Source organism: Photobacterium lutimaris, from assembly GCF_003025555.1.
Lineage (GTDB): Bacteria > Pseudomonadota > Gammaproteobacteria > Enterobacterales > Vibrionaceae > Photobacterium > Photobacterium lutimaris.
Genome location: NZ_PYMH01000015.1, coordinates 1 through 56,675 on the forward strand (window position 1 = coordinate 1; position 56,675 = coordinate 56,675).

The 56,675-nt window shown below is 51.1% G+C and carries 53 protein-coding genes, 1 tRNA gene and 1 riboswitch (1 of these 55 running past the window's edge); of the genes, 21 read left to right on the top strand and 33 right to left on the bottom strand.

What is annotated here, in order from left to right; genetic code table 11:
• Window positions 1–45 precede the first annotated feature (45 nt).
• Window positions 46–122, top strand: a tRNA-Asp gene (locus C9I99_RS22510).
• Window positions 123–336: 214 nt separating this feature from the next.
• Here C9I99_RS22510 and C9I99_RS22515 read toward each other — a convergent pair.
• From C9I99_RS22515 to zrgA, 5 genes are read right to left on the bottom strand one after another with little or no spacing between them, the layout of a single operon-like run.
• Window positions 337–1,188, bottom strand: coding sequence for a TIGR03899 family protein (locus tag C9I99_RS22515; protein ID WP_107351083.1), 852 nt, complete (start codon window positions 1,186–1,188; stop codon window positions 337–339).
• Window positions 1,189–1,246: 58 nt separating this feature from the next.
• A complete protein-coding gene (locus tag C9I99_RS22520; protein ID WP_107351084.1) occupies window positions 1,247–1,729 on the bottom strand; it encodes a DUF3299 domain-containing protein in 483 nt (160 codons plus the stop codon).
• Window positions 1,730–1,733: 4 nt separating this feature from the next.
• Window positions 1,734–2,993: an ABC transporter permease gene (locus C9I99_RS22525; protein WP_107351085.1), complete on the bottom strand. Its 1,260-nt coding sequence runs from the start codon at window positions 2,991–2,993 to the stop codon at window positions 1,734–1,736.
• Complete coding sequence (locus C9I99_RS22530; RefSeq protein WP_107351086.1) at window positions 2,993–3,682, bottom strand: ATP-binding cassette domain-containing protein; 690 nt, start codon at window positions 3,680–3,682, stop codon at window positions 2,993–2,995. Before C9I99_RS22530 ends, C9I99_RS22525 begins: the two co-directional genes overlap by 1 nt.
• A 49-nt stretch (window positions 3,683–3,731) precedes the next feature.
• A complete protein-coding gene (gene zrgA, locus C9I99_RS22535) occupies window positions 3,732–4,346 on the bottom strand; it encodes a zinc uptake protein ZrgA (RefSeq protein ID WP_107351087.1) in 615 nt (204 codons plus the stop codon).
• Window positions 4,347–4,428: 82 nt separating this feature from the next.
• Between zrgA and C9I99_RS27475 the strand changes: the two genes are divergently transcribed.
• Entirely contained in the window at window positions 4,429–4,575 is a 147-nt protein-coding gene (locus C9I99_RS27475) for a hypothetical protein (protein ID WP_243734680.1), read from the top strand.
• A 214-nt stretch (window positions 4,576–4,789) separates the two neighbouring features.
• Here C9I99_RS27475 and C9I99_RS22545 read toward each other — a convergent pair whose 3' ends face one another.
• Window positions 4,790–5,341, bottom strand: a complete 552-nt coding sequence (locus tag C9I99_RS22545; protein WP_107351089.1) for a YtfJ family protein — start codon at window positions 5,339–5,341, stop codon at window positions 4,790–4,792.
• A 262-nt stretch (window positions 5,342–5,603) separates the two neighbouring features.
• Between C9I99_RS22545 and C9I99_RS22550 the strand changes: the two genes are divergently transcribed.
• The gene (locus C9I99_RS22550) at window positions 5,604–5,813 is read left to right on the top strand and encodes a DUF1107 domain-containing protein (RefSeq protein ID WP_107351090.1); all 210 of its coding nucleotides are present in this window, start codon (window positions 5,604–5,606) and stop codon (window positions 5,811–5,813) included.
• Window positions 5,814–5,818: 5 nt separating this feature from the next.
• On the opposite strand, the gene msrA is transcribed toward C9I99_RS22550, so the two are convergent.
• Complete coding sequence (gene msrA, locus C9I99_RS22555) at window positions 5,819–6,439, bottom strand: peptide-methionine (S)-S-oxide reductase MsrA (protein ID WP_107351091.1); 621 nt, start codon at window positions 6,437–6,439, stop codon at window positions 5,819–5,821.
• Window positions 6,440–6,611: 172 nt separating this feature from the next.
• On the opposite strand from msrA, the gene tamA reads away from it, so the two are divergent.
• The 3 genes from tamA to C9I99_RS22570 are packed head-to-tail and all read left to right on the top strand — an operon-like array spanning window position 6,612 to window position 12,445.
• Window positions 6,612–8,327, top strand: coding sequence for an autotransporter assembly complex protein TamA (tamA, locus tag C9I99_RS22560; RefSeq protein ID WP_107351092.1), 1,716 nt, complete (start codon window positions 6,612–6,614; stop codon window positions 8,325–8,327).
• Window positions 8,324–12,076, top strand: a complete 3,753-nt coding sequence (gene tamB / locus C9I99_RS22565) for an autotransporter assembly complex protein TamB (protein WP_107351093.1) — start codon at window positions 8,324–8,326, stop codon at window positions 12,074–12,076. Before tamA ends, tamB begins: the two co-directional genes overlap by 4 nt.
• A gap of 18 nt (window positions 12,077–12,094) precedes the next feature.
• Window positions 12,095–12,445, top strand: a complete 351-nt coding sequence (locus tag C9I99_RS22570) for a gamma-glutamylcyclotransferase family protein (RefSeq protein WP_107351094.1) — start codon at window positions 12,095–12,097, stop codon at window positions 12,443–12,445.
• Window positions 12,446–12,454: 9 nt separating this feature from the next.
• On the opposite strand, the gene C9I99_RS22575 is transcribed toward C9I99_RS22570, so the two are convergent.
• From C9I99_RS22575 to fbp, 3 genes are all read right to left on the bottom strand, one after another.
• Complete coding sequence (locus C9I99_RS22575) at window positions 12,455–12,823, bottom strand: rhodanese-like domain-containing protein (RefSeq protein WP_107351095.1); 369 nt, start codon at window positions 12,821–12,823, stop codon at window positions 12,455–12,457.
• A gap of 56 nt (window positions 12,824–12,879) precedes the next feature.
• Window positions 12,880–13,410: an inorganic diphosphatase gene (ppa, locus tag C9I99_RS22580; protein WP_107351096.1), complete on the bottom strand. Its 531-nt coding sequence runs from the start codon at window positions 13,408–13,410 to the stop codon at window positions 12,880–12,882.
• 171 nt (window positions 13,411–13,581) lie between these two features.
• Window positions 13,582–14,598, bottom strand: coding sequence for a class 1 fructose-bisphosphatase (gene fbp, locus C9I99_RS22585; RefSeq protein ID WP_107351097.1), 1,017 nt, complete (start codon window positions 14,596–14,598; stop codon window positions 13,582–13,584).
• A gap of 208 nt (window positions 14,599–14,806) precedes the next feature.
• Here fbp and mpl point away from each other — a divergent pair, with 208 nt between their 5' ends.
• Both mpl and C9I99_RS22595 read left to right on the top strand, forming a co-directional pair.
• The gene (mpl, locus tag C9I99_RS22590) at window positions 14,807–16,168 is read left to right on the top strand and encodes a UDP-N-acetylmuramate:L-alanyl-gamma-D-glutamyl-meso-diaminopimelate ligase (RefSeq protein WP_107351098.1); all 1,362 of its coding nucleotides are present in this window, start codon (window positions 14,807–14,809) and stop codon (window positions 16,166–16,168) included.
• Complete coding sequence (locus C9I99_RS22595; RefSeq protein ID WP_107351099.1) at window positions 16,161–16,784, top strand: flavin prenyltransferase UbiX; 624 nt, start codon at window positions 16,161–16,163, stop codon at window positions 16,782–16,784. Before mpl ends, C9I99_RS22595 begins: the two co-directional genes overlap by 8 nt.
• A gap of 88 nt (window positions 16,785–16,872) precedes the next feature.
• Here C9I99_RS22595 and C9I99_RS22600 read toward each other — a convergent pair whose 3' ends face one another.
• From C9I99_RS22600 to argR, 4 genes are all read right to left on the bottom strand, one after another.
• Window positions 16,873–17,334: a universal stress protein gene (locus C9I99_RS22600; protein WP_107351100.1), complete on the bottom strand. Its 462-nt coding sequence runs from the start codon at window positions 17,332–17,334 to the stop codon at window positions 16,873–16,875.
• A 91-nt stretch (window positions 17,335–17,425) separates the two neighbouring features.
• Window positions 17,426–20,005, bottom strand: coding sequence for a TRAP transporter permease (locus C9I99_RS22605; protein WP_107351101.1), 2,580 nt, complete (start codon window positions 20,003–20,005; stop codon window positions 17,426–17,428).
• A gap of 113 nt (window positions 20,006–20,118) precedes the next feature.
• The gene (locus C9I99_RS22610; protein WP_107351102.1) at window positions 20,119–21,087 is read right to left on the bottom strand and encodes a TAXI family TRAP transporter solute-binding subunit; all 969 of its coding nucleotides are present in this window, start codon (window positions 21,085–21,087) and stop codon (window positions 20,119–20,121) included.
• A gap of 332 nt (window positions 21,088–21,419) precedes the next feature.
• Window positions 21,420–21,890 carry a transcriptional regulator ArgR gene (gene argR / locus C9I99_RS22615; protein ID WP_107351103.1) on the bottom strand — a complete coding sequence of 157 codons (471 nt, stop codon included), beginning with the start codon at window positions 21,888–21,890 and terminating at the stop codon, window positions 21,420–21,422.
• A 371-nt stretch (window positions 21,891–22,261) separates the two neighbouring features.
• Between argR and mdh the strand changes: the two genes are divergently transcribed.
• Window positions 22,262–23,200, top strand: coding sequence for a malate dehydrogenase (gene mdh / locus C9I99_RS22620; RefSeq protein WP_107351104.1), 939 nt, complete (start codon window positions 22,262–22,264; stop codon window positions 23,198–23,200).
• Window positions 23,201–23,296: 96 nt separating this feature from the next.
• Here mdh and C9I99_RS22625 read toward each other — a convergent pair whose 3' ends face one another.
• Window positions 23,297–23,488: a hypothetical protein gene (locus tag C9I99_RS22625; RefSeq protein ID WP_107351105.1), complete on the bottom strand. Its 192-nt coding sequence runs from the start codon at window positions 23,486–23,488 to the stop codon at window positions 23,297–23,299.
• A gap of 149 nt (window positions 23,489–23,637) precedes the next feature.
• A complete protein-coding gene (ispB, locus tag C9I99_RS22630) occupies window positions 23,638–24,609 on the bottom strand; it encodes an octaprenyl diphosphate synthase (RefSeq protein WP_107351106.1) in 972 nt (323 codons plus the stop codon).
• Between the two features lie 402 nt (window positions 24,610–25,011).
• On the opposite strand from ispB, the gene rplU reads away from it, so the two are divergent.
• The 7 genes from rplU (at window position 25,012) to folA (ending at window position 29,807) form a co-directional block, all read left to right on the top strand.
• Entirely contained in the window at window positions 25,012–25,323 is a 312-nt protein-coding gene (gene rplU, locus C9I99_RS22635; RefSeq protein ID WP_039456406.1) for a 50S ribosomal protein L21, read from the top strand.
• An 18-nt stretch (window positions 25,324–25,341) separates the two neighbouring features.
• Window positions 25,342–25,599: a 50S ribosomal protein L27 gene (rpmA, locus tag C9I99_RS22640; RefSeq protein ID WP_007467532.1), complete on the top strand. Its 258-nt coding sequence runs from the start codon at window positions 25,342–25,344 to the stop codon at window positions 25,597–25,599.
• 65 nt (window positions 25,600–25,664) lie between these two features.
• Window positions 25,665–26,588, top strand: a complete 924-nt coding sequence (locus C9I99_RS22645; protein ID WP_107351107.1) for a DMT family transporter — start codon at window positions 25,665–25,667, stop codon at window positions 26,586–26,588.
• Between the two features lie 130 nt (window positions 26,589–26,718).
• Entirely contained in the window at window positions 26,719–27,903 is a 1,185-nt protein-coding gene (gene cgtA, locus C9I99_RS22650; protein ID WP_107351108.1) for an Obg family GTPase CgtA, read from the top strand.
• 133 nt (window positions 27,904–28,036) lie between these two features.
• Window positions 28,037–28,825, top strand: coding sequence for a threonine/serine exporter family protein (locus C9I99_RS22655; protein WP_107351109.1), 789 nt, complete (start codon window positions 28,037–28,039; stop codon window positions 28,823–28,825).
• The gene (locus tag C9I99_RS22660; RefSeq protein ID WP_107351110.1) at window positions 28,810–29,298 is read left to right on the top strand and encodes a threonine/serine exporter family protein; all 489 of its coding nucleotides are present in this window, start codon (window positions 28,810–28,812) and stop codon (window positions 29,296–29,298) included. Before C9I99_RS22655 ends, C9I99_RS22660 begins: the two co-directional genes overlap by 16 nt.
• Before the next feature lie 29 nt (window positions 29,299–29,327).
• Window positions 29,328–29,807 (top strand): type 3 dihydrofolate reductase, encoded by a 480-nt coding sequence (folA, locus tag C9I99_RS22665; RefSeq protein WP_107351111.1) that lies wholly within the window; start codon window positions 29,328–29,330, stop codon window positions 29,805–29,807.
• Window positions 29,808–29,884: 77 nt separating this feature from the next.
• Here the strand turns inward: folA and apaH are convergent, their stop codons facing one another.
• The 6 genes from apaH to lptD all read right to left on the bottom strand — a co-directional run bounded on the left by apaH (window position 29,885) and on the right by lptD (window position 36,695).
• On the bottom strand, window positions 29,885–30,700 hold the full coding sequence (apaH, locus tag C9I99_RS22670; protein ID WP_107351112.1) for a bis(5'-nucleosyl)-tetraphosphatase (symmetrical) ApaH: 816 nt from the start codon (window positions 30,698–30,700) through the stop codon (window positions 29,885–29,887).
• A gap of 9 nt (window positions 30,701–30,709) precedes the next feature.
• On the bottom strand, window positions 30,710–31,093 hold the full coding sequence (gene apaG, locus C9I99_RS22675) for a Co2+/Mg2+ efflux protein ApaG (RefSeq protein WP_107351113.1): 384 nt from the start codon (window positions 31,091–31,093) through the stop codon (window positions 30,710–30,712).
• An 82-nt stretch (window positions 31,094–31,175) separates the two neighbouring features.
• Window positions 31,176–31,988: a 16S rRNA (adenine(1518)-N(6)/adenine(1519)-N(6))-dimethyltransferase RsmA gene (rsmA, locus tag C9I99_RS22680; protein ID WP_107351114.1), complete on the bottom strand. Its 813-nt coding sequence runs from the start codon at window positions 31,986–31,988 to the stop codon at window positions 31,176–31,178.
• A complete protein-coding gene (gene pdxA, locus C9I99_RS22685) occupies window positions 31,985–32,977 on the bottom strand; it encodes a 4-hydroxythreonine-4-phosphate dehydrogenase PdxA (protein ID WP_107351115.1) in 993 nt (330 codons plus the stop codon). The genes rsmA and pdxA overlap by 4 nt, the downstream gene beginning before the upstream one ends.
• Window positions 32,964–34,268: a peptidylprolyl isomerase SurA gene (surA, locus tag C9I99_RS22690; protein ID WP_107351116.1), complete on the bottom strand. Its 1,305-nt coding sequence runs from the start codon at window positions 34,266–34,268 to the stop codon at window positions 32,964–32,966. Before surA ends, pdxA begins: the two co-directional genes overlap by 14 nt.
• A 66-nt stretch (window positions 34,269–34,334) precedes the next feature.
• Window positions 34,335–36,695 carry an LPS assembly protein LptD gene (gene lptD, locus C9I99_RS22695; RefSeq protein ID WP_107351117.1) on the bottom strand — a complete coding sequence of 787 codons (2,361 nt, stop codon included), beginning with the start codon at window positions 36,693–36,695 and terminating at the stop codon, window positions 34,335–34,337.
• Between the two features lie 200 nt (window positions 36,696–36,895).
• On the opposite strand from lptD, the gene djlA reads away from it, so the two are divergent.
• On the top strand, window positions 36,896–37,738 hold the full coding sequence (djlA, locus tag C9I99_RS22700; protein ID WP_107351118.1) for a co-chaperone DjlA: 843 nt from the start codon (window positions 36,896–36,898) through the stop codon (window positions 37,736–37,738).
• Window positions 37,739–37,852: 114 nt separating this feature from the next.
• Here djlA and C9I99_RS22705 read toward each other — a convergent pair whose 3' ends face one another.
• The 3 genes from C9I99_RS22705 to rapA all read right to left on the bottom strand — a co-directional run bounded on the left by C9I99_RS22705 (window position 37,853) and on the right by rapA (window position 42,668).
• A complete protein-coding gene (locus tag C9I99_RS22705; RefSeq protein WP_107351119.1) occupies window positions 37,853–38,806 on the bottom strand; it encodes a D-2-hydroxyacid dehydrogenase in 954 nt (317 codons plus the stop codon).
• 71 nt (window positions 38,807–38,877) lie between these two features.
• The gene (gene rluA / locus C9I99_RS22710) at window positions 38,878–39,591 is read right to left on the bottom strand and encodes a bifunctional tRNA pseudouridine(32) synthase/23S rRNA pseudouridine(746) synthase RluA (protein WP_107351120.1); all 714 of its coding nucleotides are present in this window, start codon (window positions 39,589–39,591) and stop codon (window positions 38,878–38,880) included.
• 158 nt (window positions 39,592–39,749) lie between these two features.
• Window positions 39,750–42,668 carry an RNA polymerase-associated protein RapA gene (gene rapA, locus C9I99_RS22715; RefSeq protein ID WP_107351121.1) on the bottom strand — a complete coding sequence of 973 codons (2,919 nt, stop codon included), beginning with the start codon at window positions 42,666–42,668 and terminating at the stop codon, window positions 39,750–39,752.
• 347 nt (window positions 42,669–43,015) lie between these two features.
• Here rapA and C9I99_RS22720 point away from each other — a divergent pair, with 347 nt between their 5' ends.
• Window positions 43,016–44,392 carry a PhoH family protein gene (locus C9I99_RS22720; RefSeq protein ID WP_107351122.1) on the top strand — a complete coding sequence of 459 codons (1,377 nt, stop codon included), beginning with the start codon at window positions 43,016–43,018 and terminating at the stop codon, window positions 44,390–44,392.
• A gap of 86 nt (window positions 44,393–44,478) precedes the next feature.
• On the opposite strand, the gene thiQ is transcribed toward C9I99_RS22720, so the two are convergent.
• The 8 genes from thiQ to leuA form a co-directional block, all read right to left on the bottom strand.
• The gene (gene thiQ, locus C9I99_RS22725; RefSeq protein ID WP_107351123.1) at window positions 44,479–45,198 is read right to left on the bottom strand and encodes a thiamine ABC transporter ATP-binding protein; all 720 of its coding nucleotides are present in this window, start codon (window positions 45,196–45,198) and stop codon (window positions 44,479–44,481) included.
• Window positions 45,192–46,763 (bottom strand): thiamine/thiamine pyrophosphate ABC transporter permease ThiP, encoded by a 1,572-nt coding sequence (gene thiP / locus C9I99_RS22730; protein WP_107351193.1) that lies wholly within the window; start codon window positions 46,761–46,763, stop codon window positions 45,192–45,194. The genes thiQ and thiP overlap by 7 nt, the downstream gene beginning before the upstream one ends.
• Window positions 46,764–46,800: 37 nt before the next feature.
• Window positions 46,801–47,781, bottom strand: a complete 981-nt coding sequence (gene thiB, locus C9I99_RS22735; RefSeq protein ID WP_243734681.1) for a thiamine ABC transporter substrate binding subunit — start codon at window positions 47,779–47,781, stop codon at window positions 46,801–46,803.
• 109 nt (window positions 47,782–47,890) lie between these two features.
• Window positions 47,891–48,011: riboswitch (TPP riboswitch) on the bottom strand.
• Between the two features lie 108 nt (window positions 48,012–48,119).
• Window positions 48,120–48,902 (bottom strand): DUF547 domain-containing protein, encoded by a 783-nt coding sequence (locus C9I99_RS22740; protein WP_107351124.1) that lies wholly within the window; start codon window positions 48,900–48,902, stop codon window positions 48,120–48,122.
• A gap of 171 nt (window positions 48,903–49,073) precedes the next feature.
• Window positions 49,074–49,676, bottom strand: a complete 603-nt coding sequence (gene leuD / locus C9I99_RS22745) for a 3-isopropylmalate dehydratase small subunit (protein ID WP_107351125.1) — start codon at window positions 49,674–49,676, stop codon at window positions 49,074–49,076.
• 16 nt (window positions 49,677–49,692) lie between these two features.
• Window positions 49,693–51,126 carry a 3-isopropylmalate dehydratase large subunit gene (gene leuC, locus C9I99_RS22750; protein WP_107351126.1) on the bottom strand — a complete coding sequence of 478 codons (1,434 nt, stop codon included), beginning with the start codon at window positions 51,124–51,126 and terminating at the stop codon, window positions 49,693–49,695.
• Between the two features lie 23 nt (window positions 51,127–51,149).
• A complete protein-coding gene (gene leuB, locus C9I99_RS22755) occupies window positions 51,150–52,238 on the bottom strand; it encodes a 3-isopropylmalate dehydrogenase (RefSeq protein ID WP_107351127.1) in 1,089 nt (362 codons plus the stop codon).
• A 2-nt stretch (window positions 52,239–52,240) separates the two neighbouring features.
• Window positions 52,241–53,791, bottom strand: a complete 1,551-nt coding sequence (gene leuA / locus C9I99_RS22760; protein WP_107351128.1) for a 2-isopropylmalate synthase — start codon at window positions 53,789–53,791, stop codon at window positions 52,241–52,243.
• 478 nt (window positions 53,792–54,269) lie between these two features.
• Here leuA and C9I99_RS22765 point away from each other — a divergent pair, with 478 nt between their 5' ends.
• The 3 genes in view from C9I99_RS22765 to C9I99_RS22775 are tightly spaced (each overlapping or abutting the next) and all read left to right on the top strand, a layout consistent with a single transcriptional unit that may run on beyond the window.
• Complete coding sequence (locus C9I99_RS22765) at window positions 54,270–54,530, top strand: hypothetical protein (RefSeq protein WP_133638290.1); 261 nt, start codon at window positions 54,270–54,272, stop codon at window positions 54,528–54,530.
• Window positions 54,524–55,864, top strand: a complete 1,341-nt coding sequence (locus C9I99_RS22770) for an efflux RND transporter periplasmic adaptor subunit (RefSeq protein WP_107351130.1) — start codon at window positions 54,524–54,526, stop codon at window positions 55,862–55,864. Before C9I99_RS22765 ends, C9I99_RS22770 begins: the two co-directional genes overlap by 7 nt.
• Window positions 55,861–56,675, top strand: partial view of an efflux RND transporter permease subunit gene (locus C9I99_RS22775; RefSeq protein ID WP_107351131.1) — the 5' end (the start) only. The gene runs 2,296 nt beyond the window's last position; the window shows 815 of its 3,111 coding nt (coding positions 1–815); it begins with the start codon at window positions 55,861–55,863; its stop codon lies off the right edge, out of view. Before C9I99_RS22770 ends, C9I99_RS22775 begins: the two co-directional genes overlap by 4 nt.

Genomic DNA, 56,675 nt, shown 5'->3' on the forward strand with positions numbered 1-56,675 from the left:
TGAACGATGGGTATCGGATAGAGACGAAAGTGTCTATCACCGTGTGGAGCGGTAGTTCAGTTGGTTAGAATACCGGCCTGTCACGCCGGGGGTCGCGGGTTCGAGTCCCGTCCGCTCCGCCACTTATACTAAGCCCGAGTCGAAAGACTCGGGCTTTTTTACGTTTGAATGTTTTTGTTCGCCCTGCGGTCGAATGAGTCCCGCCAGCTTAGCTGCTCTACCACATATTAATAAGCCTCGTCGAAAGACGAGGCGTTCTTGTATCTAAACAGTCTTGCTGTTTTGCGTTTAACGTTCAGGGATAGAAAGTTATTATTCTATGTGAGGGGCCTGTTATCACTGGCTTTCAACCACGAAAAATGGAGCCAGTAGTTCAAGGATTGTTTCTCGGAAAGGCTCGTGTGTCTTGCTGCCTAATAGCTCTGCTATTTCCTGTCCTGTTGGTGATAAGCGGTAATATGTAAAACTAAGACCTCTCTGGTGTGGAGTGAGCTGATAGGTATGGTTCTGGTAGCTAAATGGAAGCGGTATACCTGATGCTAACTCTCCCGACTCTAGTTCACTTTTTAATATAAGTCCTAGATCTAATAAGATCAGAAGATCGGAGTAAGGTAGAGAAAAATTACCTAAAGAAACGGCATGTAGGGAGGGGGCGAACAAGCTGGGCAGGAACTTGTGTTTTATTTTCAAAGCAGTCAGGATCTTTTTGCTTTTGTCATTGCCAAAATGACATGACAGCGTACAGGCGCGGTGGAAAACTTGTGCTTCTTTGTGGGTCATATTACGCAGCGTATCAAGCGTCTTTAATGATACTGAGCCTGGGGACAAAAATTCTTGTCTGAGAATACGGCTCCATAGTTGCTGCATTGAACTGTTACGTATTTTTTTTGCGATTGAAGTGAAGTAGTTAAGCCAATCAGGATCAATATTCTTGGCTTTCTCTAGAGGGGTCGTATCGAAGGTTAGCTTGAATATTTTCTCAAGATTTTCTTGCTGGAAATGTTGCTCTTTTTTGTATCGGCCTTCACATCTTTCTGAAACGGTATGTGGCCCATCGTTAGTAATTTTGTAGCTGACACCGAGCTCTTCAGCTATCGTACTAATGATATTAGGAGGGTAGTTTTTGGCCTTTTCTTTGTCTGTTGTTTGTGGTTCTAGGGGCGGGGATACTTTGCTCTCGCCTTCCATAGTGATCACCCTTAAATAATTTGATGGCCAGCTTCAAGGGAAGCTGGCTAAATTGAGATTACATATCGTCGTAGTCTTCGATGGCGCTGCCTTCGAGCAGGTAGCCTACTTCAGCAAGATCATGGTTCACGCTTTGGGTTTTCAATGTTCCCACGACGTAAACCACATCCCATAGCTGTTGTATAGGCGCTCCTTTCGGAAATTTCACGTACACAATCTGATTGGGGGGCGGAGGTGGTACGTGGATACATGCTCCAAAATATGGCACTAAGAGAAACTCGGTAACCGCTTTATCATCACCCTCAAGAGGGATCACAAATCCTGGAATTTTGACTGTGCTGCCATTGAGTTCTTCTCTGACATTGCCAATCATAGATTGGTTGGCGGCTTCTCCATCATGATTGAGGATTGGCATTTGGTTTGCGTTGAACTGAGCGCGTTCTTTTTCTGGGACTAAGTCAATCCAGTCCAGCGTCAAAGCTTCATTTGCAGAGCTCAGAAGTGGAAACCAGCAGCAAAGTGCGAGTAGCCATCTTTTCATGTTTTTATACCTTTATAGTCATGCCGTCCGAAAGCGAATGTTGATAGGCGCGGACAGCAGGAATGATACCAACTAGCATACCAGCTAACTGAACGAGTACTAACAACAACAGCTCATGCTTTGTAGGAGCTGTGATCGGAATAAATAATCCAAACTGTGTCTGGATAATTGGCTGGCTGATCAGCAAGATCAAGTACAGTAAAGAGGTGCCGAGAGTTACTCCCAATGCAGTCAGGAGCGTCGCTTCACTGGTTAGCAGGAAGAAGATATGACCGGGTCTAGCTCCCATGGCCCTGAGGATTGCCATTTCCCGTCGCCTTTCATTCAGACTGGTCAATAGGCTGGTTAACATACCGAGCAATCCCGCGATCACGACAAAGCCTGAGACAACCAGTAGTGCTTGTTCTGCGATAGACATCATGCCCCACAGTTCATGGAGGGCTATACCCGGCATGATGGCACTCAACGGTTCCTTGGTATAAGTATTGATATAGCGTTGAAGAGCAAAGGTTTGAATTTTTGAATTAAGACCCAGCATAAATGCGGTGATTTGCTTGGGAGCGAACTGTTGGGTAGCCAGCAATTTAGCATCAGGTGTTTGACCTAGACGGGCTCCGCTTTCCCAGCCAACATGAATAGCTTCGATCGCTGGGAGGGAAACATGAACACTGCGGTCTACAGGAGTACCGGTAGGCTTTAGGATACCGACGATTTTAAAGGGTAGGTTGTCATGGCGGTTAAATGACTGGTCACTGATGCCATGAGCAATGATGATTTCATCACCGACTTTGTAGTTCAGCTTTTTCGCAACCTCAGCACCGATCACTGTTTCAAATAAGCTATCAAACACTTTACCCTGAGCTAGCTTGAGAGGCTGCTTCTGCCCGTAACGATAATGCTTAAAATAGTCGCTGTTGGTTCCGATGACACGGAAGCCACGATGAGAGTCGCCTAATGAAATAGGGATCGCCCATTTTACTGAACGGTGTTGGCTGATCTCTTGGAAGCTTTGCCAGTCGATGTTATTGGTGGCATTGCCAATTCTAAAAACAGAGTAGAGCAATAAGTTAACTTGGCCAGAGCGCGCTCCGACGATAAGGTCTGTTTCAGAGATGGTATTGGCGAAACTCGATTTGGCTTGAGTCCTCACTTTTTCCACCCCAAGTAATAAGGTAACTGAGATGGCAACCGTTAATAGTGTCAGTATTGCGGTTGCTTTTCTATTAGCGAGGCTTTGCCAAGCGAGGCGAATAATCGGTCCCATTATTGCCCTCTTACTGCTAGGTTGATGGTGTTGAGGTTAATGCTACGGTCAAACAGTGCTTCGAGTGTTTCGTCATGACTGACAAACAGCAATGTTGTGTCTGATTTATCGCATTCAGCCATTAGTAATTTAATGAAGGCCTCGCGGTTATCATGATCTAAGGCAGAGGTTGGTTCATCGGCAATTAACAATTTTGGCTTTCCAATCAATGCTCTTGCGGCGGCAACGCGTTGTTGCTGACCGATACTGAGCTCGCTGATTGGACTATTTAAGCATTCTGCTGGTAAATGAAGTTGGGCGAGTAGCTGATTTGCCTGCTCATACATCTCGCCGTTAACTTGTTGTTTTCGTAATGTCGAAAAACGGCAAGGGAGAAGTACGTTATCAATAACAGAGAGATAAGGTAACAGATTGAACATCTGGAAGATGTATCCTATATGATCAGCCCTAAAGCGATCTCTGCTTGTTGATTTCAGGTTGCTGAAAGGCTGTCCAAGTAGCTTAATGGTGCCGCTTGTTGGTTCGTTAATCCCTGCCAATAAACTGAGAAGGCTTGATTTCCCGCTGCCGCTAGGCCCTTTGATGAAGACTTTTTCCCCTTGATTCACAATCAGTGATGGGATTTCCAGTAGCGGCTTGGTTTGGCGAGGCCATTGGAACGTAAGTTCACTAATCTCAATGATACTCATGGTGTGTCCTGAATGGGGAATATCTTCCCCATTTTTGGTTGGATTAATATTAGAAACGGAAAATGACGGTGCTTGAGGTTAGTGTTCCACCTTTCTGACCTTTTTCCGTAATGGTGCTAACCGTAATACGTTCAGTGGATGGGTAGTGGGTAAACCACTGGGTTTTGACTTCTGTAAGTTGGTTGATATCGCTACATTTGTAGGTGTATTGCGCTGAGAATTCGCCATGGGCACCGTGGTCATCATGGTCATCATGGTCATCATGATCGTGGCTGTGGTCATCATGGTCATCATGACCTTTATGGTTTTCAGCTTCTTGGCTAGTCAGTGTTTCCGTCGCAACGCTTTCAACCAACTGGCATTTCGCATTGGCCGTCAATACCCATAGTGATTCTGGCGCTTTAAGTTGCTTGATAGCGTCATTAATTGCAGCCTTCTGTTCGTCCGTTTGCGGTGCGTGTTCAAAGCCGACGATATCTGCGCCCGGTGCGTGGATCTCCATCAATAAGTCCTGCCCGTCTTGGGCAATATTTACTTCAACCACGCCATGGAGATGGGCATCATGTTGACGAAAGTGATCTTCTGCGAAAGCGGAGATAGATACGGACAGGCCGAGGCTGACGAATAGAGCTGCGACAGGTGAAAGTGATTGATTAAAACGCATGGTTACCCCAATAAATTGCTAGAGATTAAAAATAGTAGTGTTAACAATTAGGGGAAAATGGTGGGGACCGGGCTATTGGGGAATGATAGCGTTGAAAACCTTGCTGGGGCGTCGTGTTGATGATGATCGTGCGGATCTGCCCCGTTTCTGGGAAGTGATCATGTTGAACGAGGAAACTATCATGGACTATGTGGCAGATAGAGCAGTCAATCGTATGGTGGTGATCTGACACTGCTTCAAGTTGGTGCAACACGGTGACTGGCCCGATAATTACGATCAGGCTGATTAATATAAGGCTGAGGTTGTGTGTCCAATAACGTTTGAAATTCACTTTGATAAAATGAAAACCATATCCATGAGATGTAATAATATAACATTACCACTTCCGGTGTAATATGGCTTTCATTATCATTTTGATCTTAATTGAGGTTTTTTCAGTCGTCCTACAGGTTACTTTTTACCAACTCAAGTGCCTGTTCAATTTCTTGTGGTGACAGTTTCCCCTCTTTGACAAACAGTATTTGACTGCTCTTATCAACGACAATAATGGCTGAATCATCTGCAGCAAGCTGCCAAGACTGATGGACGGTACCGTCGGCATCCAGCACCATTGAAGACCAGGAAAACTCTCGTTTGCTATCTTCAGCCGAGGATCTCACAAAGCTCCCCGTACCCCAGATAGCATCATCTTGATTGATGATGGTTGTGGTTTGGTATTTCTCGCCAGGAAAGTCTGCCGCAGTTATGGCACTTATTAAATCAGCATTCAGTGCCTTGGCTGAGCTGCGGCCAGCAATGGCTTGGATAACTCGTACCTTACCTGCTAGCTGCTCGCTGTTCCAATCTTGGTAGACAACTTTGTCATCTTGTAGAGTTATTTCACCTTTATCAGCAACCTTAACTGTAGGAAGTGTATCACCGACGGTTAGGTTATGGGCAAAAGCAGTCCCGGATAGCAGCATGGCCAGCATGGCGAAAATTGGCTTCTTGTTCATTATTTTTTCCATTATTTATTAGACGCGCCATTATCTTAGATTACTGCCACAAAGCTGGTTTAACCAGTGTGTAAAGGCTTGAACTTAATCACGAAAATATAAAACAAAGTGCACAGGATGATTCGTGAATCAACGAATTAGTCATCATATTGCTAAATATTGACTAACTGGCAAGTAATTTGCTTGATTATTGGTGTCTTGGAAAAAGGAAACATTCGGACGCTTTCAAGGTCTATAGTGATAGTAATTTTGTGAGGGAACCATGTTAAGAGTATTCAAACAATATCGACCAAACCAAGTTGCTCGATACGTAAAAAGCTACTTTCGCGGCCGGCTATTTATTACTGGTGTCGGGGCTTTTGAATTTGATTGTGGCCGCTTATTGCCACCTAAAAAGCGGGATACCAAGGCGCTGAATGTGCTGAGTGAAGTTAACCGCGAGATCCAACACCTCAGTGCTGAGGCCTATTAGTCTCGTTATCGCGGAGGCATACATATGCCAGTTCCACCGAGTCCGCAGTATCCATTGGGGTTCTTGGCAAGATATTGCTGATGGTAATCCTCGGCAAAGTAGAATGTGGCCGCCGGAAAGATTTCAGTGGTAATTGAGGTATCGAGCGCCTGCTGATAAAGGGCTTTACTGGCCAGTGCCTGTTGGTACTGCTGATCTGAAGAGGTGTAAATAGCCGAGCGGTACTGGGTACCGACATCATTACCTTGTCGCATGCCCTGAGTGGGGTCGTGATTTTCCCAGAATAATGTCAGCAAGGAGTCTAGGCTGATCTGTTGTGGGTCAAAAATTATCCTGACGACTTCGCTATGACCTGTCAGTCCGGTGCATACCTCTTTATAGTTTGGGTTGGGGGTGAACCCGCCACTGTAGCCGACAGCCGTACTATATACACCAGCTTGTTGCCAAAACAGCCTTTCCGCTCCCCAAAAGCAACCCATCCCGACAGTCAGTACCGCCATTCCTTGAGGGATCTCGCCATTGAGCGGGGTCCCTTTCACTGCATGAGCTAATGAAGGCGTGATTGGGGTCGCCCGGCCTGTTAGAGCTTGGCTTTCTGTTGGCAAGGTTTGCTTGGATGACGACATGGATAATTCCTTATTTTGATGTCACTGACTGTCTTCAAAGTAGAGGAAACCGGTAAGACATTCAACTTCAGCGAATTTTCGCAGCAAAAGATTGGCAGTTAAGGCTGTGCTTTGTCAGAATTAACCATGCACAAACATAAAAATAATGCGCTAACCAACGAAGTAAATAAGAATGAATATACCTTTTTTGCGGTATGGCCTGGCAACACTTGCGCTCACCGTTGCTATACCGGCTTCAGCCGCGACCTCTTTGAAGATAAAAGGGTTAAAAGGAAGCCTCAAGGACAATGTTGATGCGTATGTATCAGCGATCCCTGAAAATGATTACAGCACTTCCTTGCGCTTTCGCGAGCAACTCGAGGGAGAGATCCGCGATGCACTCAAAGCATTGGGACGTTACAACCCCAACATTATTTTTTCTGAAGCTGAAGATAGCAGTGAATTGATCGTGCAGGTGGAGGCCGGCCCGAAGACAACGATAACTCGCAGTAATATTGTATTAACCGGGATGGCAAAGGATGATCCTGATTTTATTGCTCTTGTTCGTACCAGTGGATTGGGCGTCAGTCAAACGCTCAACCACGGAAAATACGAGTCTTTGAAATCGTCACTGATCAGTTTGGCGTTGAGAAAGGGCTATTTTGATGGCGAATTGAAGGTAAGCCGTTTGGAGGTTGTCCCGAGCCGTAACGAAGCATTCATTACGATTGAATACGCTTCAGGCCAGCGCTATAACTTTGGTGAAACAGTTTTCGAAGGCAGCCAGATTGAGCTAGATCGTCTGGAATCACTTATGCCCTACGAGGAGGGTGACCCATACCTCGCCTCCACATTAGGTGAGTTTAACCAGCGTCTATCTAATGTTGGCTGGTTCTCTTCGATTTTCGTTGGTGGTGAAATTGCCAACCTCAAAGACGAAGAAATTCCTGTCAGCGTGGTGGTCAAGCCGCAAGTTAAAAACCAAATTGAAACCGGTATTGGTTATTCGACTGATGTGGGTCCTCGCCTGAAGTTCAACTGGCGTAAACCTTGGCTAAATAGCAAGGGCCACAGCTTGAGTATAAAAACAGAGTTGTCTGAGATACAGCCGAAAATTGAAGCGACCTATAAAATCCCGCTTGATGATGTCTTGAATGATTATTACCAAATCGTAGGCGGGATCCGCTATGTCGACAACCACGATACCATCAGTACTGAAACCAATTTGGCCGTCGAGCGGCACTGGCGATTGGAGTCTGGCTGGAAACGAATCGCTTCAATGCGCTTGCTCTATGAAGACTATACCCAAGGTAAAACTGAAAGTGGCAATTTGTTTATGGTGATCCCAGGGATCAGTTATGACAAAACACGTCTTCGTGGTGGCGCTATGCCGACGTGGGGGGATAAGCAGCTGATCTCAATTGAGTATTCAGATCCGGTATTAGGCTCAGATACTCGTTTGACACGATTACGTGGACGCTCTGCCTGGATCCGGAGTTCGGGGGATAATCACCGAGGGTTGTTCAGGGTGGACGGCGGTGCGGTGTTTGCCGAGAGCCTGACAGATATTCCGCCTTCAATGCGCTTTTTTATTGGTGGTGACAACAGCCTGCGAGGTTACAGCTACGAGTCAATTTCGCCACGTAATGAGCTAGGTCTTAGGGAAGGGGGTAAGTATATGCTTACTTCCTCGCTTGAATATCAGTACCGGGTATATGGCAATTGGTGGGGAGCCGTATTTTATGATTATGGCTCGGCCTGGAATGATAGTCCTGAATGGCTGGCGGGCACCGGGGTAGGTGTTCGCTGGGCATCACCTGTGGGCCCCATCCGTGTTGATTTTGCTTGGGGACTGGATAAAGAAAAAGATAAATTCCAGCTCCACTTTGTATTGGGGCCAGAGATATGATTTGGGTAAAGCGTTTGGCTATCGCCTTGTTGGCACTATTGATAGTGGTAGTTATTGCCATTGCAGCACTGCTGTATACCCCGGCAGGGATAAAAGTTGCAGTATGGGGGGCGCAGAAAGTCTTGCCGTCACTGAGTATTGGATCCACTCAAGGGAGTTTGTTGAATGGCTTTTCCTTGCAGCAGGTAAATTATAGCGATGACAGTATCGACTTATCGCTAGCGCGGTTGGCCTTGGACATAGAAGACAGTTGCTTGCTAACTCCTGCGGTGTGTATTTCCGAACTTGCGGTATCCGGGGTGCGTTTTTCGATGCCGGAATTGCCTCCGACAACAGAAGAGAACGAGGAAGACGTTCCTTCCGAACCGATGGCAGAAATTAACTTGCCGGTTCCTATCAGCCTTTCCCGTTTGGTTCTGGATGATATTGAGCTTGATGTCTTGGGTAATAAGGTCGCCTGGCAACACTTTTCGAGTGCGGCAGATATGCAGGGGGATACACTTACTCTCAGGCCGACAGACTGGAAGAAGATTGATCTTACTCTGGCGCCAGCCAGCTCTGAGTCGATAGAGGCTGCTGAGCCGGAGCCTACAGCACCGCAGCCGATTGTGTTGCCCGAAGTCATTATTCCACTCGCGGTGGAGATCCAACGCTTTACCGTTGAGGAATTCACGCTGCATGGCGAGACGCCTCAGACGGTCAAAAAACTGGAATTGATAGCCACGGCGAAAGGCAGCGAGGTGGCCGTTGAGAAGCTGGAGGTTTCAGCACCTCAGGCAGAGCTGATGGCCGATGCCAAAATCGCACTGACTGGTGATTATCCGCTGGCGATCAAGGCCGATGTTGCCATCAATATGGCCCCATTGAAAGACCATCACCTTGCGCTCAATGCTGATGGCAGTGTGGCCAATTTGATTCTGGATGCCCGTGTCAAAGGGACGCTGGACGCTTGGTTGAAAGGGCGTTTGTCGGCGTTGGATCCGGCATTACCTTTTGACCTCTCCCTTGAGAGTCAGCATCTACAGTGGCCAATTGATAGCGAGCCTGATTTCGAGGTGAAAGAGACGCACCTGTCGGCCAAGGGCAGCCTTGATGGTTACAGTTTCACACTCAAAAGCCAGATTGATGGTAAGCCGATGCCTGGCGTCGGCGCTGAGCTGGTGGGTAAAGGTAGCCTTGAGGATGTTGAGCTGAGCCGTCTTACTATTGATACCTTAGGTGGGGGTATCTCCGGTAATGCAAAAGCGAGTTGGAAAGACTTGGTAAGCTGGCAAGGTGAGCTGGCCTTTAGCCATATTCAGCCGGGCTTGGAATGGACGGATGTACCCGGTGATTTAAGTGGTAAGTTGCGGACATCCGGTGGGCTTACCTCCCAGGGGGGCTGGTTCGTCGAGTTGCCTGAATTGCTTGTTGATGGTGTCGTGATGGACCAACAGCTCGATCTTGCTGGGCAACTGTCAGCCAAAGATACTGCTGGCAAGGGAGAGTTTCAGCTCGATACCCAAGGCTTGATGCTGAAGCATGGGCCGAACGGGTTTTCAGCCAAAGGCAAGCTGACCAAAACATGGGATATGGCGGTTGATATCAATGCTCCGGATCTATCTCAATCCCTGCCTGGTTTGCGCGGCAGTGTGAAGGGGAATATTCAGCTGAAAGGAAAAATGGCTGAGCCGGATTTGGATGTCGATTTGGTCGGTAAGGGCTTGGGCTGGGAAGAGCTGGCCTCGCTCGAGATGCTGACGCTGAAAGGGCAAATCACCCCAATGCCAGCACTGGATGCCGATGTTAGCCTGACAGCTTCAGGCGGTCGCTATGATACTTTTACCCTAAAAGATCTATCGCTGTTATTCCAAGGGAGCGAAAAGCAACATCAGCTGGTGCTTGATGTGAATGCCGAGCCGGTCAGTACGGCATTGCGCCTGCAAGGAGAACTCGACAGGGATAAAGGCTGGCGTGGAGTACTTCAGCAAGGCGAAATTGATACTGAGCTAGGCGTTTGGAAGCTTGATCGCTCCACAGCGCTTGGCTACCGATTTGATAAGCAATTGGCCAGTGTTGCGGCTCACTGCTGGGAACAAGACCGAGGTAAAGCAGCACTGTGTTTAACCCAGAATATGGAAGCCGGTGCGAGCGGGCGCGCCAATGTGACGTTGAGCAATGTTAGCTTCGATATGCTGGCTCCCTATTTGCCGGATACGATTGAGCTCAAAGGCAGTGCAGGAGCGCAGGCTGAAGTCGCATGGGCACCGAAGTCTGCACCGTATGTTAAAGCCAGTGTTAATTTACCTGCCGGTAGTGTGACTCAGCAGCAAGACCCAGATTTGGAGCCTGTCACTGTGGCTTGGGACAAGGTGGCGGTGAATGCCGAGGTTAAGCAAGATACCCTTATTGCTGATTGGCTCTTTGCTATCCGTAACAATGGAGACTTGAGCGGGCGTGCCAAGATCGCTTCTTTGAGTGGCGACCAGCAACTGGATGCCAATTTGAAGTTGGATCGCTTCATGCTTGGGTTCCTCAAGCCCTTATTAATGGACTACCACAGCTTCGATGGCCAGATTGATGCCGACCTCTCGTTAACGGGGCCGGTGATGCACCCTGCGGTTAATGGCTTGCTCAAAGTCAGTAACGTTAAAGCGTCTGGGCGGACCGTGCCGTTGGATGTGGACAAAGCCGACATTACAGCCACCTTCAGTGGGTATCAGGCTCAGCTTAGTGGTGAAGTGGTGACACCGGATGGTAAGTTAAATATCACCGGTGACGGTAACTGGCAAGATCTGGCTAATTGGCGTGGCCAACTTGGAGTCAACGGTCGGGAGCTTGAAGTGACATTACCGCCATTGCTGGCTGTAAAGGTGTCGCCGGATTTGACTATCAAGGCAACGCCGAAGCAAGCCGAGATCACGGGTAGCGTGGGTATTCCCTGGGGACGAATTACCGTTGATCAGCTGCCGGAGTCTGCTGTCTCGGTGTCGGATGATGAGATCTTGCTCAATGACGATCTGCAGCCAGTTGAAACTGACAAGCCAATCCCGTTTAATCTTAAGACTAATGTGCTGGTAAGAATTGGTAACGACGTCAAGCTGTCGGCTTTCGGGCTTAAAGCTGGACTGGTGGGGGACTTGAATGTCCGTCAGGATGACAAAGGCCCGTTGGTATACGGTGAAATCAACCTGCGCAATGGTACTTATCGTTCTTTTGCTCAGGAGTTGGTGATCCGTAAAGGGCAGATCTTGTTTAATGGCCCGGCCGATCAGCCATATTTATCGATTGAGGCGATTCGCAATCCAGACAACATTGAAGGTGACGTCATTGCTGGATTACGTGTAACAGGACCTGCGGATGAGCCTAGGGTGGATATCTTTTCAGATCCGGCAATGCCGCAACAAAATGCCCTGTCCTATATTTTACGGGGAAAGGATTTGGATAGTGAATCGGGTGATAGTAGTGATGCTATGGCAACGACATTGCTCACTATGGGCCTAGCGCAGAGTGGCCAGCTTGTGGGCAATGTTGGAGAAGCATTTGGTGTTCAGGATCTGGCGCTGGATACAGCAGGTTCAGGCGATGATACCCAAGTGACAATCAGTGGTTATATTGCTCCGGGTTTACAGGTGAAGTATGGCGTGGGTATTTTCAACTCCATTCCGGAATTTACCGTGCGTTACCGCTTGATGAAAGATCTCTATATCGAAGTGGTCTCGGGCCTAGACAGTGCGGCTGACTTGCTGTACCAGTTCGAGTTTAACTAATACGAGACTGAGAACTTTTTGAAAGTCTTTGTCTACGGGACGTTGCGTGAAGGGGAAGCCAATGCAGGCTTCCTCAAAGGAGCGGTCAAGCTGGGAAAAGAGCGTCTAGCCGAAGGCTATATGCTCTACAGCCTAGGTACGTACCCTGGCGCAATTACGTCACCGGATGGAGGGCCGCTCTGGGGGGAGGTGTATCAAATAAATGCGTGTATCTTACAGGCGCTCGATTGGCTCGAAGAGTATCCGGTTGAGTATGATCGAGTTGAAATCTCTACATCATATGGCAAGGCATGGATATACCTGTATAACCCTTCGGTAAGCAACTTACCGGTGATCGAAAGTGGTGATTGGTGCCAGCGTATTGATTAAGTCTGATTGTTATTTTGGCATAGCTTTGATTAATGCCTTATAGCTTTCCCCGTTGTAAATGTTGGAGTAGCCAAGTTTATAGAGGACTTCTTCGGCAATCCCAGAGCGGCGGCCAGAGCGGCAGTATATAAATAGTGATTGGCTTTTATCTGGGGCAAAAGTGGTCAGCAGCTCTATTTGCTCGTAAGGTATGTTGATCGCGCTTGGAAGATGGCCTTCGATAAACTCCTCGTGGGAGCGAACATCGATGATCATTGGCTTACCAGAATGTGTACCATGGTAAGACTGCCAAAACACCTCAGGTGTTACAACTTCTGCTATAGATGTGTTGGCTATCGAGCCCAACAGAAAAGCAGTGGCTATCAATAGCCTTTGCATAGATAGGATACCTCTTTAACTATCCCGGGCTTTCTGCCCGGGTGTTTGTCGCGTTGCTATTTATCTTGGGCGCGTTTGAATGATTCTAGGATCTCTTCCTTAGCAGCGGCAGCATCTGCCCAGCCTTCTACTTTCACCCATTTCCCAGGCTCAAGCTCTTTGTAACGCTCGAAGAAGTGGGTTATTTGGGCCTTTAATAGTTCAGGAAGATCGTTCACATCCCGAATGTGTTCATATTCCTTGGTAAGCTTGCTGTGGGGCACAGCAACAACTTTTGCATCTTCGCCTGATTCGTCAGACATTTTTAGCACCCCTACTGGACGGCAGCGGATCACTGAGCCTGGAACCAAGGGAAAAGGTGTGGGGACGAGCACATCAACCGGGTCACCATCGAGTGATAGGGTATGGTTTACATAGCCGTAGTTACATGGATAAAACATTGGTGTAGACATAAACCGATCTACGAAAACGGCACCGCTGTCCTTGTCGACCTCATATTTGATTGGATCGGCATTGGCAGGGATTTCAATGACAACATAGATATCTTCGGGTATGTCCTTTCCAGCAGGGACCTGATTCAGGCTCATCGTCTCTTCCTTTTGCTTGGTTAATCAATTGTTGGTGTTGTTGGAATTATAATACCAACAACCTTGTTTTATTGTCTAATTGCAATAAGTTGTCGGAGTAGTTAACACTTTGGCGAGGGAAGAGTGGCCGTAGGAAGAAAACAGGCTGAGAAACTCAGCCTGTTTGTTTACTTAGTCTTGATCGGGGAATTCAGCCAAGAAAGCTTCGACTTTCTCTACCATGTTGGTTGAACCGACAAAGAAAGGTACGCGCTGATGGAGTTCCGTCGGTTTGATATCCATGATTCGACCTACGCCATCTGAGGCTTTGCCGCCGGCTTGCTCAATCAGAAAAGCCATCGGGTTGCACTCATACAGTAGACGCAACTTACCGTTAGGGTGGGTTGCTGTACTTGGGTACAGGTAGATCCCACCTTTTAACAGGTTACGGTGAAAATCCGATACCAGCGAACCAATATAGCGCGAGGTATATGGGCGGTCGTCTTCCGGTACATTTTCCTGGCAAAACTTAATGTACTTTTTTACACCCATAGGGAAGCGGAAGTAGTTACCTTCGTTGATTGAGTAAATACGGCCGTCTTCTGGCGTTTGTAAGCTTTCGTGTGATAGACAGAAAACACCTAGAGATGGATCATAGGTAAAGCCGTGGACACCGTTACCTGTTGTATATACCAGCATGGTTGAAGAACCATAAATGATATAACCAGCAGCAACTTGTTGGTTACCGGGCTGCAGGAAATCTTCTTCTGTCGCTGGTGTACCAACAGGGGATACCCTGCGGTAAACAGAGAAGATGGTACCAACGGAAACGTTTACGTCAATGTTCGAAGAACCATCCAGTGGGTCCATTAAAACAACGTATTTTGCGTTTTGGCTCAGCTCTTTGTTGAAAGAAACGGCTTCGTCTTCTTCTTCACTGGCTACACCGCACACCTGGTCACGGGCTTCCAGCGCAGCTTTGAACTTATCATTGGCATACACATCGAGTTTTTGCTGCTCTTCACCCTGTACATTTTCGCCACCGAACGCACCTGTAATATCAACCAAGCCAGCTTTGTTGATTTCACGGTTGACGATTTTGGCCGCAAGTTTAATTGAGCTCAGCAGGGAGGAAAGCTCACCGCTGGCGTGGGGGAAGTCGTGTTGTTTCTCGACAATGAACTCGCCAAGGGTTCTAATATCGGACATATACAATCCTTGCATCTTGTTGTCATGGGGGCAGTTAAGTCAGGTACAATGTCTCTAATGGACAATTGTTATACCCAGATTGGCATTTCGCCTTTTTATAGTGTGTGCTCTATTTTGTATAAAATATTGTATATAAAGATCTTTTTTATGGTAACGAAGTAACGCATTAGCGTGAAATTAGTGAAAATTACCGAGTGAGCCGACAGTTATGCACATCCATATCCTAGGAATCTGTGGCACCTTCATGGGCGGAGCGGCAGTTCTTGCCCGTCAGTTGGGCCATAAAGTGACCGGCTGCGATGCCAATGTTTATCCGCCGATGAGTACGTTACTTGAGTCTCAAAGCATTGAAATAATTCAAGGTTATGATCCTTCTCAATTGGACCCAGCACCTGACTTAGTGGTGGTCGGCAATGCGATGAGCCGTGGTAACCCTTGCGTAGAGTATGTGTTGGATAAAAATCTGCGCTATACCTCGGGGCCACAGTGGCTGCAGGAGATCCTGTTGCATGACCGCTGGGTGCTGGCCGTTGCGGGTACCCATGGTAAGACCACTACAGCCAGCATGTTGGCCTGGGTTCTGGAAGATTGCGGATATAAACCTGGTTTCTTAGTCGGGGGCGTACTTGGAAACTTCGGTGTTTCCGCGCGTTTAGGCGAAAGTATGTTCTTTGTCGTTGAGGCAGACGAATACGATAGTGCTTTTTTCGATAAACGTTCTAAGTTTGTTCATTATCGACCACGTACTCTGGTTATGAATAATTTGGAGTTTGACCACGCCGATATCTTTGATGACTTGAAGGCTATTCAACGCCAGTTCCATCATTTGGTCAGAACAGTACCGGGCAATGGCCGGATCCTCGTACCCAAAGGGGCCAAAGCGATTGACGAGACATTGGAAATGGGCTGCTGGAGCGAGTTGGAATATATCGGTGAAGGTGGCCATTGGCAGGCCAACAAGCTTGATGCGGCCGGTAGCCGTTTTGATGTCTTGCTTGATGGAAGCAAGGTTGGAACGGTTGATTGGGACCTTATCGGTGATCACAATGTTAGCAACGCCCTGATGGCCATTGCGGCAGCCCGCCACGTTGGTGTCACCGCAGATTTGGCGTGTGAGGCATTGGGTAAGTTTATTAATACCAAGCGGCGCTTAGAGTTAAAAGGCGAGAAGGTTGGGGTGAAAGTCTATGATGATTTTGCCCACCACCCGACGGCGGTGGAGCTGACGCTGGGCGGCCTGCGTGCAAAAGTGGGTCAGCAGCGTATTTTGGCGGTATTGGAGCCTCGCTCGAACACCATGAAGCTCGGAGTGCATAAATTGGATTTAGCCCCGGCGCTGGCAGCGGCCGATGAGGTCTTTATTTACCAACCTGATAATATTCCATGGTCGGTAGATGAAATCGCCGACCATTGTCAGCAGCCTAGCCATACCGATAGTGATCTGGACGCTTTGGTGAGCAAGGTTGTGGCAAGCGCGCGTCCGGGTGATAACATCCTGGTGATGAGTAACGGTGGTTTTGGTGGTATTCACGGCAAACTGCTTGCAGCCTTGGAGCCAGCCGGTGAATAGTCCTGATAAACGTATTACTTTGGCTTGGACGGGGGCATCAGGCGCACCCTATGGGCTGCGTTTGTTGGAGTGTTTGTTGGCGGCGGACTACCATGTCTACCTATTGATATCGTCGGCAGCTAGAGTGGTATTGGCCACCGAGCACGGCCTGAAATTACCTGCTGGTCCAGACGCGGCGAAGGCGGCGTTGGTCACGCATTTAGGCTGCGATCCTGATAGCCTTGAAGTGTGCGGCAAAGAAGATTGGTTTTCGCCAGTCGCTTCAGGCTCTGCGGCACCCAAGCAAATGGTGGTGTGTCCGTGCTCGGCAGGGACCTTGGCCTCGGTGGCTCACGGCCTGTCGGATAACCTGCTGGAGCGGGCGGCCGACGTGGTGCTTAAGGAGCGTGGTCAGTTATTGATGGTCGTACGGGAAACACCGTTCTCCACCCTTCATTTGGAAAACATGCTGAAGCTGTCGCAGATGGGCGCAACGATTATGCCTGCAGCACCGGGTTTCTATCACCAGCCTGAAACGATCGAGGACTTGGTGGACTTTATGGTCGCACGTATCCTCGATCATCTTGGTGTTGAGCAAGGTCTGGTCCCTCGTTGGGGCTACGACCAAAGAAAGTAACCCTTCTGAAAAAGATAAGCCCGCTCAATGTCGTGACCCCATAAAGTTGGACACGTCTGTTAAGTGGGCTTTGTTGATCTTGATGTATTCAATTACCACCCGATTCCATTAAGTGGGCCTGTGGCTTGAGAACCAGCACATTGATCGGGGAATTTTCGACTACTTTGGCGGCAACTGATCCCAGCATGACTTTATCCAGTCCGGATCGCTTGTGGCTCGGCATGATGATCAAATCAGCCCCAACCCGCTCGGCATGCTCCAAAATAGTCGTCCAGGTTTTCCCTTCCGATACATATTGGTGGTGGACAATTTCCGGCGGAATATAGGCTTCGGCGAAGGCTTTGAGTTGCTGCTGAGTATCCTGCATCATTTTGCGGGCTGCATCCTTGGGGAAGTAGCTGGATACCATGGCCATGTGGATTCCGGGAAGCACATTCAGCAAGTGGATGGTGGCGTTGGAATGCTTGGCATGCCATACCGCAAGTTCGACAGCTTTGTCTGCGAACCCTTGTTCATTGAGGTCAACCGGAACCAAGATTTGCTTATACATATTTTATCTCTTTGTTCACGAAGGGAGGCTCTTTATAGTGTATACCAAACCTGAATGACCCTTTCGTGATGAAAGGGCCAGACTGGAGGTTTTACTTGATGTGACCAACGCTTTTAGCCCGTCGACGCTGGTTCCAGCCAAGGGTACCCAGTATGAGTAGGGTTGGGATGAAGACCCACTCTTTCATTGGACGGACCGCAGGCAGGCTAACAGTGGTGATCTCCCAGTCGAAGTCGATGCCAGCCTGCTCGGCTGGGCTACCAAACTCAACCATGTCGACGATCATTTTATCGTCATCCTGGCGCAGCATCAGGCCAGTAGAATTGATCCGGCTCTCCGCTGAGACGGCTTCCTCATCAAAAGGCAGTAGCACGTGCTTGGTGATAAACTTCCCTTCCAAGTTTTCCCCACTGACTTGAAGCTCCAACGGCTGGCCAATGGCAAGCTTGTCCGCCGCATCCGCAATCAGGGTCCCAGGCATTTCATGCTTTGCTGGATAGACCATATCCCACCAGAAGCCCGGACGGAACAATGTGAAGGTGATCAACAGCAATGCCACGACCTCCCACCATTTGGTTTTGGTAAACCACCACCCCTGCGTAGCTGCTGAGAAGGTCAGCATTGCGATTATTGCCGAGATGATCGTCAGCATCAGGTGCCACCAAGAGTCGATATTCATCATCAATAGTTGGGTGTTGAAGATAAACATGAACGGCAGGATGGCGGTTCGGATATCGTAGGTAAAGCCTTGGATACCGGTGCGGATAGGATCGCTCTTGGCGATCGCGGCAGCAGCAAAGGCGGCTAGGCCGACCGGAGGGGTATCATCGGCCAGGATACCGAAATAGAACACGAACAGGTGTACCGCGATCAATGGGATGATCAGGCCATTTTGAGCCCCAAGGGTAACAATAACCGGTGCCATCAAAGTCGATACCACGATATAGTTCGCGGTGGTCGGCAAGCCCATTCCGAGTATCAAGCTGATCAGCGCGGTGAACAGCAACATCAGTATGATATTCCCCCCCGAGATGAACTCGACAAACTCGGTCATTACCAGCCCAATACCGGTTAGGGTAACCACGCCCACCACGATGCCTGCTGCAGCTGTCGCTACACCGATACCAATCATATTGCGGGCACCAGATACCAAGCTCTCCAGCAGGTCAATCACACCTTCTTTACCTGCTTCAGCGAGCGTCTTTTCTTTGTTGAACATCGCCAGTAACGGGCGCTGGGTCAACAGGATAAAGATCATGAACACGGTCGCCCAGAAAGCAGATAGCCCCGGCGAGAAGCGCTCAACCGTCAGGCACCATACTAAGACGACAATAGGCAACAGGAAGTAAAGGCCGGACTTCATCGTTGGTCCCGGATCCGGTACTTCGGTGATCTCCGCGTTGGGATCTTCTAGCGTATGATCCTGGTAGTCAGCAGCGACCTTGATCAGTGCCACATAAGTAATGAGGACCACCATGGCAATCATCGATGTTGCAGCGGCCCCAAACACATCTTTGGTCCAACCGACGCCGTAATAGACTAATGCACTGATAACAATCAAGCCGAGAATGGTGCCACAGAAAGACAGCAGGCTCTGGGCGAGGGTCGGCTTATAGCGACGTTCTAAGCCAGACATGCCAGCCTTACAGGCTTCAAGGTGGACAATATAAATTAGTGCAATGTAGGAAATCAGTGCCGGTAGCAAGGCTGCCTTGATGACCTCGACATAGGAGATCCCGACGTATTCAACCATCAGGAAGGCTGCCGCTCCCATAATAGGTGGAGTCAACTGACCATTGGTTGATGCCGCGACTTCTACAGCACCGGCTTTGGTGCCCGGGAAGCCGACTTTTTTCATCAGCGGGATCGTGAAGGTACCGGTCGTTACCACGTTGGCAATCGATGAGCCAGAGACCAAGCCTGACAGTCCGGAGGCGACAACCGCCGCCTTGGCTGGACCGCCCCGCATGTGCCCCAGTAGCGAAAAGGCCACTTTGATAAAGTAGGCACCGGCACCGGCACGCTCGAGCATGGCCCCAAACAATACAAAGAGGAAGACAAACGAGGTCGATACGCCGACCGCGATACCGAATACCCCTTCCGTGGTTAGCCACAGGTGAGACATTGCCTTGTTGAGGCTGGCACCTTTGTGGGCAATGACATCCGGCATGTGAGGGCCGCCGAAGGTGTAGAGCAAGAACACGGCTGCGACGACCATCAGAGGTGGCCCCAGTGCGCGTCGGGTTGCCTCAAGCAACAGCACCATACCGATGACCGCGACTACGATATCCATTTGGGTCGGCGCACCAGAACGGCCAGCCAGTTGGGTGTAAAACAAATAGATATAGGCTGCAGCAAAGCTCCCCGCTAGGGCTAGGATCCAGTCAACCAGCGGGATCCGATCGCGTGGCGAACGTTTGAATGCAGGGTAGGCGGTAAATGCTAAAAAAATGGCAAAAGCTAAGTGAATAGAGCGGGCTTCGGTGTCGTTCAGAACGCCAAAATTAAAAATAAACGGTAACGGCGATGCGTACCAAAGCTGGAACAGGGACCAACAAAGTGGAACAAACCACAGGATACGTCCAGCCAGTCCAATTGGGCTCCGTGCCCCGGTATCCGCCTGAGCCACCATATCTTGCACATCTGTCGACGATTGCGTTGTCTTCGTCATGCATAATCCTTCTTCGATGGGCTAGGGTGTGATTAGAATTTATTGGGATCAATAAACAGAAACAGCAAGCGCCATGATCGACGCTTGCTGGGCAGTGTTGCCTATTAGCAGGATTACTTCAGGTAACCTGCTTCTTTGTAATATTTCACTGCGCCTGGGTGGAGCGGTATAGACAAGCCATCTTTGACCATGTCTTCAGGCTTGAGGTTGGCAAAAGCCGGGTGCAGGCGCTTGAAGGTATCGAAATTTTCAAACACGGACTTCACGACTGCGTAGACAACCTCATCAGAGACGTCGGTAGAAGACACCAGTGTTGCCGCAACCCCGAAGCTATTGACGTCACCGTCTGTTCCTTTGTACATACCGCCTGGAACTGTGCTCATGGCATAGTAAGGGGTATCTGCCACGATTTGGTCAATCTTAGGACTTGAAGCTGGGATCAGCTTGGCATCACAAGATGTGGTGGCTTCTTTGATTGAACCGTTTGGATGACCGACAACGTAAACAAAGGCGTCAATCTTGTTGTCGCATAGCGCCTGTGAGCGCTCGGAGCCTTTAAGTTCAGAAGCCAGTTTGAAGTCTTTGTTGGTCCAGCCCATTGCGTCCATGACAACACCCATCGTGGCGCGGTCACCCGAGCCTGGGTTACCGATGTTCACACGCTTGCCTTTTAGATCTTCGACACTGTTGATGCCTGCATCGGTGCGGGCAATGATGTTGAATGGTTCGGTGTGCAGCGAGAAGACGGCACGGAGTTTCTTGTACGGGCCTTGTTCTTCGAACTTACTGGTGCCGTTGTAGCCGTGGTACTGCCAGTCAGATTGTACGATACCGAAGTCTAGCTCACCTGCACGCATAGTGTTGACGTTATAGATCGAGCCACCGGTAGACTCGACTGAACAGCGAACATTATGTTCTTTGCGGTCTTTGTTGACGAGCTTACAAATTGCACCACCTGTCGGGTAGTAAACACCGGTTACAGAACCAGTACCGATAGTGATGAAGTTTTGGGCATTGGCCATGCCAGTGGTCATGACTGCAGCAGCAAGTGCACTGACTTTGATGAATTGCTTAAATGCCATGTTTGTCCCTTCCTAATTGTTGTTATTTCCAGAGAAAAGCCTTTTCCATCTGTGGCAAGGCGTAGCTACCAGAGGGTAATTCATTGCTGAATCTGGCTAATGATATCAAAACAAAGTAATAAGTTTACAACTATGTTAATGATGATGGGGTGGTTACAACGTGGAAATAGTTACTGACAGTAAGAAGAGATAGAATAATTATTTAAAGCAATCAATGGTTTGCAAGAGGCGTGATGATTCAGTGAAAGTTTGCCTTATTGTGACAGAACTCTCACTACACCAGGCAGTAAAACGCATCGTTTATTGCCTGGTACAGTGGTATGGACAAGTAATTACTTGCTGTAGTCGAACAGATCGCAGACAGAGTCGTAAAGCTCTTCTGTCGAGATGGTATTGGTTGGAGTGATAAAGATGGTATCGTCGCCGGCAACCACCCCCAGGATCCCTTCTGCTTTGCCAAGGGAGTCTAGCAAGCGGGCAATAACTTGGGCTGCACCCGGGCCGGTATGGATGACGACTAAGGCGCTGTTGTAGCCGATCTCCATCACTAACTCTTTGAGGGGACTGCTTGTTGTGGGTACACCAAGCTCGATTGGCAGGCAGTAGACCATTTCCATCTTCGCATTTCGAGTACGTACGGCACCGAATTTCGTCAACATGCGAGAGACTTTGGATTGGTTGATATTGTCGAACCCCTGATTTTTCAATGCGTCGACGATTTCGCCTTGAGAGCTGAATTTCTCTTCTTTTAGGATTGCCTTGAACGCTTTGACCAAGCGCTCTTGTTTATCTGAATTTCGCATAAGTAAATGTCATGTGCAGGGACGAGATGCTGTATTCTGGCACAACTTTTTGGATTCAAGCAAACAGTGTTCAAGTAAACTGGTGCATGTATCACCAATATACTTGTAGAAAATGAATAAATATTGATGGATATGCAAGCTTTACTCGGTGTGATCGTCAACCTGTTAAGGGGGAATGTTATAGGGATGTAGCACATTTTGTTCTGGCTTATGCGTGATATCGCAAAGCTGGTGGCATCTGATTGTATTTCTCTATAGGTTGCTATAACGTCAAGTTCTACTTGTGATATGAAATCAGTGTTTTAAATCAACTGTGATTTCATATGATTAGGTCTGAAAATTATATACTTCTATCGTAAAGGAGAACGAACATGAAAGTTGCTGTAATTGGTGCGGCCGGTGGTATCGGTCAGGCTCTTGCCCTGTTGCTTAAAAACCGTCTGCCAGCAGGATCAGATCTGGCGCTATACGATATTGCCCCTGTAACACCAGGTGTTGCGGCTGATCTGAGCCATATCCCAACTCCTGTTGCTATCAAGGGATATGCCGGTGAAGATCCAACGCCAGCACTGGAAGGTGCTGATGTTGTTCTTATTTCTGCGGGTGTTGCCCGTAAGCCGGGTATGGATCGTGCCGATCTGTTCAACGTGAATGCTGGTATCGTGAAGTCCTTGGCTGAAAAAATTGCGGTGGTTTGTCCAAAAGCCTGCGTGGGTATCATTACTAACCCTGTGAACACCACTGTAGCCATTGCGGCCGATGTGTTGAAGAAAGCAGGCGTTTACGACAAGCGCAAGCTATTTGGTGTGACGACTCTGGATGTTATCCGCTCTGAGACATTTGTCGCCGAGCTAAAAAATGTCGATCCAGGCGAAATTCGTGTACCGGTAATCGGTGGCCACTCAGGCGTGACGATTCTGCCGCTGCTGTCTCAGGTAGAGGGTGTTGAATTCACTGAAGAAGAAATTAAAGCACTAACACCGCGTATCCAGAATGCCGGTACCGAAGTGGTAGAGGCAAAAGCGGGTGGCGGGTCTGCAACCCTTTCTATGGGTCAGGCGGCTTGTCGCTTTGGTCTTTCTCTGGTTCGTGCGCTGCAAGGCGAGGCTGGCCTGGTTGAGTGTGCTTATGTCGAAGGTGATGGCAAACATGCTCGTTTCTTCGCCCAGCCAATCTTGCTAGGTAAAGAAGGCGTCGAAGAAGTGATGGATTACGGTACGCTGAGTGCATTCGAGCAAGACGCGCTGGAGGGCATGATGGATACCCTTCATGGCGACATCGCCAAAGGCGAAGAGTTTGCCGCTAAGTAATCGATAACTGTATGTCTGAACGGAAGCGGCCAATGGGCCGCTTCTTTTTTATCTGTGCGTGCTGGGGGAGCGGGCGAAAAGAGTGCTAACGATAAATTAGTAGTAGCTATCACAGCCGGTGTGGAGCTGAGGCTGCTCGACAAGATCATCACAATTGATGTTGATCCGGCGATGATCGTTCGTGTTCTCGATGATCGCGGTGTTGTGATCTTGATCTACATCGATAACTTCAGCGACCCCGTTTTGGTACTCCACCCACATTCCAGACTTGAGATCTTTTGCTTGCATAATGGCCTCCTGTCATGATCATCAATGATCCAGCCTTTACTGGTATAACTATAGGATATTGTGATTGCAATGAATGGTTACGGTCTTTGGCAGGGATAGGATCAAAAAAGCCTGCCGGAGGGCAGGCTTTTTTATGCAAGATTATCGCGTTATTTGTTACGGTGGACCGCGAGGTGGGCCAGGGCAATCAAGGCGTCTTTGTATTCGCTATCGGCAATTGGAGCCAGGCTAGCAATGGCTTTCTCGGCTTCTTCCTCAGCACGCTGCTGGGTATAGTCAAGCGATCCGACTTGCTGCATGCATGCGAGGATTGGCGTTAGCTTGTCCAGGCCATTGCCTTTCTCAATTGCCTCTCGGATCATTGCCGATTGCTCTGCATTGCCGTGCTGCATCGCGTGAAGCAGGGGAAGGGTTGGTTTGCCTTCGGCCAGATCATCACCGACGTTTTTACCCATCTCGTCACCATCGGCATTGTAGTCCAGCACATCGTCAATCAGCTGGAAGGCGGTACCGAGGTAGCGGCCGTAATCTTGCAGGGCGCGCTCAACCTCTTCTGGCGCTTGTACCAAGATGGCGGAGATCTGGGTTGCGGCTTCGAACAGGCGGGCAGTCTTGGAGTAGATCACCTGCATGTAGCTGTCTTCGGTGGTGTCGGGATCATTGCAGTTCATCAACTGCAGTACTTCCCCTTCGGCAATGACATTGGTTGCTTCGCTCATGACATCGAGGATCCGCAAGGATCGCAGGCTGGTCATCATCTGGAACGAGCGTGTGTAGATATAATCGCCCACCAAGACGCTGGCCGCGTTACCGAACATGGCATTGGCGGTGGCTTTGCCCCGGCGCATATCTGACTCATCGACGACGTCATCATGCAACAGGGTGGCGGTATGGATAAATTCGACAAATGCCGCAGCAGTTGTATGTTGTTCGCCTTGGTAACCAAGGGCACGGGCTGCCAGTACAGCAAGCATTGGGCGTATGCGTTTGCCGCCGCCGCTGACAATGTAAAAACCTAGTTGATTAATGAGGGCTACATCTGAGTTCAGTTGAGCCTGTATCTTCGCGTCGACCTGTGCCATATCATCGGCAGTGAGCGCTTGGATAGCTTTGAAATCCATTGTACATCCAGCAAAATAATGTGCCGCACCCGGCGGATTGTTATGCGTGTCGGTTGGTCACTTAACTGGTTTTGACCCAAGTTGAAAAACCAGCCCAATTAGGGATGGGAAGTGGCTCACAGTCAGGCTCAAAAGAGTTGCGTAGTTAAGATTTGTTAATCAACCGAGATAAATTAATTATCGAATATTACACTAAAAGACAGCAATCTTCATAACCTCGATTGCGTTTAAATCGATGACTTTTATTACTGACCAGCTTTTCGCCAATTTTCTTTGCACAAGCGCTTGCCAGTAGCCCTAATTTCGCGTAACATTCGCGCCCTATTGATGACAAGATTAAGCGCATACCCATTGCCCAAGTTATACGTGGCAAATGGCCTATGCGGACAAGCGGAGTAAGACATGTACGCTGTTTTCCAAAGTGGTGGTAAACAACACCGTGTAAGCGAAGGCCAGACCCTACGCTTAGAAAAACTAGACGCTGAAACTGGCGCTAGCATTGAATTCGACTCAGTACTTCTAGTCGCTAACGGCGAAGAAGTAACTGTAGGCGCACCTTTCGTAGCTGGCGGTAAAGTAACTGCTGAAGTAGTTACGCACGGTCGTGGCGATAAAGTAAAAATCGTTAAGTTCCGTCGTCGTAAGCACTCTCGTAAGCAAGCGGGCCACCGTCAGTGGTTCACTGAAGTCAAAATTACTGGCATCAGCGCTTAATAACAGGAGAATTTAAAGATGGCACACAAAAAAGCTGGCGGTTCTACTCGTAACGGCCGTGATTCAGAAAGTAAACGTCTTGGTGTTAAGCGTTTCGGTGGCGAATCTGTACTAGCAGGTAACATCATCGTACGTCAGCGTGGTACTAAGTTCCACGCAGGTAACAACGTAGGCCTAGGTAAAGACCACACTCTATTCGCTCTATCTGACGGTAAAGTGAAGTTCGAAGTTAAAGGTCCTAAGAACCGTAAATTCGTATCTATCGAAGCTGAATAATTCAGTCTCGAAACGAATGATAAAGCCCTGCCTACTGGCGGGGCTTTTTGTTTATGGGGGGCTTTATGCCACAGCAAAATCCCGTTGTCGGGATGTCCCTGGCGTTGCTGACCGCCGTATTTTGGGGAGCGCTGCCCATTGCAATGAAGCAAGCTGTCGAGGTGATGGATCCCTTTACCATCGTCTGGTATCGATTTATGACAGCGGCCACTGGATTAGGCCTGTGGTTAGCCTACCGACGTAACTTGCCAAGCCTCAGCAGGTTAGGGCGTCAGGGAGCCATCCTTATGTTGTTGGCAAGCTTAGGGCTTGCAGGTAACTTTGTGCTGTTCAACAGTTCGCTGTCGTACCTTAATCCGGCTGTCGTTCAGGTGATTATGCAGCTGGCACCAATGATGCTGTTACTGTCCAGCGTTTGGTTGTTCAAAGAGACGCTAGGCAAGCATCAGGTTGTGGGCGTTATCGCTTTATTGACCGGTTTGCTGCTGTTTTTCAACGAGCGCCTGGCTGAGCTGTTTACCAGCATGAGTGCGTATACCACCGGGGTGTTATTGGCGATAGCTGCAGCCGTGGTGTGGGTCGTTTATGCCTTGGCCCAAAAGCGCATGCTACGCCAGTTTTCGTCACCGCAGATCTTGTTGATGATCTACGTGATCTGTGCATTGATCCTGATGCCGGTCGCCACACCAAGCCAGATCCAGCTCATGGATTCCCGCCAGTTGGGCATGCTGATTTTTTGCTGCCTCAACACGCTAGTGGGGTACGGGGCATTCGCCGAAGCGATGGCGCGCTGGCAGGCATCGCAGGTCAGTGCGGTGATCACTTTGGCGCCCCTGTTCACGATCCTGTTTGTGGATCTGGCCAGTTTAGTCTGGCCTGACTATGTCGCGCCTGCTGCCCTGAACCAATGGGGCTACGCCGGGGCAATGGTTGTCGTCGGTGGTGCGATGTTCAGTGCTATCGGCCATCGCTTGCTGAAGCGAAAGTAATATTGGGTACCAGCGTTGCCCGCAACAAAAGGTCGGATAAGCATGACGTTTGGTTGTACAATAGGTTAATAGCTACTTGGACAGAGCGATCCGGGTTGAAGAGTTTTAACGCCACAGTGCGGAGAAAGAGATGAAGTTTGTAGATGAAGCGGTGATTCGAGCCGATGCTGGTGACGGTGGTAATGGTACCGTTAGTTTCCGTACTGAAAAGTATGTACCGAAAGGCGGACCTGACGGTGGTGATGGTGGTGACGGTGGTGATGTTTACCTACTGGCCGATGAAAACCTCAATACACTGATCGACTATCGCTTTGTAAAATTTTATGCCGCTGAACGTGGCGAAAATGGCCGTGGTGGTAACTGTACCGGTAAACGTGGTGCCGATAAGGTCTTAAGCGTTCCTGTCGGTACCCGTGCTGTTGATGAAGAGACCGGTGAGGTGATTGCCGACTTGACGCAGCATGGTATGAAGATCATGGTATCGAAAGGCGGCTTCCATGGCTTGGGGAACACCCGTTTTAAGTCTTCTGTAAACCGTGCTCCGCGTAAGAAAACAATGGGTACCAAGGGCGAGGTTCGCCACCTTCGACTAGAGCTTTTGCTACTGGCTGACGTCGGTATGCTCGGACTGCCAAATGCGGGTAAATCGACATTCATTCGTTCTGTATCGGCAGCAAAACCAAAAGTGGCTGATTATCCGTTTACCACACTGGTGCCAAGCCTAGGTGTGGTTCGCGTTGATAGCGATCGTAGCTTTGTGGTTGCCGATATTCCGGGTTTGATTGAGGGTGCTGCAGACGGTGCCGGCTTGGGTATTCGTTTCTTGAAGCACCTTGAGCGCTGTCGTGTACTATTGCACATGATCGACCTGCTACCAGCTGATGGCTCAGACCCGATCGAAAATGCATTTACCATCATCAATGAGCTTAACCAGTACAGTGAAAAGCTAACGAATAAACCGCGCTGGTTGGTATTTAACAAAGCTGACCTGATGCCAGAAGAAGAAGCGCAAGAGAAGATCGAAGAGATCTTAGACGCTCTGGCATGGGACGATAATTACTATTGTATCTCGGCACTAAATCGTACGGGAACCAAAGAGCTTACCTACGATCTTATGCGTCAGATCGAATCAATGCCTGCTGTTGACTTTGAAGATGATGAAGAAGAATCTGAAGAGAAGAAAGTTGAATTCAAGTGGGATGATTATCACGAACAGCAAATTAAAAACGCTGAGAAGAGTGATGACGACGATGATGACGACTGGGATGATTGGAACGAAGACGACTACGACGTAGAGATTATCTACAAGCCGTAACGTAACCAGTCAGTACTCAGTATGATGAAAAACCGCCTGCAAGGGCGGTTTTTTTGTGCCTAATCAAGCTGACATTTGTTAATTTGTATGATAATTCGTCACTCGGTTCACAAATTTAAGGCAAGGGAAAGGTATGGAGGAGACAAGCGTTGCATTGGCAGAGCCAGTACAGCGGGAGATTTCTCGTCTTGCGGTACTGGCAGGACAGAGGTTGTTGCAGCATGGGGCGGAAAGTACCTTGGTGATGGATGTTGCCAGGCGGTTGGGATTGGCCTTGGGGGTCGACAGTGTTGAGGTTTCCCTGTCTGCCAGTTCAATGGTGTTGACGACTCTCAGCCACGGGCGTTGTATTACCACCACCCGTCGGTGCCAAGATCGCGGGATCAACATGCAGGTGGTGACCGAAATTCAGCGGGTATGTATCATGGCCGAACGAGGGATGCTGGATGTCGACGGGGTACACCAACGGCTCGAGCAGATCCAGCCAATGCGTTATAACCGGTATCTGGTGATCGTAATGATCGGTCTGTCGTGTGCTTCCTTCAGCCGCCTGGCGGGGGGGGATTGGCCGGTGTTTGCCTTGACCTTCGTGGCGTCGGCGGTGGGCATGTTTGTCCGTCAGGAGATCGCGCATTGCCATTTCAACCCGCTGCTCAATTTCGGTGTTACCGCCTTTGTGACCACCCTGATTTCCGGGGTTGGGCAAGTGTATCAAATCGGCGAAGCCCCGTTTTTAGCTATGGCCTCATCAGTATTGATGCTGGTGCCGGGGTTCCCGCTGATTAATGCGATTTCAGATATGGTCAAGGGATATGCCAATATGGGGATCGCCCGCTGGACCATGGCCAGTTTACTGACCTTGTCGACCAGTATGGGGATAGTCGCTGCAATGAATGTACTGGGTGTATGGGGGTGGCTGTGATGATTTCTACCGCATTTTTCCTCGCCCTGCTCAATGACATGTTCTTTGCCATGATCCCGGCGATTGGTTTTGCGCTGGTGTTCAATGTGCCGCCGAAGGCACTGAAGTATTGTGCCATTGGTGGCGCACTGGGTCATGGCTGCCGTTTTGCTTTAATGCACTGGGGGCTATCGATTGAGTGGGCGACCTTGTGTGCAGCGACGTTGGTCGGGATGATCGGGGTCCATTGGTCACACCGTTTTCTGGCCCATCCTAAGGTGTTTACCGTCGCCGCGATGATCCCCATGGTACCGGGTGTGTTTGCCTTCAAGGCGATGATTGCTCTGGTTGAAATCAACCACCGGGGATTCACCCCTGAGCTGTGGGGGTTGCTGGTTGAAAACATGCTCAAAGCGGTATTTATCGTGGCGTCCCTCGCAATCGGCCTTGCGATGCCTGGCTTGCTATTTTATCGCCGCCGTCCTGTGGTATAACTCTTGCCAACAGGAATAGAGGAGAGAATATGAAGATCAGTATGGTTGCCGCGATGGCCAAGGCGCGGATCATCGGTAAAGACAACGCCATGCCATGGCATTTGCCTGCCGATTTTGCCTGGTTTAAGAAAGTGACAATGGGTAAACCGGTTGTCATGGGGCGGAAAACCTTTGAGTCCATTGGCCGTCCCTTGCCGGGCCGGCGCAATATCGTGATCAGCCGCAATGCTGATTACCAAGCCGAGGGGATCACTGTGGTGGCTGATATCGATGCGGCCAAACGAGCTGCCGGTGATGTCGAGGAACTGATGGTGATCGGTGGCGGGAGTATTTATGCCGCGTGCTTGGATGATGCCGACCGTCTGTACCTGACCTTCATTGACTTGGATGTTGAGGGCGATACCCAGTTCCCTGACTGGGGAGAAAACTGGCAGGAAGTGCATAGCGAACGCTATGCCGCAGACGAAAAAAATGCCCATGATATGCGGTTTGTGATTTTGGAGCGCTAACCAACCCGGTAGCCATCAGATAAAAAGGCTTGCCAGTTGGCAAGCCTTTTTATTATTGACGTTAGGGGAAGATCTTATCATGCATGTATCGGGCAGGGTTGCTCAAAGCGTGTGCTATCTTCCCAGCGCAGCAGAGTCATGCTATTGCCCCATACGCAGCCTGTATCGAGTCCTATCACCTGTTCGTCTTCATAGCCCATCAATGCCGCCCAGTGGCCGAAGATCATCTTCTTGCCCATCTCTGGGCGCGGTAGGGCGAACCATGGCACTAACTGGTCGCTAGCTGCTTCTTTGGGGGAGATTTTACACGCCATATCGAGCCGGCCATCTGGGTAGCAGAAACGCATACGGGTAAATGCATTGATGATATAGCGGTAGCGGTCGATGCCTTGCAGGTCAGTAGACCAGCTATCTGGGCCATTACCGTACATGTTCTTCAACAACCAAAGGTGGTTATCCCCTTGCAGTACTTGCTCGACTTCTCTGGCTTGTTCCCGGGCTTGCTGGAGACTCCACTGGGCTGGAATACCGGCATGGGTCATGACAAACGGAAGTTTCGGGTGTTCGGCCAATAACGGTTGCTGACGTAGCCAGTGCAGTAATTCATCACGGTCCGGTGCCTCTAAAATAGGCTGAAGTTTGTCTTTGGCTTTGCTTTTGGCAATTCCTTCGGCGACAGCCAGCAGATGAAGGTCGTGGTTACCCAGTACCGTTGTTGCTTGCTTACCGAGGCTTTTGACAAAGCGGAGTGTCTCGAGTGAAAGGGGGCCGCGGGCGACAAGGTCGCCAGTTAGCCACAGCTGATCGTGCTGCGGATCGAAATCGGCAGTATCGAGTAGTTGGCGCAAATCATCAAGGCAGCCCTGGATATCGCCAACAAGATAGGTCGACATAGTGATCCTTTAGTGGAGAATATTGGGCACTGACAGGCGGAACGGTGAAACTTCTGCGACAAACTCGTCACCGTTTTCATTGACCATGACGTAATGCCCTTCCATCACCCCGAGGGGGGTCTCAATAATCGTGCCGCTGGTGTAGGTGTATTCTTCATGGGCCGCAATGGTCGGCTGCTCACCGACCACACCTTCACCTTCAATCACCAGCTTTTTGCCATTGGCATCGGTGATCAGCCATCGCCTGCTCAGCAGCTGGGCTTCGCCGGCACCTAAATTGGCAATAGTGATGGTATAGGAAAAGACATAGCGCTGGTTGTCCGGCTCGGATTGCTCTTCGATGAAGTGCGTCACGACCCGGCATCTGATGGTTGGCGTCACATTAGTCGTCATTGTTATGCATCCTTTCTTGGCAAGCTACCGAGCCTAGGTGAATAGCCCGGTAGCAAGTTCAATGTCACTGGCGCCTACACATTTATTTGTTGTGGTTTGCATCCAGCCAGTTTGCCATATCGACAAACTGTTCAAGCGTCAGGTTTTCTGGGCGCAGGCTAGGATTGACCCCTAGTGCTTCTAGCTGTTCGCCAGTCAGCAGTGCCTTGAAACAATTGCGGACAGTCTTGCGGCGCTGGTTGAAACCTTCGCGGCAAACACGATCCAACCATTTAAGGTTAGTACATGGATATGGCAGAGTTTCATAGGGTGTAATTCGCACAACGGCAGAATCAACCTTTGGCGCTGGAACAAACGACTCTGGCGGCACTTCCAGTACTGGCATGACGCGAGAGTAGTACTGAGCCATAACCGTTAAGCGACCATACGCTTTGCTGCCAGGACCTGCTGCCAAACGGTTAACCACTTCTTTCTGTAGCATGAAATGCATATCTTCAATATGTTCATGGAACGAGAATAGGTGGAACATCAATGGCGTTGAAATGTTGTATGGCAAGTTACCGAAAATTCGTAGCTTGTTGTTTTCTTTGATCAGCTGCGTGAAGTCGAAGCGCATCGCATCACCTTCATGGATCGTCAGCTTGTCAGCTAAATCTGGGTGGTTACGCAGGCGCTCTGCCAAGTCACGGTCAAGCTCGATAACCGTGAATTTATCGACCATCTTGCCGACTGGCTCGGTGATCGCACCCAGGCCCGGGCCGATTTCTACCAGGTTCTGACCTGGACGCGGGTTAATTGACGACACAATACCGTCAATGATGTATGGGTCATTCAAGAAGTTCTGACCAAAGCGCTTACGTGCGCGGTGGCCTAGGTGGACCTGATCGCTGCTCATGTTTGTTTTTCTACCAATTCAAGGGCGTGCGATAGCGCTGTCCAAAGGCTACCGGTGTCCGCCTGTCCGGTACCGGCAAGTTCCAGTGCGGTACCATGATCTACTGAGGTTCTGATGAAGGGCAGGCCTAACGTAATGTTGACAGATTTACCAAAGCCTTTGAATTTCAGCACTGGTAGCCCTTGATCGTGATACATGGCCAGTACCGTGTCGGCATCGGCCAGATATTTTTCCTGGAAGATGGTATCAGCTGGCAGTGGGCCAATCAGATCCATTCCTTCCTGTTGGCGGAGTTGCTCCAGCGCCGGGCTGATCACATCGATCTCCTCGGAGCCCAGGCAGCCATCTTCGCCGGCATGTGGGTTTAAGCCACAGACATAAATTTTTGGCTCGGCAATGCCGAACTTGCTGACAAGATCAGCATGCAGGATACGGATAACCTGCTGTAACCGTTCTTCGGTGACGGCTTTGGAGACATCGGCCAACGGTATATGGGTCGTGACCAGTGCCACGCGCAACCCTTCTGTTGCCAGCATCATCACAACCTGAGCGGTATGGGACTGCTGGGCAAAGAACTCGGTATGACCGCTGAATGACACTCCTGCCCGGTTGATCACTCCTTTGTGCACAGGACCGGTGACCACAGCGGCAAATTCGCCAGCCATACAGCCCTGAGCCGCACGCTCCAGCGTGCTAAGTACATAGTGCCCATTCCGCTCGTTTAGCGTGCCAGCCTCGACGGCCTCGGCCAAAGGATGATCGGCAACCACCAAGGTGCCAGCCTGGTGAGGCTTGGCTGCTTGGCTAGGGTCATAGGCACTAACCGCCAATGGCAAACCGAGCTGGGCTGCACGTTCTACCATAAGCTGGGCGTTAGCACAAATGACAAGTTGGTGCGGCCAGTCTTGCTGAGCAAGGGCCAGGATCAAATCCGGGCCGATCCCTGCCGGCTCGCCCGGGGTGATAGCAATACGTTTAACCTTGGTCATCAGTACGTTCCGGTTGTTCGATGAAAGCATCGGCACGCAGTTCCTGCAGCCAGGCCTGTGCTTCTTCGTTGAATTTACGACTGAACAAGATGCGGTAGGCGCGATTCTTCACGGCGGCATCGGTGCGGTCGACATCACGGCGGTCAAGCACCTCAACAATGTGCCAGCCGTGTACGGTCTTGAACGGTTCGCTGATCATGCCTTCAGGCAGAGCTTCCACTTTATCCTTAAACTCCGGCACATAGAGATCCGGTGTCTGCCAGCCTAGCTCACCGCCGTTGGCGGCAGAGCCCGGGTCGGCACTCAGGGCCCGGGCGGCATCGGCAAAGCTACGCTCGCCGGCCAAGATGGCACGACGGGCTTGTTCAAGTTGTTCCTGTGCCCCTTCGTCGCTGAGGATCACTGACGTCTTCACCAAAATATGACGGGCATTGACCTCGGTAACGGAAACGGTTTCCAGACCATCAACCTGATTGATTTTCAGAATATGGTAGCCAACGCCGCTACGGAATGGCCCGACAATGGCGCCGGTGCCATGGGATTGGATTTGATCGGCAAAAATGGTTGGCATTTCTTCCTTGCGCATCCAGCCCCACTCACCACCTTGCAGGGCTTTTGGGCCTTTGGAGTAGCTGTAAGCCAAGTTAGCAAAATCAGCACCATCTTTTAGTTGGTTGACGATTTGCTGGGCTTCTTTGGCGACTTCATCACGCTCAACCGCAGAGGCTCCTTCTTCGACCCGAAGCTGGATGTGGCTGACGTTGTAGCGTACACCTTGCTGCTCTTGCTGACTCAGTTGGCCAGCCAAAGTCTCGACTTCCTGCGGAAGGATGTTGATCCGGCGGCGCACCTGAATGGTCCGGGCTTCGCTGGCGGTCATATCTCGGCGCATCTGCTCGCGAAAAATGGAGTAGCTAATGCCATTGGCTGCCAATGTTTGCTGTAACTGGCCCACAGTGATCTGCTGCTCAGCAGCCATTTGGTTGATGGCCTGATCAAGGCGGTTATCGTCGATTCGGATCCCGAATTGTTCGGCCTGCTGGAGTTGAAGGGTCTCCATTACCAGCTTTTCCATGATCTGGTTAACCAGCACATCATCCGGCGGAAGCGGCTGGTTTTGACCGGCGGCATTCATCCGTACGGTTTTCAGCATGGCATCGACATCGCTTTGCAGGATCACGCTGTCATTGACGATCGTGACAATGCTATCAAGTTGCTGTGGTGCGGCAAGGGTGCCGGCAGAAAGGCCCAATAGTGCAATACCGAGCAGACTAGACTTCCAATTTTTCATAGTTTGTTTCCATCGGGCGCCGGGGCGCGTTAAATCTTGATTGGGAAGGGCGACCCCTTCCATCTATTAATTATTGAGGTAGAAAGGGCGGCCGTAGCCAATAGAGTTACTGTCGCTGGTCGTTCCTATTGGTGCCAGCCCGAGTCCAATCAGGCTAAACGAAATACTGAAGTTCTGTTCGTATTCTGTTGGGCTTGAGGATACATTCGAGCGGGTTTTCAGGTATTCGTTGTAGCCCAAGCTGATCATCCAGCAGGAGGTACGGAAGTTCAGGCTGATTTGCCCTTCCAGCATCTGGTTTTCGGTCAGGTCGTGGTAGTAATCACCACGCAAAGATACCCCGTCATAGATAGGGAAGCCTGTCGAAAAGCCCAGTTGTGAGATGCCGTCTTCGGTATAACGGTTGAGTTGGTCTTCGTCGAGGATGTTATCCAGTAGATACTCTTTGGAGATATATCGGTAGTTCAGCTGGCTGAAGGTTCCACCCTCACGGTATTCAATGGCACCGTTAGCAAACTGGAGATCTTTCTTACTGGCGTCATACTGCACGCCGCCGTGGAAGAACAGCCAGTCATCGTAGTTGAAGTCAGATTCGAGTGCGGTTGCCGAGTAGTTAGGGCTAGTTTCGTTATTCGTATCCAGATTACGGCCGGCATTATTGAGGTAGAAGATTTGTCCTACTGCAATATTGAAACGCTCTTTGAATTGGTTATCGAAGTAGCGAGACGTTGCACCGACGGTAAACTGGTTAGCGGCGGCAATACGATCGACGCTTGAGTAGCGCTTGTCACGGAATAGCCCGTAGTAGTCCGTTTGCATCAAGGTGGTGTCGTAGGCATCGTAAATGCCTCTCTGATCGACATCTTTGACATACAGGTATTGGACTTGTGGCTCAAGGCTTTGGGTGTAGCTATCACCCCAGATCAGTGTGTCACGTTCGAGGTACAAACCACTGTGAAGTCGGATGCTTGGTACGGTACGCGAGACGCTTTCCTTGAGTTCAAGGCCTTTATCAAAGAGCTCCTGAGCGTTAGGGTCAAAGTCCTGATTGTAGTAGGTATACATCAGCTTGGCTTCGCTGGTCACCGACCACCACGGGGTTGCATAAGGCAGCGTTAGCATCGGTTCGAAATGAACGCGATCCGCAGTGGGTTTGTCTGGGTTGTCATTTTCAAACCGGCTGACATGGCTATTAAGGGAAAAGTCCAAACCATAGGGCATATCGTCGTAATAATAGTTCGCTTCCACCTGGGGCATCAAACGGTAACTTGATGATACACCAAGGGTTAGCGGTTGGAAGTCCCTCACTCGCAGGGTTGAATCCCAATTACGCTCGCGATAGGACACCTCGGCGGTTTGCAGCAGGTTGTTGTCTTCTCGCTCACCGATACTGGAGTCGATGTCTGAGAAGTAGGTCGGATCACTGACCTTGCTGTAGTCAATTTCGAACAGCCAGTGTTGGTTATACATCCCATTGTGGGACCAGTTGAAGCCCCAGCGTGGATCTTTGTCCGAGTCTTTTTGGTCATTGCCAAGGTATTCACCGGATAACTTACCGGTGCCGAATCCGGTTAAATAGCGGAAATCGGAATTGAGCTGCAGCCCTCGGTTGCTCATGTATTTTGGCGTGATGGTCATGTCATAGTTGGGCGCAATGTTCCAATAGAACGGGGTTTCCAGCTCGAAACCATCACGGGAGCCATAACTCACCGATGGATAAAGGAAACCGGTCAGGCGCTCATCACCGACAGGGACACGCAGGTACGGCATGTAAAATACTGGGACATCCGCGACTTCGAAGCGGGCATTGTAGAGATCGGCAAAGGGTGAGTCTGCTTCTCGCTCAATGCTGGTGGCCGAGAATTGCCAGCTTTTGTCACCAGCCGGGCAGGTAGTGTAGGTCCCGTTTTTCAGGCGGTAGTACGAAATGCCGTTTTTGGTGACACGTTCGGCTTCGCCTCGACCGGCTTCGCAGGTCATGTTATAGACCGCGTTGTCCATCTGGGAATCTTCGGTATCAAGGTTGCTCTGGATACGGTCCGAATACACCTCGATGGTACCGTCATGGAAATAGACATTTCCTTCGGCTGTAACAACATTTTCAGGTTGTTGCAGATTGGCGGTATCAGCAGCGACGGTGCGGTTACCCTGGCGAACGATGACATCACCGGTGTAGGTGACATTCTGGTTGTTGAGGGCTTCGGCGTGATCCGCGGTAACCTTGATAGGTTCATTGTTTGGATCGGCAGGCATTTTCTCTGGGGCGATACACACGCCACGAACCAGTGCCAGTTCGTCAGTTTCATCACTGACCGCAGAGTCGCCGTTGGCATTCTCTGGGACGGCTTGGTTTGCATAAGCCATCGTCGGGCCGAAAAGTGCCAGGCTGATCATGGTCGCCAATAAGCTGCGGGAAGTAGATGACATCTAACTAAACGTTCCTGTAATAAAGTTTTTAGCGCATTTGTTATTGTTAACTGGGTTTTGACAAGCTTTCCCAGTAAATGCCAGCTATGATAATGCAAATTCTATCCGACGGCATCTTTTGGCTCATTTTTTGGCTTTAGCTATCGGGTTTAATGCATAAGAAATATTTCTAAATTTAGCAAATTACCAGAGAGTAGCGAATGCAGGTTTGGGGCAAAATACTTGGGGCATTTTTTGGCTTCCTCCTTGGCGGGCCATTTGGTCTGTTGTTAGGTCTCTTTTTGGGCCATAAGTTCGATAAAGCACGTGCAAAAATTTATTACGGCCGCGGATTTGGCAGTTTTTCTGGTGGACAGAGCTCTACAGAAAACCAAGCCGCCTTCTTCTATGCGGCTTTTGCCGTGATGGGCCATGTGGCAAAAGCCAAGGGACGGGTGACCGAAGACGAAATTCGGGTTGCCAGCATCTATATGGACAGGATGGGGCTGCAGGGCGAAGCTCGCCGCCAAGCCCAAGAGGCTTTCCGAGAAGGCAAAGAAGAGCACTTCCCGCTGGAAGACACCTTGATGCGAGTACGGCAGGGCAGTGCTGGCCGGGCCGATTTACTGCAATTTTTCCTTGAGTTGCAAATTCAGGCCGCGTTTGCCGACGGGGCTTTGCACCCGAGTGAACGTAAACTGCTCCACGTGATCGCCCGGATGCTTGGCTTTTCTGCCCAGCAACTGGAACAGCGACTGCACATGCAAGAAGCCGCCTTCCGTTTCCAGCAGGGGGGCTTTAACCAGCAATACCAGCAACAGGGGGGCTTCCGGCAGCCACCGACCAAAGATCAATTGGCTGATGCGTTTGAGTTGCTTGGTGTGCCTGAGACTGCCACCTCCCAGGAGCTCAAGCGGGCATACCGCAAACAAATGAATGAGCACCACCCGGATAAACTGGCCGCCAAGGGCTTGCCGCCGGAGATGATGGAGCTGGCCAAGCAAAAGACCCAGGAGCTACAGGCTGCCTACGATCTGATCCGCAAGGAGAAAGGGTTTAAATAACATCGCGGCCAGGGGCCAGCGGTTATTGGCTTTAGGGGGGCAATAGCCTTGAGCCAAATCAAAGGCGAGATCGTTGATCTCGCCTTTTTGCTATCTCGGGCTGGGAGCTAACCTTCAAACCTGATTCTGCGGTGTGCCGGCTGCAAACGCATTGAGGTTGTCGATAAGTTGATTGGCCAGGGTTTGAATCGCACTGTCCGAGCCCCAGGCGACATGGGGGGTCAGCAGCAGATTCGGCAAGTGGCTGTTGGCGAGCAACGGGTTGTTATTGTCAGCCGGCTCCTCGGTGAAGACATCGCATCCGGCACCCGCAATGTTTCCTGCGAGCAAGGCATCCACCAAGGCTTGTTCGTCGACCAACCCACCACGGCCGGTATTGAGCAAGATGGCACTGTCTTTCATTGCTTTTAGCTCTTCATGGCCGATCAGGTTGCGTGTTTCGCTATTGAGCGGACAGTGCAGGCTAAGTACATCTGCTTGTGCCAATACCTCACTAAAAGGCTGGTATCCCTCTCGGCAGCTCTGCGCCTCTTTTCGCTCGGCAAAGATGACGTGCATGCCCAATGCTTGGCCAAGCGTTGCCATTGCTTGCCCGAGTCCTCCACTGCCGATAAGCCCCAGTGTCGCCCCGCGGATATCTTTGATGGGATGGGTGAAAAAACAGAACTGGTTTTTCTCCTGCCACACGCCTTGCTGGATATCCCGGTGGTAGCCCAATAGGTTGCGGCGCAGGGCAAACATCATAGCGACAGCATGTTCAGGTACTGAGTCGACGGCGTAGCCACGGATATTACTCACGGTGATGCCATGCTCTCGGCAGTAATCTAGATCGACGTTGTTGGTGCCCGTCGCAGCGATGGCGATCATTTTGAGTTTGGGGAGCCGGGCCAGGATACTGGCATTCAGCACGACTTTGTTGGTGATGACCATGGTTGCGTCAGCAAGGCGCTCAATAACCTGATCGGGACGTGTGGCTGGGTGTTGTGTCCACTGGTGCTCAAAGGCTGGGGATGGCAAGGCGATGTGGGCCGGAATGGTATCCCGGTCAAGAAAAACAATGTGTTCCATGGCGAAAGTGAGGCTCAATAGTCAAGGATAATGCACTCAGTACACACTATCCTTGACGGCCAACTCAAGCCCTATGCTTTGGAATAGTGATCCGGTAGGGTCTTTTGTGGAGCCTCGGCAAAGAACTCACATGGCGCAGACAGGTGCATCGGCTCACCACTGCGCGGGTGGAAGAAGCTCAGTTCAGCGGCGTGTAGCTGCAGGCGAGGGGCCATGGCCTTGGCGTTTTGATGGGCATAAAAGCCATCACCAAGGATCGGGTGACCCAAGGCGAGCAGGTGAACCCGCAGTTGGTGTGAGCGGCCAGTGATCGGGCGCAGGCGCACCAAACTCGTATCATCACCACGTTCGAGTACCTGATAGTGGGTCACCGACGGTTTGCCGTCGTCATAACACACCTTTTGCTTGGGTCGGTTCGGCCAGTCGCAGATCAGCGGCAGGTCGATAGTACCGCAGTCTTTTTCGATATGGCCAAATACACGGGCGTAATACACTTTTTCGGTACGGCGGTCCTGAAACTGGATTTTGATATTGCGCTCGGCAGCTTTGTTCAGCGCGAGCACAATCACACCGGAAGTCGCCATGTCGAGACGGTGGATGAGATGCGAATCAGCAAAACCAGCCAGTACCCGGGTATAGATACTGTCATGGAAGGCAGGATCGCGGCCGGGGTTCGATAGCATGCCCGAAGGCTTGTTGACGGCAATAATATCGTCGTCCTGATACAGGATATCCAACCAAGGATCTTTGGGTGGGTTGTAGTCAATCTCGGGCAGTGTGCTCATGGGGTGCTGGATCTACTAAAAAGGGCCAATGAAAGGTCCGTGGTATTGGAAGGCGGCGATAATATCAGCAATGGCTGAGAAGGCAATATCCTTGACACCCAATTTTGAGATATAAAAAAGCCGCCTGTGCTGGCGGCTTAGTCTAACGCTGTTAGTGGTTAACCGTGGCTCACGACAATCAAGCGCAGCGAGTCCAGCTGGATTTGCGCCTTGGTGATATAGCCGGTGAGCTCTTGGATTTGGGTTTCAATCAACTCCAGCTCGTCGTCACGAATATTCGGGTTCACCGCTTTGAGGGCCTGAAGACGATCCAGCTCGGCACGCAGTGTGGCTTCCATTTCAGCCTGGGCAGATTCACGGATCGTGATCAGCTCGCTGGCGACCACCTGCTCGGCACTTTCGATCAGGGTATGGATATCTTTCTGAACCGAATTGACCAATTTGCTGCCAAGGTGGCGGTTGACTGGGCTGAGCTGACGGTTGAAGCCTTCAAACTCGACTTTGGCCGACAGGTTATTGCCTTTGGCGTCAAGCAGGATGCGGATTGGTGTCTTCGGTAGGAAGCGGCCGATTCCAGACTGTTTCGGTGCCTGGGCATCGACGACATACACCAACTCGAGCAGCAGGGTTCCGGCTGGTAGTGCCTTGTTTTTCAACAACGATACCGCCGTGGTGCCGACGCCTTCCGATAGCAGCAGGTCGATACCGCCTTGGATCATCGGGTGCTCCCAGCTGATGAAGTGCAGATCTTCGCGCGACAGAGCGGTGTCGCGTTCAAAGGTGATGGTACAGCCGTCGTAAGGTAGACCTGGGTAGCTCGCGACCATCATGTGCTCTGAAGGCGTAACGACAATGGCATTTTCGCCTTTGTCGTCCTGGTTCAGGCCGATCGTGTCGAACAGGCCGAGAGCAAAGTTAACCAAGTTGGCGTCACCATCTTTACTGCTGATCTCTTCAACCAACTTCTGGGCGTCATTGCCACCGTTGGAATGGATTTCCAGCAGACGGTCACGGCCTTGCTCCAGCTTACCCTTTAGCTCCAAGTGCATCGCTGCGCTTTTTTCTACCAGCGCATCCAACAGGCTGCTATCAGGCTTGTCACTGGCGAGCAGTTCAAGCAGATCGCCACTGAAGGCATCATAGATGGCGCGGCCGGTCGGGCAGGTTTCTTCAAAGGCATTTAGGCCTTCGTTGTACCAACGGGCCAGCAGGGCTTGCGAGGTGCCTTGCAGATGCGGAACATGGATCTCGATATCGCGTTTTTGACCGATGCGGTCAAGGCGGCCGATACGCTGCTCAAGTAGATCAGGGTTGTTCGGCAGATCGAACATCACCAACTGGTTGGCAAATTGGAAGTTGCGTCCTTCTGAGCCGATTTCAGAACATAGTAGCACCTGTGCACCATCCTCTTCCTGGGCGAAGTAGGCGGCTGCCTTGTCGCGTTCGATGATTGACATGCCTTCGTGGAACACGGTGGCACGGATCCCTTCGCGTTCACGCAGTGCCTGCTCGAGGATCAGGGCGGTTTGGGCGCGGGAGCATATCACCAGCACTTTTTCCTGGCGGTTGGCTTTGAGCATGTCCAGTAGCCAGTTAACGCGTGGATCAAACTGCCACCAGGTTGCAGAATCACCTTCGAACTCCTGGTAGATGTCTTCTGGGTACAGCAGCTTGAAAGCCTTTTGCTCAACACTCATCTTGCCACCCATCATCGCGGCAACACGCATTGCTGTCTGGTACTGCGTTGGCAAGTCCAGTGGGTACATATTGAGGTGGCGCTGCGGGAAGCCCTTGATAGCCGCACGGGTGTTACGGAACAGCACTCGGCCGGTACCGTGGCGGTCCATCAGGTTGTCGATCAGCTCATGGCGAACCATTTGTTGCTGCTCGGCGTCGGCATCACCGGCTTCGATAATGCGCAGCATCGGCTCGATATCTTGCTCTGGCAGCAGCTCGACCAAGGTGTTCTTGGCTTCGTTGTCCAGTTTTTCGCCTGATAGCAGTCGTGATACGGCATCGGCAACCGGGGCATACTGGCGCTCTTCTTCGACAAACGCCTCGTAGTCATAGAAGCGGTCAGGATCGAGCAGGCGCAGGCGGGCAAAGTGGCTTTCATGGCCCAATTGCTCCGGGGTTGCTGTCAACAGCAACACGGCTGGTGATTTTTCGGCTAGGGCTTCTACCACCTGGTACTGGCGGCTTGGCTTGTCTTCGCTCCACTCAAGGTGATGGGCTTCATCGACAACCAGCAGATCCCAGTCGGCATCCAGCGCTTGTTCGAAGCGGCGGCGGCTCTTGCGCAGGAAATCCAGCGAGCACAGTACATACTGGGCGGTATCGAACGGGTTGGCAGAATCAGCAAAGGCTTCGACACAGCGCTCTTCATCGAAGATCGAGAAGTGCAGGTTGAAGCGGCGCATCATTTCCACCAGCCATTGGTGCTGCAGGGTTTCCGGCACCAGGATAAGTATACGCTCGGCACGGCCAGACAATACTTGCTGGTGGATGATCATGCCTGCCTCAATGGTTTTACCCAGACCCACTTCATCAGCCAGCAAGACACGCGGGGCATAACGACGACCCACTTCATGGGCAATGTACAGCTGGTGAGGGATCAAACCGGCGCGCATGCCGCAAAGGCCACGCAGCGGGCTTTTGTGCTGCTCGTACTGGTTCTTGAGGGCACGGTAGCGCAGTGCGAAGCGATCCATGCGGTCAATCTGGCCGGCGAACAGTTTGTCCTGCGGTTTGTTGAAGCGGATTTGGTTGCTGAGGAAAATCTCGCGCAGGGCGACATTTTCTTCGCCGGTATCGGTACGGGTACCGATGTAGGTAAAGACGCCGCCGGTCTCATCGACCTGCTCGACGTTGAGCGACCAGCCGTCATGGCTTTCAACCACATCACCGACATTGAACATTACACGGGTCACAGGTGCATCATTGCGAGCATAAAGGCGGTTCTCTTCACAGGCAGAGAACATCAGAGTCACAGTCCTGGCATCGGAAGCCACGACGGTACCTAGACCCAGATCACTTTCAGTATCACTGATCCAACGTTGACCCAAAGCAAATGGCATAGTGGTTAAAACCTTCTAATTATTTGAAATCAAGGAAAATGCGAAGCCGATGCGCCAGCATTTATGAACTACACTCAAAGTAATACCGTACTAGATGGTATCCATCCGCTGCTGTTGGCAGTGGGTATTGGTATATAAGTGTAAGCCAGAATCCGCACCGGTAAAAAAGGGGAGTAATGTTACTGCAACCCGTGAGCAAGGTCACGGTCATTGTGATAAGAAAGTACCAAACTGTAACTGTCACATTTATTTAATTATCTCCGGTCTTTAATAGTAACAACCCGTTTTTACGGGCACAGGAAAAACTCTGGTGGAAAACCCACCGTTTTGTTACCAAGGAGGTACCTATGGATGAAGCTGGTAGGAAAGTTTTCGTTCTAGACACCAATATTCTGCTTCATGAGCCCCTCGCAGTTTATTCCTTCAAAGAGCATGACGTTGTTATTCCGATGACCGTGCTCGAAGAGCTCGATCGCATCAAGGACAGTAAGCGGGATGTGTCCCGTGATGCCCGTGTTGCCATCCGAGCCCTGGAAGATATCTTCCATGACGCGACCCCCGAGCAAATTGTCGAGGGGATCCCACTTGGCCCCGAAGGTGGCGGGCTTGGCAAAGTTTCTATTTTTGCCGACTACGAAGTCACCGAAACGGTCCATGCCTTTGCTGATAAAGCAGGGGATAACCGTATATTAAATGGCGTGCTCTTTCTCCAGGCCCATTACGCACCACGCGAAGTGGTACTGATCACCAAAGACATCAATATGCGACTGCGTGCCAAAGGTGCCGGGGTATGTTTTGTCGATGACTACCGTACCGATCAGTTGATTGATGACGTCAAGATGCTGACCAAGGGGTACCACCAGTTCAGTGGTAATTTCTGGGAGCGGGTCGGGGAGTGTCATTCAGAGAGTAAGGGGCGTTCGACGGTGCATACCTTGCCGTCAGAGTTGTTTGAAGCACCATTTATCAACCAATACTTAATTGATGAGGACAGTGATTTTGCTGGTCGGGTCCAGTCTGTCGACGGGGAAAACCTGATCTTGAAAGATATTGGCCACGAGCGCTTGCTTAGCCGACAGGCGTGGGGGATCCACCCGAAAAACATCTACCAGGGAATGGCATTTGATGCCTTGATGGATCCGAAAATTGACTTGGTGATCCTAACCGGCCCAGCCGGGTGTGGTAAGACCATCTTGGCCATGGCTGCGGCGTTGGAGCAGGTGATTGAAAAAGGGATGTACGACAAAATCATCGTGACCCGCAACACCCCTGAAATTGCCGAATCGATCGGCTTCCTGCCCGGGACCGAGGAAGAGAAAATGATGCCTTGGCTCGCCGCTGTCACTGATACTATGGAGGCGCTGCACAAAAACGATGTCTGTACCGACGGTTCAATGAAGTACATTTTCGACAAGGCCAATATTCAATTTAAATCGATTAACTTTATGCGGGGACGCTCAATCCAGAATGCCTTTGTCCTGCTGGACGAGTGTCAGAATCTCACCGCCTCACAGATCAAAACCATCATCACCCGCTGTGGGGAAGGCACCAAATTGGTTTGTTCAGGTAACCTAGCTCAGATTGACTCCAGTTACCTTTCTCCTGTTACGTCGGGCTTGACCTATATTGTCGAGCGTTTCAAGAATTTCGAAGGCAGTGCCAACATCTATCTCAATGGCGTTGTCCGCAGCCGGTTGGCTGAGTTTGCCGAGGAGAACCTGTAGCGACTGCAGGTCCGGTCATTAACCCAATAGCAAAAGCGAGCCGTTTGGCTCGCTTTTTCATTTCTGGCCCTATGGTGCTTTGGGATCTAATGACCAAGGTATTGCGTGAGGGCCGGATCGCTCGGTGCTACCAAGATATCTTGGCTCGGGCCAAACACTTTCACCTGCCCTTGATAGATAAAGGCGCACTTGTCGGCAATCTTCAGTGCATCTTCCGGGCTGTGAGTGACCATCAGTACCGTCGTGCCCTGCTCCCGCGCCAATTTCCTAACGAGTTCGAGCATTTCTTTGCGCAACGCCGGATCCAGTGCCGAGAAGGGCTCGTCGAGCAACAGCAGTGGACGCTGTCGGATCAGACAGCGTGCCAGTGCGACCCGTTGCCGCTGGCCGCCGGACAATTGTTCTGGCAAGCGGTTAAGGTAGTCTTGTAACCCGACTTTTGCGGCGGCTACCACCACTTGCTCTTTTTGCTTATTGCTCAGCGTGAGCGCAGGGTTCAAACCGAGGCCGATATTTTCATAGACGCTCAGGTGAGGAAATAAATTGTGTTCTTGGAACAAGATCGAAAGTGGGCGCTTGGCCGGATGCAATTGGTTGATAGGGTGACCATTGACCGTGAGCGTCCCGCTATCAGGGGCAAGAAAGCCGGCCACCATGGCGAGCAATGTACTTTTTCCTGCGCCACTAGGGCCCAAGAGGGCAACAATATCACCGGCTTCCACCCTGAGGTCGAAACAGAGTTGGGTGGATTGGCCTGGTTGCTTGGGGTGGTGAAAGCAATGTTGTAAGCGCTGCAAAGTTAACATGATGGAGTCCGGATGATCAGTTTTTCTACCAAGGAGAAGAGACCAAGGCTAAGGGTTAGCAGGATCAATGCTGCCACGGCGGCCGCATCCATTTGATAACTGCCGAGTAGCTGGAATAGATAGAGCGGCAGGGTTTGGAAGTCCTGGCTACCAAATAGGGCAATGGCGCCCAAATCGCCAAGAGATAATACAAACCCAATAGCCAATGATTGGGCGAACGGCTTTTTCAAGGCCCGCCACTCCACCAGTCTTAGCCGTGATAGTCCACTCATGCCCAAGCTTTGGCACAGTGGTTCATATTGCTGGGCAACATGGAGCATTGGCTGGCTGAGGGTTTTGAGCACATACGGCAGCGCCATCAGGGCATTGACGGCAATGACCACCCAAAAGGCCGCAGCAAAAGCATCGGTGAACTGACGCAGTAACAAGAATATTCCAGTACTTAATACCAGTCCCGGTGTGACCAAGATAATGGTGCCGATCAGATCCAAACCATCGGCTTGCCAGCGGCGGTGAGTGAGTCGCCACTGCCGGCTGGTGAGAAGAATGGCCGTCCCCCCAACCAGTGCCAGCACACTGGCAATACTGGCGATTTGCAGTGAGTGTCGAATCGCCTGCCAGAGTCCCGGACTGCGCAGGGTGTCGAGGGTTTGGCTATTCAGCCCGGCCACGGCAACGGACAACAGCGGGGGGAAAACCAACAGCAGGGCGAGGCCGATCCAGCATCCATCCCAGCAGCGGCTGGCTAGGCTGTCGAATTGACTCTGGCGTGGGTTGGTGACGGATTGGCTGGATGTTGCCAGTGGCTTGGCAAAGCGCTGGCTCAGCAATACCAAACTGCAGCACAGCAGCATTTGCCACAGGGCCAGAATGGCGCCACCAGCCAAATCAAAGTCGTAGCGCAGGGCTTGGTAAATGGCCAGTTCAATAGTGGTGGCCCTGGGGCCGCCACCCAGCGCCATAATGACGGCAAAACTGGTAAAGCACAGCATGAACACCAGGCCGATGGCATGGGGCAGTTGCTGGCGCAGTCTCGGCCAGGCGACAAAGCGGAAGGCCTGCCAGCTGGACATGCCGAGGTGGGTGGCCAGTTGGTGTTGCTCAAACGGGATCCCCTCCAGACTTTGAACGAACAGCCGGGTCGCCAGTGGCAGATTGAGAAAAACATGTGCCAGCAAGATCCCCTGCAGGCCGTAGAGCGAGAAGCTGCCCTGCCACCCTTGCAGGGCCAAGATATTAGCCAGCAACCCATTGTTGCCGTAAATCGCCAACAGGCCGAATACTGCGACCAGTACCGGCAGGACCAAGGTCATGGCAAAGATCCGCATCAGTAGGGCTTTGCCGGGGAATTGGCGGCGTGACAGGGCATAGGCGACGGGGATGGCCGGCACAATACTGAGCAGTGTCGAGAGCAGGGCCTGGGTAAAGGAGAAAGCGGTAATATGCCGCAGGTACGGGTCATGCCATAGCGAGGCGATATCGAGCATGCTGGCCTCGTTGATCAAGGCGCCAAGGGCCCCGGCCACGAGCAAGAGAATAAGCCCGGCAGTCATGAGGCCGGGCATCAGTTGGGCGGTACGTGTGTTCAAAAGTGAGTGCCTGCTACTTGGTCAGAGCTTGTTGCCACTCACGTACCCAGCTCCTGCGCTGTTTCGCAACATCGTGGGCGGCAAACTCCAACGCCTTGGCGGGTAGGGTTAGCACTTTGAATTCGGCTGGCTGCACGACATCCGTCACCGGGTACATCCAGTTGCCCGTCGGGATCACGGATTGGAATTCTGGGGTCAGGATAAAGGCCAGGAATTGGTCGGCCAGCGCTTGGTTGGGGCTGCTTTTTAGTTTGGCGGCAACCTCCACCTGCATGTAATGCCCCTCGCTGAAATCGGCCGCTTTGTATTTATCATCCAGCTCGGCAATCAGGTGATAGGCTGGGGAGGTGGTGTAAGAGAGCACCATGTCGGACTCACCCTTGAGGAACATGCTATAGGCTTCAGACCAGCCTTTGGTGACCGTGACTGTTTTCTGTGCCAGTTGCTGCCAAGCATCTGAGGCTTTATCGCCATAAACCGATTTCATCCACAGCATCAGGCCCTGGCCCGGTGTCGAGGTACGCGGATCCTGATAGATGATGGTCAAATCATCACGGTTGACCAACTCATCCAAACTCTTGGGTGGATTCGCCAGTTTGGTGCTGTCGTAGACAAAGGCGAAGTAGCCGTAATCGAAGGGGACAAAGGTGGTGTCGTTCCATCCGTTTGGCAGAGTTAACGTGCTGGTATCAACCTGATGCTCAGCCAGTAATCCGGTCTTTTTAGCTTCGGCGATTAGGTTGTTATCAAGGCCAAGCAACACATCGGCCTTGGTGCGCTGGCCTTCAAGGCGAACGCGGTTGAGGATGGACACACCATCATCCAGTGCGACAAATTCCAAATTACATTCGCACTGCGCCTCAAACGCTTTTTCGATCGCCGGCCCCGGCCCCCAGTCTGAGGCAAATGAGCTGTAGGTGTAAACCGTCAGGGTATTGTCCGTGGCCAATGCCGGAGCAGCAGCCAAGGTTAGAAGAGGGAGTAATTTTTTCACTATGCGCTCCTGATGCTCTTGCGTCCGGCAAGAGGAATAATAATCGTATGAGCGGCACAGGGTTGAGCATAAGGCTGGCATCATGCCAGCCCCGCGGGATAACAAGGCATACCGTATCGAACTCAATTCCTACGCCAGCATTAACTGGATCAGGTTCAGTGGGTTTTGCCTTGGCAATCTCAGCGGCTTGCAGTATGACTAAGACAAGCGGCGCTCCCCAATGAGAACGCCTGTTATTGTAATGTGCTGGGGTACGGGTTGCCAGCAGGAACGTTCTTTTATGCCCAAATCATGTAATAAGATTTGGAGGGAGTGTCGGGCCCAGAGAGAAGCTCTAACTATTTGGCATCATTGAGCGACCAGTTGTAATCATAACGGATCTTATCCAGGGTGATCGGCGGCCCTTGCCGGTATTGGTTAATGTGTTTTTGGAGCTGGGATTGGCTGCCAAAGTCACTGCCATACCAATCATAAATCGAAGATATTTTGGTGTTGCCGCTTTGCGGGTTAACCCCTTTGCGGCTATTGATAAAGCGTGCGGCTGATTTCTCCAGCAGGCGTTCGCTGTTGCTGGCGGTGAATGCTTCCGGCTGGAGGTCCGGGCAGCCCAGGCTGGCGCAATTGACCACATAGTGGATACGCGGGTCACGCCAGATCGGGCGCAATATACGGTGCTCGATATCATTGAGGGAGAGGGTTTTGCCATTGATGGTCAGCACTTGCTGATCCCATGGCCCAAAGCTAAAAAAACCGCCTAGCTTGGTGATGGAGGAAACGGGGTAGTTGTCGAGGATCAGCTTGACCGTTTGGGCGTTGTAGAGGTTTACCCAATAGGCAAATTGTTCGTTGCGATTTAATTGGTGTGGGTCGAGTTTGGTGAGATCGCGCAGGTAGCGATCCAGTTCATACTTGTCGCTGTCAGTTACCCGGCCATAGCGAAACAAGGTTTGGCTAGGCTGGACGACAAGGTATTTATCGAGCAGGCGCTGCCAGCGGCCGTGATCAACCGTTTGTGAGTTGGTGGTGGCGTATTGCTGCCAGTAGGGCCAAAGATTGGCCTTGGGTGCAGAAATGGCACTGGCCGATAGCAAGAGAAATAGCAGACTGACAATAAAACGCATAGGGGATCCTCAGTGAAGCATCACGGTCTAAAGTGGTAACAAGATACTTGGGTATCATTAGCTTAGACGACCCGATAGGGAATGATTTTATTGCAAAAAAGACAAAATAAAACGCCCCTAGCACAGGCTTGGGGCGTCATTTTTTACCGTTGCCAGTAAAGGTTAGCTCGGCTAAGCGAGGAACGCTGGGATATTGCGCTCATACTCGGCAATCTTGTCCTCATGCTGCAAGGTCAGGCCGATATTATCCAGACCGTTTAGCAGGCAGTGGCGGCGGAACTCATCGATTTCAAAGCCGTACTGTTTACCGTTCGCCGTTACCCGCATTGCGTCCAGATCAACGGTGATCTCAGCGCCTTCATTCGCTTCGACATACAGGAAGATCTCATCGACTTCCTGCTCGGTCAGGCGAACTGGCACCATCTGGTTGTTGATCGAGTTGCCGTAGAAGATGTCGGCAAAGCTAGGCGCAATCATGACCTGGATACCGTAATCGGCTAATGCCCATGGCGCATGCTCGCGCGAAGAACCACAGCCGAAGTTTTCTCGGGCCAGCAAGATGCTTGCGCCTTGGTAGCGCGGGGCATTCATGATGAACTCTGGGTTTGGCTGCTCGCCAGCGTCGTCCAAGAAGCGCCAGTCATGGAACAGGTGCTTGCCGAAACCGGTACGGGTGACCTTCTGCAAAAACTGCTTCGGGATAATGGCATCGGTATCGACGTTGGCCGCATCCAATGGAACGACCAATCCGGTATGTTGTTTAAATCCTGTCATTGTTTCGTTCCTTCTCTTAAGCCGTCACTGCAACGTTGTCTAGTTCGCGGATATCAACAAAGTGGCCCGCACAAGCCGCTGCCGCTGCCATCGCAGGGCTGACTAGGTGGGTGCGACCGTCGCGACCTTGGCGGCCTTCGAAGTTACGGTTACTGGTTGATGCACAGCGCTCGCCAGGGCCAAGACGATCGTTATTCATCGCCAGACACATTGAACACCCTGGTAGGCGCCATTCGAAACCGGCTTCGATGAAAATCTTATCCAGTCCTTCTTTTTCAGCTTGGGCTTTCACTTGCTCCGATCCTGGAACAACCAGCGCCTGCACGTTTGATGCAACCTTGCGGCCTTTGGCAATCGCTGCTGCTGCACGCATATCTTCGATACGTGAGTTGGTACAAGAGCCGATAAAGACTTTATCGATAGCAAAGTCAGACAGTTTCTTGCCAGCTTCCAATCCCATGTAAGCCAGTGCTTTTTCTGCAGATGCCTGCTCAACCGGATCGACAAAGTCAGCGGGTGTTGGGATGGGCTGGTCAACGGCAATGACTTGACCCGGATTGGTGCCCCAGGTGACCTGCGGCTTGATGTCTTTGGCATCTAGGGTCACAACCGCATCGAACTGGGCATCGTCATCGGTTTTCAGCGTCTCCCAGTACTCGATAGCGGCTTCAAGATCGCCACCAACGGGTGAGAATTTACGATCTTTGATGTAGTCAAACGTCGTTTGGTCAGGGGCGATAAGGCCAGCTTTCGCACCCATTTCAATTGCCATGTTGCAGACCGTCATGCGGCCTTCCATGGTGAGATCGGTGATAGCTTCACCGCAGAACTCGACTACGTGACCAGTACCGCCTGCAGCGGTGGTCTTGCCGATGATTGCCAGCACAATATCTTTAGCGGTAATCCCTTCTGCAACCTTGCCTTTGACTTCGATTTTCATCGTCTTGGCTCGGGCCTGTTTCAGGGTTTGGGTTGCCAGGACATGCTCGACTTCCGAGGTGCCGATACCGAATGCCAGCGAGCCGAACGCACCGTGGGTGGCGGTGTGTGAATCACCACACACGATCGTCATGCCTGGTAGGGTGATCCCCAGCTCCGGGCCCATGACATGAACGATACCTTGGTATTTGTGGTTTAGATCGTAAAGGGTGACACCGAACTCTTCACAATTTTTGGCCAGTGTCTCCATCTGGATGCGGGCCATTTCGCCCGAGGCATTGATATCCTTGGTCTGGGTCGAGACATTGTGATCCATGGTGGCGAAGGTTTTGCCGACCTGGCGTACCTTACGGCCTTTTTCACGCAGGCCGTCAAAGGCCTGCGGTGAAGTCACTTCATGTACCAGATGGCGGTCGATGTACAGGATCGGGTTTTCGCCTTGGGCGGCAACCGCAACATGGGCATCATAGATTTTTTCGTATAGCGTCTGAGGCGCTTTAGTATTAGACATTGCTCATTTGCTCCTTGCTGCGATTAGGCTTGGCGAACGTACTGGGCTATTTTGTCGCCCATTTCGCTGGTGCTCAGTGCTGCGCTGTTGCCCGCTAGGTCAGCGGTCAGCTCACCGGCTTCCAGCGCTTGCGACACGGCTTGCTCGATAGCGCGTGCTGCCGGCTCTTCACCGAGGCTGTAGCGCAGCATCAGGGCTGCAGATAGGATCTGTGCCACCGGGTTGGCAATGTTCTTGCCAGCGATATCTGGCGCTGAGCCACCTGCAGGCTCGTACATGCCGAATTTGTCCTGGTTCAGGCTGGCTGATGGCAGCATGCCCATGGAGCCGGTGATCATCGCGCATTCGTCCGAGATGATGTCGCCGAAGATGTTCGAACACAGCATGACGTCGAACTGCGACGGATCTTTGATCAGCTGCATCGTCGCATTATCAATGTACATGTGGTTCAGCGTGACTTCTGGGTAGTCCTTCGCCACTTCTTCTACCACTTCACGCCACAGGATAGAGCTCTGCAGCACGTTGGCTTTATCGATGGAGTAAACGTTCTTGTTACGCAGCATGGCTGATTCGAAGGCAATACGGGCAATACGTTCGATTTCGTAACGGTGGTAAATCTCGGTATCGTACGCTTTCTCTTGCGGACCTTCACCTTCACGGCCTTTCGGCTGGCCGAAATAGATACCGCCAGTTAGCTCGCGTACCACCACGATGTCGAAGCCACGCTCGGAGATATCAGCACGTAATGGTGAAAATGCTTCTAGGCCACTGTGGATCTGCGCCGGACGCAGGTTGCAGAACAGCTGGAAGTGCTTGCGCAATGGCAGCAATGCGCCGCGCTCAGGTTGATCGTTCGGTGGCAGGTGTTCCCATTTCGGGCCGCCTACCGAACCGAACAGGATCGCATCCGAGGCTTCACAGCCCTTCATTGTTTCTTCCGGAAGGGGACAGCCATGGTTGTCGATGGCAATACCACCAACATCATACTCTTCGCATTCTAGGGTGAAACCGAATTTCTCTTGCACAGCGGCCAATACTTTGTGGGCCTGCTGCATAACTTCTGGGCCAATACCGTCACCCGGTAGAACGGCAATTTTATATGTACCTGCCATGGTTATACTGTCTCCATTTGGGATTTTTGTTTAATTTCTGCAATTTGATCGGCGCGATAAATGCTATTGATCACGTGAAGTAGTGCTTGTCCTGACGCTTCGACAATGTCGGTTGCCAAGCCAGTACCGTGGTACTTGCGGCCCTTGTAGTTGGCGATGATGTCGGCCTGACCCAGACCATCTTCGCCTTCGCCCTTGGCGGTAAGATCGAACTTGTCCAGAACGATTTCATAACCGGTTAGGCGATAAATACACTGGTATAGCGCATCGACGGGGCCATTGCCGACAGCGGCTTCGCATTTTTCCTCATCACCACACTGCAGCTTGATGCTGGTGGTTGCCATCACGCTACCGGACTGTACACTTAGGTAGTTAAGCTTGAAGAAGTCATCTTCATCGCGCAGGTTGGCAAAGTGCATCAGTGCTTCAAGATCGTAATCGAAGACTTGGCCCTTGCGGTCGGCCAGCTTCAGGAAATCGGTGTATAGGTCGTCCAGGTTGTATTCGTTTTCGGTGTAACCCAGTGCGTCCATGTGGCTTTTCACCGCGGCGCGGCCTGAGCGAGATGTTAGATTCAGTGCTTGGTTCTTCAGGCCGATAGACTCGGGCGTCATGATCTCGTAAGTATTCTTGTTCTTTAGCATGCCGTCTTGATGGATACCCGACGAGTGGCTGAAGGCATTGGCACCCACGATAGCCTTGTTGGCTTGTACCGGCATGTTGCAAAGCTGGCTGACCATCTTGCTGGTGCGGTGGATCTCATCGTGTTTGATGTTGGTGTGTACACCCAATAACTCAGCGCGGGTTTTGATGATCATGGCGATTTCTTCGAGCGAACAGTTACCCGCTCGTTCACCTAATCCATTGATTGTCCCTTCAACCTGACGGGCACCGGCTTGCACCGCAGCCATCGAGTTGGCGACCGACATCCCCAGATCATCATGGCAGTGCACCGAGATAATGGCCTTGTCGATATTCGGGACCCGCTCGAACAACTGGCTGACGATGCCGCCGAATTCGCTCGGTAGGGTATAGCCAACAGTATCAGGAATATTGATGGTGCTGGCACCGGCATTAATGGCTGCTTCCACCATCCGGCATAGGTTATCGATTGGCGTTCGGCCGGCATCTTCACACGAGAACTCCACATCATCGGTGTAGTTACGGGCACGCTTCACGGCGGCGACACCCATTTCAATCACGTCATCGTAGCTGCGGCGCAGTTTGTCCTGAACATGGACGGTGGAAGTAGAAATAAAGGTATGGATCCGAAATGCCTCGGCCACTTTCAATGATTCGGCGGCGACATCAATGTCTTTGGCAACCGCGCGGGACAGGGCACAGACTCGGCTGTTCTTGATGTGCTTGGCAATGGTCTGGACTGACTCGAAATCGCCCGGCGAAGAAACAGGAAAGCCCGCTTCAATAACATCAACCCCAAGGCGCTCAAGGGCATAAGCAATCTGCAGTTTTTCTTTCACCGTCAGGCTGGCGGATAGCGCCTGCTCACCGTCACGTAACGTGGTATCGAAAATGATGACCTGATCTTTCATTGCTACTTCCTTTCATTGGCTGCCGTATTGGCATTATCTGCATCCGTTTGCGCTGGCCTGTATAAGAAAAAACCCGCGCTGGCTGCGCGGGTTTTTGGAATTCTTAGTGGTGTTTCCCACTCATAAGCTACCCGCGCGATGTATTCACGATAAGGAGGAGGCTTAGGAGAAGAGATGAGAAACGCATTTTCATAATTGAAATATATCCACAAACTTGGTTAACAAATGAATACCAAATAGACAGGTGGACCGTCAACCATTAATTGCATGTTTATTTTATTTTTATGGTTATTCAGTTGATATTTCATGGCCATTACAACAAATCTGACCACTTGTATGCAGCGGGGGAGCGAGTGCTCGGTTGGGCGTTGAGCTAATGCTGCTATTTGTGTAGATAACAAAGATGTTATTTGTTTGTTGAATCCACATCAAGGTGAGGAGATCTCTCATATAGTAAAATTAATCAATTGATTACATTTTGGGGAATTATTGCCCTGTCGACATGGTCGGTAAAGCCGGGCGTCCGGTCAGTGAATCTGACACCAGAGACAGATTGATTACTGAGGCGAGGAAGCTGTTTGTCAGCTTTATGGTGTTTCCTTTTCTGATCCCGCCCTCAATGTTGACCATGCAAAATATTGAAATGGATGAAGCGTATTTGGCTGAACTTGTCGAGCACAATGTCAATGTGTTGGTACGTGGATTGATGATACCAAAGGAAGAGAATAAACCATGCTAAACAATCGTAAACTACTCCTGTTTCCTGCTGTGTTAGCCGGCGTGGTGATCTTGGTGTTGGCGATTAATTTGCGCCCATCGCCGGATGTAAAGCAGGTACTTGAACGTGCCAGGGTAGTCGATGTGATCAATCTTGAACAGCAGCAGCTTGCACCAGAGGCCGCGGGATTTGGTCGGGTTGCGCCGAAGGTGGAGTGGCAGGCCATCGCGGAAGTGACGGGCAAGGTGGTGTACCGCCATCCGGATCTGAACAAAGGACGGGTATTGGATGCGGGGACCATTTTGCTCAATATCGATCCCTTGGATTATGAATTGCGTCTGGCGCAGGCCGAAGCCGATGTCAGTGGCAGCCGAGCACAGCTGGCTAAGTTGACGCAGGAAGAGCAGAACCTGAAGACCACCTTGAAGATAGAAAAGAACCGTTTGGCGATCAGCAAAAGGGAGCTGGCGCGCAAGCAGGAACTCCGCACCAAAGGGTTGACCTCGCAGTCGACTGTCGATCTGGAGCAGCAGAATACGCTGGCGAGCCAGAAGGTGGTGCAGGAAATCGAAAACCAGCTCATTGTGTTGCCCAACGAACGCAAGGTCACACAGGCCCAGCTGGAGGTGAATTTGTCGCAGGTGAGCGAAGCAAAGCGCTCATTGCAAAAAACGGTGATCACCTTGCCGATCGATGCCCGGATCTCCAATGTGGATATCGAGCAGGATCAGGTGGTGAATACTCAGCAGGTGATGGTGGTGGCACACGGTATCGATACGGTGGAAATTGATGCCCAAATCGCCCTGCATGATATGCAGGTACTCGCTGCCAGTCTGACTCAGTACACCGCCCATGCCGATGGCAAGCCTCGGGCTGACCAGCTCGATCTCAGTGCTAGTATCCAGTTGTCCAGTGGCAGCTTTATCCAGCAATGGCCGGCGAAAGTGACTCGCATCAGTGATACGGTCAACGCCAATCAGGCCACCGTCGGGGTGATCCTTGAAGTTGATCAGGACTACCGCCAACTATCACCGGACTCCGCCCCGCCTTTGGTCAAAGGGATGTTTGTCGAAGCTCGGATTTCTGGTCAGCCCAACCCGCACTGGGTGATCCCCGAGCGGGCTTTGCATGGCGATAAAGTCTATTTGGTCGATAGTGAAGGTCATTTGAAAATCCAGTCGGTGACAGTCCTGTTCCGCCGTGATGGCCTAGTGGCGATCAGCGGAGAGCTGGCGTCCGGTACCCAGTTGGTGGTCAACGATTTGCTGCCGGCTGTCGCGGGCATGGCATTGAGAGTCGTGACCGTGAATGGCCAGCCGGTTGAGCAGGATCCGATTCAGGAGCCGGCGTCATGATCCGTTACTTTTCCCGTCACCCAACGGCCGCTAACCTGATGATGTTGGCCTTGATTATCCTGGGGCTGGTGTCTCTGCCTAAGATCAAGCGTGAAACCTTCCCGGATTTTGCGCCCCCTTATATCATTGCCTCGGTGGTCTATCCCGGTGCTTCGCCTCAGGAAGTGGAGGAGAGCATCTGTATGCGGATGGAGGACGCCGTGGATGGGTTGTCCAATATCATCGAGACCCGCTGTGAAGCGGTAGAAGGCTCGGCATCGCTGATCCTCAAGTTGACCAGTAGCGAGGTGGTCTCGCGGATGCTGGTGGATGTCCAGACCCAGATCAACGCGATCAATGATTTCCCGTCTGAAATCGAATCACCGATAGTCCGTGAGCTGGATTGGAACGAGCCGGTGGTTGATGTGGCGATCAAAGCCGATACCAGCCTGCCGCACCTCAAGGCGTATGCCGAACAGCTCAAGCGTACTCTCAAACTCGACTATGACGTTTCATTGGTCGATGTCAGCGGGTTTTCCGACCATCAGCTCAGGGTCGAACTTGATGAAGTGGCGATCCGTCTGCTGGGCTTGAGTGTCAATGATATTGCCAACAAATTGAGCCGGCAAAATATCAAACTGCCAAGCGGCAACATCGAGCTGGCGGATCGCAACCTATTGATCCGCTTCGACGAGCAGAAAATAACCCCAGAGACGATTGCCCGAACGGTTATCGGCGCAGATACCCAGGGAGCCATATTGCGCTTGGGGGATGTCGCGACGATTACCGATCGTTTCGCCCTTGATGAGCAGAAGGTGTTGTTTGATGGTGT

What these genes read in the sequence shown, in the direction of transcription:
- C9I99_RS22515 (WP_107351083.1), bottom strand. Translation starts at nt 1,188, where the DNA reads ATGGAAGGCGAGAGCAAAGTATCCCCGCCCCTAGAACCACAAACAACA.
- C9I99_RS22520 (WP_107351084.1), bottom strand. Translation starts at nt 1,729, where the DNA reads ATGAAAAGATGGCTACTCGCACTTTGCTGCTGGTTTCCACTTCTGAGC.
- C9I99_RS22525 (WP_107351085.1), bottom strand. Translation starts at nt 2,993, where the DNA reads ATGGGACCGATTATTCGCCTCGCTTGGCAAAGCCTCGCTAATAGAAAA.
- C9I99_RS22530 (WP_107351086.1), bottom strand. Translation starts at nt 3,682, where the DNA reads ATGAGTATCATTGAGATTAGTGAACTTACGTTCCAATGGCCTCGCCAA.
- zrgA (WP_107351087.1), bottom strand. Translation starts at nt 4,346, where the DNA reads ATGCGTTTTAATCAATCACTTTCACCTGTCGCAGCTCTATTCGTCAGC.
- C9I99_RS27475 (WP_243734680.1), top strand. Translation starts at nt 4,429, where the DNA reads ATGATAGCGTTGAAAACCTTGCTGGGGCGTCGTGTTGATGATGATCGT.
- C9I99_RS22545 (WP_107351089.1), bottom strand. Translation starts at nt 5,341, where the DNA reads ATGAACAAGAAGCCAATTTTCGCCATGCTGGCCATGCTGCTATCCGGG.
- C9I99_RS22550 (WP_107351090.1), top strand. Translation starts at nt 5,604, where the DNA reads ATGTTAAGAGTATTCAAACAATATCGACCAAACCAAGTTGCTCGATAC.
- msrA (WP_107351091.1), bottom strand. Translation starts at nt 6,439, where the DNA reads ATGTCGTCATCCAAGCAAACCTTGCCAACAGAAAGCCAAGCTCTAACA.
- tamA (WP_107351092.1), top strand. Translation starts at nt 6,612, where the DNA reads ATGAATATACCTTTTTTGCGGTATGGCCTGGCAACACTTGCGCTCACC.
- tamB (WP_107351093.1), top strand. Translation starts at nt 8,324, where the DNA reads ATGATTTGGGTAAAGCGTTTGGCTATCGCCTTGTTGGCACTATTGATA.
- C9I99_RS22575 (WP_107351095.1), bottom strand. Translation starts at nt 12,823, where the DNA reads ATGCAAAGGCTATTGATAGCCACTGCTTTTCTGTTGGGCTCGATAGCC.
- ppa (WP_107351096.1), bottom strand. Translation starts at nt 13,410, where the DNA reads ATGAGCCTGAATCAGGTCCCTGCTGGAAAGGACATACCCGAAGATATC.
- fbp (WP_107351097.1), bottom strand. Translation starts at nt 14,598, where the DNA reads ATGTCCGATATTAGAACCCTTGGCGAGTTCATTGTCGAGAAACAACAC.
- mpl (WP_107351098.1), top strand. Translation starts at nt 14,807, where the DNA reads ATGCACATCCATATCCTAGGAATCTGTGGCACCTTCATGGGCGGAGCG.
- C9I99_RS22600 (WP_107351100.1), bottom strand. Translation starts at nt 17,334, where the DNA reads ATGTATAAGCAAATCTTGGTTCCGGTTGACCTCAATGAACAAGGGTTC.
- C9I99_RS22605 (WP_107351101.1), bottom strand. Translation starts at nt 20,005, where the DNA reads ATGACGAAGACAACGCAATCGTCGACAGATGTGCAAGATATGGTGGCT.
- C9I99_RS22610 (WP_107351102.1), bottom strand. Translation starts at nt 21,087, where the DNA reads ATGGCATTTAAGCAATTCATCAAAGTCAGTGCACTTGCTGCTGCAGTC.
- argR (WP_107351103.1), bottom strand. Translation starts at nt 21,890, where the DNA reads ATGCGAAATTCAGATAAACAAGAGCGCTTGGTCAAAGCGTTCAAGGCA.
- mdh (WP_107351104.1), top strand. Translation starts at nt 22,262, where the DNA reads ATGAAAGTTGCTGTAATTGGTGCGGCCGGTGGTATCGGTCAGGCTCTT.
- C9I99_RS22625 (WP_107351105.1), bottom strand. Translation starts at nt 23,488, where the DNA reads ATGCAAGCAAAAGATCTCAAGTCTGGAATGTGGGTGGAGTACCAAAAC.
- ispB (WP_107351106.1), bottom strand. Translation starts at nt 24,609, where the DNA reads ATGGATTTCAAAGCTATCCAAGCGCTCACTGCCGATGATATGGCACAG.
- rplU (WP_039456406.1), top strand. Translation starts at nt 25,012, where the DNA reads ATGTACGCTGTTTTCCAAAGTGGTGGTAAACAACACCGTGTAAGCGAA.
- rpmA (WP_007467532.1), top strand. Translation starts at nt 25,342, where the DNA reads ATGGCACACAAAAAAGCTGGCGGTTCTACTCGTAACGGCCGTGATTCA.
- C9I99_RS22645 (WP_107351107.1), top strand. Translation starts at nt 25,665, where the DNA reads ATGCCACAGCAAAATCCCGTTGTCGGGATGTCCCTGGCGTTGCTGACC.
- cgtA (WP_107351108.1), top strand. Translation starts at nt 26,719, where the DNA reads ATGAAGTTTGTAGATGAAGCGGTGATTCGAGCCGATGCTGGTGACGGT.
- C9I99_RS22655 (WP_107351109.1), top strand. Translation starts at nt 28,037, where the DNA reads ATGGAGGAGACAAGCGTTGCATTGGCAGAGCCAGTACAGCGGGAGATT.
- C9I99_RS22660 (WP_107351110.1), top strand. Translation starts at nt 28,810, where the DNA reads ATGGGGGTGGCTGTGATGATTTCTACCGCATTTTTCCTCGCCCTGCTC.
- folA (WP_107351111.1), top strand. Translation starts at nt 29,328, where the DNA reads ATGAAGATCAGTATGGTTGCCGCGATGGCCAAGGCGCGGATCATCGGT.
- apaH (WP_107351112.1), bottom strand. Translation starts at nt 30,700, where the DNA reads ATGTCGACCTATCTTGTTGGCGATATCCAGGGCTGCCTTGATGATTTG.
- apaG (WP_107351113.1), bottom strand. Translation starts at nt 31,093, where the DNA reads ATGACGACTAATGTGACGCCAACCATCAGATGCCGGGTCGTGACGCAC.
- rsmA (WP_107351114.1), bottom strand. Translation starts at nt 31,988, where the DNA reads ATGAGCAGCGATCAGGTCCACCTAGGCCACCGCGCACGTAAGCGCTTT.
- pdxA (WP_107351115.1), bottom strand. Translation starts at nt 32,977, where the DNA reads ATGACCAAGGTTAAACGTATTGCTATCACCCCGGGCGAGCCGGCAGGG.
- surA (WP_107351116.1), bottom strand. Translation starts at nt 34,268, where the DNA reads ATGAAAAATTGGAAGTCTAGTCTGCTCGGTATTGCACTATTGGGCCTT.
- lptD (WP_107351117.1), bottom strand. Translation starts at nt 36,695, where the DNA reads ATGTCATCTACTTCCCGCAGCTTATTGGCGACCATGATCAGCCTGGCA.
- djlA (WP_107351118.1), top strand. Translation starts at nt 36,896, where the DNA reads ATGCAGGTTTGGGGCAAAATACTTGGGGCATTTTTTGGCTTCCTCCTT.
- C9I99_RS22705 (WP_107351119.1), bottom strand. Translation starts at nt 38,806, where the DNA reads ATGGAACACATTGTTTTTCTTGACCGGGATACCATTCCGGCCCACATC.
- rluA (WP_107351120.1), bottom strand. Translation starts at nt 39,591, where the DNA reads ATGAGCACACTGCCCGAGATTGACTACAACCCACCCAAAGATCCTTGG.
- rapA (WP_107351121.1), bottom strand. Translation starts at nt 42,668, where the DNA reads ATGCCATTTGCTTTGGGTCAACGTTGGATCAGTGATACTGAAAGTGAT.
- C9I99_RS22720 (WP_107351122.1), top strand. Translation starts at nt 43,016, where the DNA reads ATGGATGAAGCTGGTAGGAAAGTTTTCGTTCTAGACACCAATATTCTG.
- thiQ (WP_107351123.1), bottom strand. Translation starts at nt 45,198, where the DNA reads ATGTTAACTTTGCAGCGCTTACAACATTGCTTTCACCACCCCAAGCAA.
- thiP (WP_107351193.1), bottom strand. Translation starts at nt 46,763, where the DNA reads ATGCCCGGCCTCATGACTGCCGGGCTTATTCTCTTGCTCGTGGCCGGG.
- C9I99_RS22740 (WP_107351124.1), bottom strand. Translation starts at nt 48,902, where the DNA reads ATGCGTTTTATTGTCAGTCTGCTATTTCTCTTGCTATCGGCCAGTGCC.
- leuD (WP_107351125.1), bottom strand. Translation starts at nt 49,676, where the DNA reads ATGACAGGATTTAAACAACATACCGGATTGGTCGTTCCATTGGATGCG.
- leuC (WP_107351126.1), bottom strand. Translation starts at nt 51,126, where the DNA reads ATGTCTAATACTAAAGCGCCTCAGACGCTATACGAAAAAATCTATGAT.
- leuB (WP_107351127.1), bottom strand. Translation starts at nt 52,238, where the DNA reads ATGGCAGGTACATATAAAATTGCCGTTCTACCGGGTGACGGTATTGGC.
- leuA (WP_107351128.1), bottom strand. Translation starts at nt 53,791, where the DNA reads ATGAAAGATCAGGTCATCATTTTCGATACCACGTTACGTGACGGTGAG.
- C9I99_RS22770 (WP_107351130.1), top strand. Translation starts at nt 54,524, where the DNA reads ATGCTAAACAATCGTAAACTACTCCTGTTTCCTGCTGTGTTAGCCGGC.